Below are 57,671 nucleotides of genomic sequence, written 5' to 3' on the forward strand. Positions count from 1 at the left end.
ATAAAGATAAAAAACTTCTTGACAGTGAGGGAGATTAGCGTATAATACGCACCTCATCGGGACGAGCTAAACACTTTAATGAAACAATTGATTAATTGTTGAATGGAAGGGTTTAGATTGAAACGAAGAAAAAAAGAATTGAAAAAAAGCTTGACAGATATTAAAAACATGATATACTGGATGGCTCACTAAGCAAGATAAACACTCAAATATGAGTAACTTCAAATTGAAGGCTATCTTAGTTTAGATATAACATACAATGGAAGACATTGTATGTCAACTATTTAAAAGCAAACTAAAGAACAACTTGTGTGGATTTTTGCTGACACAGAATGTTAATGAATTAAAGTTGGTCAAAGACTAACTATAAAAAGATTATCATTCTTTAAGGCAAGAAAACTCAAAAGTTAATTCATTACGAACATACGAATGAGCAATAAAATGCCAGTAGTCGAAAGACTATACGATTAAAGAATGAGCCAAGATTAGGAATCATCTTAAAAGATTCCAAGAAGATTAAACTGAAGAGTTTGATCATGGCTCAGATTGAACGCTGGCGGCAGGCTTAACACATGCAAGTCGAGCGATGAAGGTCTAGCTTGCTAGACTGGATTAGCGGCGGACGGGTGAGTAATGCTTAGGAATCTGCCTAGTAGTGGGGGATAGCTCGGGGAAACTCGAATTAATACCGCATACGTCTTACGGGAGAAAGGGGGCTACTTGTAGCTCTCGCTATTAGATGAGCCTAAGTCAGATTAGCTAGTTGGTGGGGTAAAGGCCTACCAAGGCGACGATCTGTAGCTGGTCTGAGAGGATGATCAGCCACACCGGAACTGAGACACGGTCCGGACTCCTACGGGAGGCAGCAGTGGGGAATATTGGACAATGGGGGGAACCCTGATCCAGCCATGCCGCGTGTGTGAAGAAGGCCTTTTGGTTGTAAAGCACTTTAAGCAGTGAAGAAGACCTTATGGTTAATACCCATAAGCGATGACATTAGCTGCAGAATAAGCACCGGCTAACTCTGTGCCAGCAGCCGCGGTAATACAGAGGGTGCAAGCGTTAATCGGAATTACTGGGCGTAAAGCGAGCGTAGGTGGCTAATTAAGTCAGATGTGAAATCCCTGGGCTTAACCTGGGAACTGCATCTGATACTGGTTAGCTAGAGTAGGTGAGAGGGAAGTAGAATTTCAGGTGTAGCGGTGAAATGCGTAGAGATCTGAAGGAATACCGATGGCGAAGGCAGCTTCCTGGCATCATACTGACACTGAGGTTCGAAAGCGTGGGTAGCAAACAGGATTAGATACCCTGGTAGTCCACGCCGTAAACGATGTCTACTAGTCGTTGGGGGACTTGATCTCTTAGTGACGCAGCTAACGCAATAAGTAGACCGCCTGGGGAGTACGGCCGCAAGGTTAAAACTCAAATGAATTGACGGGGGCCCGCACAAGCGGTGGAGCATGTGGTTTAATTCGATGCAACGCGAAGAACCTTACCTGGTCTTGACATACACAGAATCCTGTAGAGATACGGGAGTGCCTTCGGGAATTGTGATACAGGTGCTGCATGGCTGTCGTCAGCTCGTGTCGTGAGATGTTGGGTTAAGTCCCGCAACGAGCGCAACCCTTTTCCTTAGTTACCAGCGGTTTGGCCGGGAACTCTAAGGATACTGCCAGTGACAAACTGGAGGAAGGCGGGGACGACGTCAAGTCATCATGGCCCTTACGACCAGGGCTACACACGTGCTACAATGGTAGGTACAGAGGGCAGCTACACAGCGATGTGATGCGAATCTCAAAAAGCCTATCGTAGTCCAGATTGGAGTCTGCAACTCGACTCCATGAAGTCGGAATCGCTAGTAATCGCGGATCAGAATGCCGCGGTGAATACGTTCCCGGGCCTTGTACACACCGCCCGTCACACCATGGGAGTTGATTGCACCAGAAGTGGTTAGCCTAACTTAGGAGGGCGATCACCACGGTGTGGTCAATGACTGGGGTGAAGTCGTAACAAGGTAGCCGTAGGGGAACCTGCGGCTGGATCACCTCCTTAAAAACGACATTCGGTCAGCAAGAATTCACAACAAGTTGTTCTTTAGTTTAAGCTAAGCTCGGGGTCTGTAGCTCAGTTGGTTAGAGCACCGTGTTGATAACGCGGGGGTCATAAGTTCAAGTCTTATCAGACCCACCAAATAACTACGGGGCCATAGCTCAGTTGGTAGAGCGCCTGCCTTGCACGCAGGAGGTCAGGAGTTCGACTCTCCTTGGCTCCACCATGATATAGAGTGAAGCGAAAGCAGAACAAAGTAATTTTATATATAGATTATTTTCTTCTGTTTTATACAGATGATAATGACCTGACGAAGGCATTATGATTATTTAAAAACATAGATATGAGTCTGGGTTAAGTTATATATACACAATATATAATTTAACCTGATAATCAACCTTTAATGACATCAGTTGTTATCCCAAGGGTTGGTTATCGAAAGTAAAGAGAACTGAATCAAGCGTAAACATAGGTGATATCGTTATCATTACTACATAGAATCCTAAGACTAATTGGGGTTGTATGGTCAAGTAATGAAGCGCACATGGTGGATGCCTTGGCAGTCAGAGGCGAAGAAAGACGTGACAGCCTGCGATAAGCTTCGGGGAGGTGGCAATATCCTGCGATCCGGAGATTTCTGAATGGGGAAACCCACCTAGCATAAGCTAGGTATCCTAATTTATTAGGAAGCGAACCGAGTGAAGTGAAACATCTCAGTAACTCGAGGAAAAGACATCAAATGAGATTCCCCTAGTAGCGGCGAGCGAACGGGGAGGAGCCGACGGACTCTAATGTAGAAGAACAGTGTGGGAAAGCTGACCATAGTGGGTGATAGTCCCGTATTCGAAACATTAGAAGAAGCATATTAAGTAGTGCGGGACACGAGAAATCCTGTATGAAGATGGGGGGACCATCCTCCAAGGCTAAATACTCCTGACTGACCGATAGTGAACCAGTACCGTGAGGGAAAGGCGAAAAGAACCCCTGTGAGGGGAGTGAAATAGAACCTGAAACCGTGTGCGTACAAGCAGTGGGAGCGGACTTGTTCCGTGACCGCGTACCTTTTGTATAATGGGTCAGCGACTTATATTCTGTAGCGAGGTTAACCGAATAGGGGAGCCGTAGGGAAACCGAGTCTTAATAGGGCGTCTAGTTGCAGGGTATAGACCCGAAACCGAGTGATCTATCCATGAGCAGGTTGAAAGTGCCGTAACAGGCATCGGAGGACCGAACCCACTGTCGTTGAAAAGCCAGGGGATGACTTGTGGATAGGGGTGAAAGGCTAATCAAACTCGGTGATAGCTGGTTCTCCCCGAAAGCTATTTAGGTAGCGCCTCGGACGAACACCATTGGGGGTAGAGCACTGTTTCGGCTAGGGGGTCATACCGACTTACCAAACCGATGCAAACTCCGAATACCGATGAGTGATATCCGGGAGACACACGGCGGGTGCTAACGTCCGTCGTGGAGAGGGAAACAACCCAGACCGCCAGCTAAGGCCCCAAATTCCTAGTTAAGTGGGAAACGAAGTGGGAAGGCATAGACAGCTAGGAGGTTGGCTTAGAAGCAGCCACCCTTTAAAGAAAGCGTAATAGCTCACTAGTCGAGTCGGCCCGCGCGGAAGATGTAACGGGGCTCAAACTAGGAGCCGAAGCTGCGGATTTGAAAATTGTTTCAAGTGGTAGGGGAGCGTTGTGTAAGCCTGTGAAGGTGTGTTGTAAGGCATGCTGGAGGTATCACAAGAGCGAATGCTGACGTGAGTAACGATAATGCGAGTGAAAAGCTCGCACGCCGGAAGACCAAGGGTTCCAGTCCAACGTTAATCGGGGCTGGGTGAGTCGACCCCTAAGGCGAGGCCGAAAGGCGTAGTCGATGGGAAATTGGTTAATATTCCAATACTTGTTTATGATGCGATGGAGGGACGGAGAAGGTTATGCCAGCCTGGTGATGGTTATCCAGGTGGAAGGATGTAGGTAGAGTGATTAGGCAAATCCGGTCACTTAATACTGAGATCTGATAGCAAGCTGTACATGTACAGCGAAGTGGCAAATACCATGCTTCCAGGAAAAGCTTCTAAGCGATAGTCATAAACGAATCGTACCCGAAACCGACACAGGTGGTCAGGTAGAGAATACCAAGGCGCTTGAGAGAACTCTGCTGAAGGAACTAGGCAAAATGGTACCGTAACTTCGGGAGAAGGTACGCTGTCGATGGTGAAGGACTTGCTCTGTAAGCTATTGACAGTCGCAGATACCAGGCTGCTGCAACTGTTTATTAAAAACACAGCACTCTGCAAACACGAAAGTGGACGTATAGGGTGTGATGCCTGCCCGGTGCTGGAAGGTTAATTGATGGGCTTAGCGTAAGCGAAGGTCTTGATCGAAGCCCCAGTAAACGGCGGCCGTAACTATAACGGTCCTAAGGTAGCGAAATTCCTTGTCGGGTAAGTTCCGACCTGCACGAATGGCATAATGATGGCAGCGCTGTCTCCAGCAGAGGCTCAGTGAAATCGAAATCGCAGTGAAGATGCTGTGTACCCGCGGCTAGACGGAAAGACCCCGTGAACCTTTACTACAGCTTTACATTGAACTTTGACCTGACTTGTGCAGGATAGGTGGGAGGCTTTGAAGCAGATACGCCAGTATTTGTGGAGCCATCCTTGAAATACCACCCTGGTCATGTTGGGGTTCTAACTCAGATATAACAGTATCGAGGACAATGTATGGTGGGTAGTTTGACTGGGGCGGTCTCCTCCTAAAGAGTAACGGAGGAGTACGAAGGTGCGCTCAGAACGGTCGGAAATCGTTCAAAGAGTATAAAGGCAGAAGCGCGCTTAACTGCGAGACCCACAAGTCGAGCAGGTACGAAAGTAGGTCTTAGTGATCCGGTGGTTCTGTATGGAAGGGCCATCGCTCAACGGATAAAAGGTACTCTGGGGATAACAGGCTGATACCGCCCAAGAGTTCATATCGACGGCGGTGTTTGGCACCTCGATGTCGGCTCATCTCATCCTGGGGCTGAAGCAGGTCCCAAGGGTATGGCTGTTCGCCATTTAAAGAGGTACGCGAGCTGGGTTTAGAACGTCGTGAGACAGTTCGGTCCCTATCTACCGTGGGCGTTGGAAATTTGAGAGGATCTGCTCCTAGTACGAGAGGACCAGAGTGGACGAACCGCTGGTGTTCGGGTTGTCATGCCAATGGCATTGCCCGGTAGCTACGTTCGGATGGGATAACCGCTGAAAGCATCTAAGCGGGAAGCCCACCTCAAGATTAGATTTCCCCTAAGAGCCGTTCAAGACTAGGACGTTGATAGGCAGGGTGTGGAAGCGTAGTGATACGTGTAGCTAACCTGTACTAATTGCTCGTTTGGCTTGACCATACAACACCCAATTGGTTTTGTATAAACAAGTCTTGATAACGATTTTATATCATCCGATTTTACTTAGCTTGATTTAGCTTAATATATTTAACACTTTAGACTCATATCTAACCCCCTTTGCTGACGACAATAGCAAGATGGAACCACCTGATCCCTTCCCGAACTCAGAAGTGAAACATCTTAGCGCCAATGGTAGTGTGGTTCGCCCATGTGAGAGTAGGTCATCGTCAGCTCCCTATACCTAAAGCCCCCTTTAACATTCGTTAATGGGGGCTTTTTATTGCCTATATCTTGAGATTTCTTACAATACTTCTTTATTCATCGCTCTTCGTTTATCCTTATTTGCCTTTCTCAGTGTAACAGCTATTTTGATTTCTCTATTTAAGTTAGTACCTAATGATACAGTAGATTTTAATGATATAGATGCTATGATAGTTTTAATCAGTGGAAGTTAAGTACTGGTATGTATTTTATGACGGTCTATTTAAGAGAGTAAATAATGGCAGTAGATTTTTCAAATACTTTAATTGTGGCTATCTCTGCAACGGCTCTTTTTGATTTAAGAGAGTCTGAGCAGTATTTACAATCTTTAGTCTCTGATGATGAAGCAAATGCTTTAGATTTATTCCGTCGTTATATGAAAGAAAGAGAAGATGAAGTTTTAAGTAAAGGGGCAGGTTATCCTCTTATTAAGGCATTATTAAATTTAAATTATTGTATAGAACATGGTTGCCAAAAAAGTGCAGATAAGCTACAAACTTATAATTATCAATCACCATTGGTAGAGGTCGTGATTGTATCAAAAAGTACACCAGATATTGGTATTCAGGTACTAAACTCTATTCGCCATTATGGTTTAGATATTACACGTTCAGCATTTATCTCTGGTGAGGGCGTGGCAGATTATATTGCAAATTTTAATGTCGATTTATTTTTAACCACAAATCGAGAGGATGCACAGCAAGTGACAGATGCTGGTGTATGTGCTTGTGCTATTTTAGATGCAACCCCTGTCAATACATATGAATTGGATACTGATCAGTTACGAATTGCATTTGATGGTGATGCAGTATTGTTTGATGATTCTGGAGAGTTATTATATAAGCAAAAAGGATTAAAGGCTTTTCATGATAGAGAAGCGGCGATGGCTGATATGCCCATTGAAAAAGGTCCTTATGCTGATTTATTAATTAAGTTGTCTAATCTACAACGACGCTTACCAACACATTTAAATGATAAGCCTATTTGCATTGCTTTGGTAACGGCTCGCAATGCACCAGCAGATTTGCGGGCAATTAAGACATTACGAGAGTGGGGAGTCAATGTAGATTTGGCTTTCTTTTTGGGTGGATTAGAGAAAACATCTGTGTTACAAACTTTTGCACCGCATATCTTCTTTGATGATTCAATTAAACATATCAATGCTGCTCGACAGGTTGTTCCTTCTGGATTGGTTCCCTATCAGTCTTCTTCATTATTGTATCGTGATATGGATATGCAAGGGGCAACTTTAAAGCCTATATAGAGCTTGATGTTTGTTATATTTTAGGCTGACATACTTCTTGTATTAGTTTAGGACTGAATTGTTGAGCTTCTACATTTTGTTTGATAGCCGATGGGCTACAGTCAATAATTTGCGGAATAACTTTGGTACTCATACGTCTTTCAAACAGATAGATATCAACTTTGCGTAAGTCATGATTGTCTTGATGGACAGCGATGCTGTTTTTATCAATTGCTATAAAACGTACAATTTGCGGTTTGATATAGCTCCATGGGCGGAACCATACGGAGTTTTCGATGGTTTTGACGACTTGTAATTGTTCAGGTAAGTTTTGGTACTGTTGCTGATACCAGTTGTATTCTTGGTAGATTTGAAATCCTAGTATACCTATTGCTGCAAATACAGGTATAAGCCATTTTGGGGCGGGTTTACCTGCTAAGCTACTAAGATGCCGAATGATAAGTGCGATGCCTGCTAAGCCAAATCCCGCTGTAATTGTGGCGATAAACTCATAAATCATTAAAAAATCCCTTTTATTTGAGAGGGTAAGCTTAGCATATAAAGTTATGATGGGGAAAACATTCTATCGCAAAATCAGTTTTTATTGCTTTGATGGCAGTTAGATTCAGTCATTATTGACAGTAATAGCGTAATGTTTACCTGCACTATTTAGGGTTAAGGTTGTGTGTTGTCCATTTTCGGTGAGAGTACCAATTTGTATAAGGTGCATATAAACATTGCGAGTAATTAAAGCATACATACCAAAACGGACAGGAATGTAAGGTCGTAGCTCATTTTGATATGGACGCATGGTAATTTGATGTTCATCATCTAAGTATACGATGTCACCTGTACTGGTTAAAAACTCAATCCATTGCTGTTTATCTTTATTGATAAGATTGATATCTGTGATAAAAAACGGTACATCTTCAACATGAATCTGCATTTTTTGCACAGGTGTTTTAAGAAAAAACTGTGCTTCGTTATTGACTTCTTCTTTCCATAGGATAGTGGCAAATAAGTTAATGAGTGACTGTCTAGTCATTTTTGTGCCTTCATGCCACCATTCACCATTGGCTTTAATGACTAAGTCCATTTCTTCTATATTTTCTGGATGCCAGTCTGCTAATGGTGGAATGGCTCTCTCTTTACGTGTACTCATATGTTCTTTAATATAAGCACTTAGAGAGTCTATATTGTTTAACTCATTGTTATTTATAGTATTATTTTTATTTTTTTCTATGTCTTTTTTCATAAAACGTATCCTTATATGCGGTTATTAGCCAGCACAACACTGATGATAGAATTAGGGTTATTCATTGATTATTTATTCAGAATTACCTTTCTGAGCAATATTTATTGAGCGTGTGCCATTTTGTGTGAACTGTTCTGGTACTACTTTAATGCTCACTTTACCATTTCTGATGGTAAAATCGTATCGTGTTTCGTGTGCTTTTCTTTTATAATGCCACATATTTTTTTCAATGAGTGCTGATGAAAACTTTTAGTAATATATTGATAATCATTAACATTTAGTCTAGTTGTGGAATATATGTTTCATCCTACTTCAACTAGGGTGTCGATGTTGATTTATTTACTAAAAAGTTAGCAAATATACTGGGAAGAGTGGTTGAAATTTTGTATTGCGTTAATGCGTTACAATATTGTGAGAGTAAGTTTTAGTAATAGCCAAGACCACATGAGACATTGCAAAGATTGATATTGGCAGCAAAAATATAAGCCACCAAGAGTTTAGGAGTCTTTATGCACGAGCAGGAAACCCCAAGTCAAGTAACAGATACACCAGTTACTGAAGTAGCAACAACAGATGCAACTGTAGAGGTTGAGACACAACCAGTAGTAGAAGCTGAGCCAGAGATAGAACGTGAGTCTATGGAGTTTGATGTCATCATTGTTGGTGGTGGTCCTGCAGGGTTGTCTGCTGCCATTCGCTTACGTCAGATGGCTCTTGAGGCTGGTCAAGAAGAGTTTATGGTATGTGTGGTTGAAAAAGGGTCAGAGTTTGGGGCGCATACCTTATCTGGTGCGGTAATTGAGCCAAGAGCTTTGAATGAGCTGATTCCTGATTGGAAGGAAAAAGGCGCACCTGTTACGGTTGATGTGAAAAAAGATGAGTTTTACTTTTTGACGTCAGAGAAGAAGTCCTTTCAAGTAATGGATAGCTTAATTCCAGCACCATTGCATAATGATGGTAATTATGTGGTGTCATTGGGTAATGTGGTGCGTTGGCTAGCAGAGCAGGCAGAGGAACTGGAAGTGATGATGTTCCCGGGCTTCCCTGCTTCTGATATCCTTTATAATGATGATGGCTCTGTCCGTGGTATTTTAACTGGTGATATGGGCGTTGCTGCTGATGGCTCAGAGAAGCCAAGTTTTGAGCCAGGTTATGAGCTACTTGCAAAATATACTATTTTTGCAGAAGGATGCCGTGGGCATTTAGGCAAGCGTTTAATCAGTCGCTTTAATTTGGATAAAGATTCTGACCCGCAGCACTATGCTATTGGTTTGAAAGAGCTGTGGGAGATTGATCCTGAGAAGCATGAAGCAGGTACAGTTATTCATGGTTTGGGCTGGCCGTTGACGGATACTGGTTCAACAGGTGGTTGGTGGCTGTACCACGATGAGAATAATCAGGTAAGTTTTGGTTTGGTTGTTGACTTGTCTTATCATAATCCTTATCTATCACCTTTTGATGAGATGCAACGCTTGAAGTTGCATCCTGTTATTCGTAATTTCTTAGAGGGTGGTAAGCGTATCTCTTATGGTGCTAGGGCGTTAGTCAAAGGTGGTTTGAACTCGTTACCTAAGTTTATCTTCCCTGGTGGGGTATTAGTTGGTGATGATGCTGGCTTTTTGAACCCTGCGAAAATTAAGGGTACACATACTTCTATGAAGTCAGGTATGCTTGCTGCTGAGGCGGTGTTTGAGGCAATTCAGGCTGGTAGACAGCATGATGAGCTGGTTGCTTATGAGACATTATATAAGCAGTCTTGGCTTTATGAAGATAACTATGAGGCACGCAACTTCTCGTCAGCGATACACCGCATGGGTCTATTGATGGGTGGTGGCTTTAACTTTTTAGAGCATAATTTGTTTGGTGGGAAAATGCCACTAACTATCCATGATACGTGTCCAGATTATGAGCAGTTAGAGCGCTCAGCGCATGCGTATAAGCCTGATTATCCTAAGCCAGATGGTAAGTTAACATTTGATAAGCTCTCTTCAGTATTTATTTCAAATACCAATCATGCAGAAGATCAGCCATGTCATTTAAAGCTGACTGACCCAACAGTACCGATTGATATTAATCTACCTATTTATGCTGAACCAGCGCGCTTATACTGCCCAGCAGGTGTATATGAGGTGGTTCACAATGATGATGGTGGTGCTAAGTTTGTGATTAATTCACAAAACTGTGTGCATTGTAAGACTTGTGATATTAAAGACCCATCACAAAATATCACTTGGGTGACGCCAGAAGGTGGTGGTGGTCCTAACTACCCAAATATGTAGTTGGATAAGATACGCTATCTTAGTAAGTTTTAAAGTCTGTTGAGATATGTAAAACCGTACTTTATATTTAAAGTGCGGTTTTTTTAGGGTCTATTCTTTATTTATTGATAAGTCATTATCTGGCTATTGTATGTACTTTTTTCGAAATAACATTAACTTATAGCCTCAACAGTCCTCATATGGCTAGAGGTATTTGAGTTGGATCTATTATTTGTCTCTTAGTTTTATGTCGTTGATGAAGTGATAAGTTTATTAAGTAGGCGAAAGGTTGTTGGAAATAGATGATTTTTTGAACACTTATTGTCAATTTGGCTAAAATGAGACATAAAATTATCAAAAAACGCAAAATATAGCTTTTATATTCTTTTTTTGTGTTATAAGATTAGTAGTAAGCAAAGAGTATGTTTCAACTATTACTACTTTGTGTATACTTATGTAAATTGTGTTAAGTGTTAGAAGATATTAAAAAATTGCTGGTATTTAAGAGTTTTAGTGCTGTTATATATACCATATCAATTTGAAAGTTACCTTATCAGGAAGATGAGGTTATTAAATATTCAAAGGAATGTTCATGTTTGTTTTTGCACCTCAAGTATTACCTCATTGCAAGTCTTTGCAACACTCCTCTTACTTTAGTGACCGTTTTTTTTCTTTATCACGATTGCCTCGTGATGCAAGTTTTATGTATTTAGCACGCCTGTAGTGTAGGCGTTATTCCTCCCTCGTGTGGCATGTGTACACACGGTTATTTTTTTATCTGACAGAAGGAGTTGTCATATGGATTCCCATAAAGCTGAAGCAGGCTATTGGAAAGCCAATGTCCGTTTAATTCTTTTCTGCCTATTCATATGGGCATTCTGCTCGTATGGCTGTGGTATTTTATTACGTCCTTTACTTGCTGGTATTTCTATCGGCGGGACTGATTTGGGCTTTTGGTTCGCTCAACAAGGGTCAATTGCAACATTTATTGTGCTGATTTTTTTCTATGCTTGGCGGATGAACAAGTTGGATAAAAAATATGGTCTAGATGAGGAGTAAACTATGAGCCAGTTTGTTATTAATATTATTTTTGTTGGCTTGTCGTTTGCGTTGTACTTTGGTATTGCGATTTGGGCGCGAGCAGGTTCAACCAGTGAGTTTTACGTTGCCGGTGGTGGTGTGCATCCAGTGCTAAATGGTATGGCAACGGGTGCAGACTGGATGAGTGCGGCATCATTTATTTCAATGGCTGGTTTATTAGCCATGGGTGGTTATGGTGCGTCTTCTTATTTGATGGGGTGGACTGGTGGTTATGTATTACTGGCCATGTTATTAGCACCTTATTTACGTAAGTTTGGTAAATTTACTGTACCTGATTTTATCGGTGATCGTTTCTATTCAAAAACGGCGGCACTGGTTGCTGTGGCATGTTTGATTATTGCTTCAACAACATATGTGATTGGACAGATGACAGGTGCTGGAGTAGCGTTTTCTCGCTTTTTAGAAGTGGATAATACAACGGGTCTTATCATTGCAGCATTTGTGGTTTTCTTTTATGCTGTATTGGGTGGTATGAAAGGTATTACTTATACTCAGGTTGCTCAGTATGTGGTTTTGATTATTGCATATACTGTACCTGCAGTCTTTATTTCATTGAAATTAACAAATAATCCAATACCTGCATTCGGTATGTTTTCACATGATGCGAAGTCTGGTGAGTATTTGTTGACCACATTAAATCAGGTGGTGACAGATTTGGGCTTTCAGGCTTACACAGCTGATGTACCTAACAAATTAAATATGGTGTTATTTACCTTATCATTGATGATTGGTACAGCAGGTTTGCCTCATGTGATTATTCGTTTTTTCACAGTACCTAAGGTTGCTGATGCCCGTTGGTCAGCAGGTTGGGCATTGGTATTTATTGCTTTGCTTTACTTTACTGCACCAGCAGTCGGTTCAATGGCTCGTTTGAACTTGTTACATACTATTTATCCTCAAGGTGTCAATGCTGAGCCTCTTCGTTATGAAGAGCGTCCTGAGTGGATGAAAACATGGGAAGAGACTGGTCTAATTGAGTTTAATGACTGGAATAATGATGGTCGTATCGAAAGGTATTTTGATAATGGTTTAGGTAAAGCTGAGCTTGCATTAAAAGAGGCTCAGGAGCAAGGTGGTGACGTTGCTGCTGCTCAAGCGGCTGTAGAAGCAGCACGTGCAGAACATAGCAGTGTTATGGATGGTAAGTTTGAGCAACGTGGCTGGAAAGGCAATGAGCTGGAAGTTAATAATGATATTTTAGTATTAGCAAATCCAGAGATTGCAAATTTACCACCTTGGGTTATCGGTTTGATTGCTGCTGGTGGTTTAGCAGCAGCTCTGTCTACCGCAGCAGGTCTATTGTTGGCAATTTCTTCAGCGGTCAGTCACGATTTGATCAAGGGATATATTAATCCTAATATTAGTGATAAAGGTGAGCTACGTGCAGCACGAATCTCAATGGGTGTAGCGATTGTGGTTGCAACTTATTTGGGATTAAATCCTCCAGGATTTGCCGCACAGGTCGTGGCATTGGCCTTTGGTATTGCTGGTGCATCTTTGTTCCCAGCATTGATGATGGGGATTTTCTCAAAACGTATCAATAACTATGGTGCTGTTGCAGGTATGTTGTCTGGATTGATTATTACCTTGGTTTATATCTTTGTTTATAAAGGCTGGTTCTTTATTTCTGGTACAGCGAATTTACCTGATACAGCAGAGCATTGGTTCTTAGGTATCTCACCATTATCTTTTGGTGCGGTCGGTGCAATGATTAACTTTGTTGTTGCATTTGCAGTATCTTCAGTGACTAAAGCACCACCTGCTGAGATTCAAGCTTTGGTAGAAAGTGTCCGTTATCCTAGAGGTGCTGGTGGTGCTGTTGACCACTAAATATATGCTTGATACTGATAATAAGTTAAGCTAAATAAGATGCTTATCAGTGCTACTACTGGTAAGCATTTTTTATTTTATGGGCAATTGTGAAAGTTATTTTGGCGATAGGTTTGGTGGACTGTCTTTAGATATGGTCAGTGGTCGGTTTTTAGATTACTGTACGCTATACTGACTATATAACTAGGAAACTCTCTGGTATGATGTTGTTTACGTTTTGTATGAAGTGGGATTGTTGCTAGCTTATCCACTGCTTATACAGGTATTTTTTTATCTTGATTCGTTATCATGCCTCAAAATACAACTTCTTTACGACCAGTTATGAATGTATCATCACCGATTGGTTTGTTTGATTCTGGTGTTGGTGGATTATCTGTGTATCAGCACTTACGTGTTATGATGCCCAATGAAAGATATCTGTATTATGCTGATACTAAAAATGTGCCATATGGTAGTCGCAGTAGTACAGAGATTCAACAATTTACTCAAGAGGCGGTATCATGGTTGGTACAGGCAGGATGTAAAATTATTATTATTGCTTGTAATAGTGCGTCTGCGTATGCGTTACATATGATGCGAGAGCAATATCCTGATGTTCCAATCGTGGGTTTAGTACCTGCGCTTAAGCCAGCTGTATTGGCAAGTCAAACCAAACATGTGGCAGTATTGGCAACGCAGGCGACACTTTCAGGAGAGCTGTTGAGTCGAGTGATTGCGCAAGTTGCATCTGTGCATAATGTGCAAGTAACAAAGTGGTATGACCCAAATTTGGTTCCATGGGTCGAGTCTGGTATGCCTTTGACAGATCAGACAGCACTAGATTTAGTAGAAATGTTGGATAAGTTTAATGCCTCTGGTGTGGACCAAATTGTACTGGGATGTACTCATTATCCATTTTTTCGAGAGTTTCTATTGGCACAGATTCAAAAGCGTCAATATACCATGTCTGTTGTTGATTCTGGTCGAGCAATTGCTATGCGTGCATATGATTTATTGCAACAAGCAGGTTTATTACAGGTGCAGGCCTCAGATACTAAAAATAATGTGGCTTTTAATCTTGATACAAATAGTTTTGCATTGGTTGCCAATGAGTCATTACAGGGAGCAGGTGAGAGTATATCAGCAGTGGTGGTATCTGAGACGCCCTATTTACAGTTTTTTGCATCTAAATTGGATGCGCGCTTATTGATGCTGGTAGAGAAACTACTGAGTACTGAGAAAAGTATAGAGTAGTAGCATATCTAAAGTTGGTTAATTTTGGCATGTTGCAGGTTTTTTGAGGGTGATAATAAGATAAGCTGGATGTAGGTTCTTGCAAAGTTAGCAGGATTATCTAGATTTGTTGGTTATTCCTACATGATATTGAGGTGAGTAAAGTAACTATGCGTTATCATGTTCATACAATTATGGTTGTTGATGAGCAACCAATAGTCAGTAGTCAGATGGCTCTATTTTTTGAGACTGTGGCATTTATGACTCAAGATTTAGCAACAGTGTCTGTTGAGACTATGAACTATAGTCGCCGTTGTATTGAAGCGTGCGACTTTGTTGTGATGGTTGTCGGAGATGGATATGGTAAAACCAATGCCTCTGGTGTGAGTCAGTTGCATTTAAGTTATCTCACTGCAAAGTCAAAACAAAAACCGCTGTTAATATTTATTAAAACAGATGATGTAGAAAACAGTAGTCGTCAACGGCAAGACTTTGTAGGTCTGCTTGAGTCACAAAATAGCCAAGATATTTATTATTATAATAATGAAACAGTGTTTGCCCCACAGCTGGCAGAAGGTTATGAGCAGTTTTCTAGCGGTCTTAGTAAACCAAGCTGGAGCAAAGCCAGTACTCTTAATCCGATGGCAATGCCTGTACTTGAGCAAAACCTTGATGCACGTACTAAGCCAGAGTTAAGAAAGCAGACAGATAAGTCAGATGTGTCTTTATCTAATACACCACTGAACCCATCAGCTATCTCACGTCAACTCTCAGGAAGCTCTTCCCGTTCTTCTGTTGGTGCTTCTTCTATGATGTCTTCCATGGCCTCGGGTAAAGTACGGTCAACGTTTATGCATTTAGAGCAAGAAGATACTTACTTTATCAATGGGTTGGATGACTGTTTTTCACTCAGTTATCGGGCGCATGCCTATCAGGAAGGCAATCTACAGGAAGTCTTTTTAACGGAACAGGTTACTTGGAGACAGATATTAAAAGTTTTGTCTGGATTGGGGCAGTCATTTTCGAGTGATGCATTATTACGGGGTTTAAATGATTTGGTAGCAGAAAATGCTGGCGAGATTGTTAAAGGTGTTGTACCAAATGCACATGCAGTCTCTCGTTGCCAAGTTAGCCCAGCAGAGTTAAGCTGGATTCTGCATCAGTTGGTTTATAATAATTGGATTGAATCACAGATAGTAAACCAGCGTACTCATCGTGAATTTTGGCATTTGACAGTACAGGCGCTACAGATTGTTGGTTCATTGTAGGCAACCACAAAATTTTGTTAAATGCTTGTTTGTATATCACAATATTGGTAAGTTTCTTATCCAAACTGAAATGGATATTGAGTGCTATTATTTAATAAATGAGCTAAAGATTTGATGTATGAAGTGAGGTATGATGATTAAGGTTATGTTGTCTATAGAAGTATAAAATTGTATTTATATATTAAAAAACCACACTTCTTTGTTATTGCACCTTGATAGTGGTTGCAGTAGAATCTAGAAAGATTCAAGATGAGTTTGTCAGTATATGGTTTTATAATATTGAGATTATAGTATTGAGAGATGGACGCTTGAAAATTAGAGTATAAAGATAGTCCATGATATGATGTTCGTATAATGAACATATTGATGAGATCAATTTAAATAATAAGGAATAGATAGATGAGTACTCCTGAAAACGACGCCCTAAAACATGAGATTGATGATCTTGAAAATACCATGCACGAAACTGAGCAGTTTCATACGCTAGAAGAACAGGTTGCTGATATGAAGCGCCGTGGTATCAATCCAAGTCAAAGTTATAAAAAATGGGATGATGATAAAGATGATGACTGGGGTGATGATACTTGGAAGGAAAATGGTAAGTGGGAGCCAAAGACATCAGCAGATCTAGATGAAAAAGCTCGTGACAATTGGGATGGTGATAATGGCAAAGCCAATCCACCGCCATTTGTATAATGAAGTGAGCTATATTTATTAAGTGTCCATATTGGATATAGATTATGAGGATAAGGGGCTGTATAAAAATATACAGCCCCTTATCTTTATTTGATATTTTATGACCTATCTATGATTGAGCGTTATTTTTTCTTAATGCCCTTTATCCACACGAACCAAGCGGATACGACCATCAGCATCAACAACCCGACGATAGCCTTGCTGTGACTCAATAAGCTGTGCCATACGGTCAGATTGGCTGGCTGGCTGGGTGTACTGTCCATATCGGGTTGGTTGTTGGAAGTTTGGTTGCCGAAGAGAACTCCTTGATGGTGCATTGTTCGTGCTTGAGTTCATGATTGCTCTATAAAACTTCTGTCCAGCTCGTCCATCTGCGGGAAATATCCCATGGCTACTTTGATATTGTTGAATCGCACTACGGGTATTATCACCAATGATGCCATCCACTGTACCAATATCATATCCTGCGTTCAATAAGGCTTGTTGAATATCTTTGGCTTGTTGACGGCTGATACCAGGGTCATCCGTTGGCCATGCCGTGATAAAGTCAGTTTTACTGCTGTCTTCACGAGTCAATAAATCAGACAGATGTGCAATGGCAAGTGCATAGTTTTCTGAAGCATTATAGGAGTAAAAAGTATCAAAATTTTTACCCACTAGAAATGCGGGACCATTCTGTCCTGCTGGCATGATAAGTGCAGCTTGTGAGAGGTCATAAGGTAGAGGACGACCATCGGCTAAGGTAAAACCTTGATTCCGCCAGTAGTTCATAGATTTTTTATTCCTACGATTACTCTCTCCCCAGTAGTTAGCTGGTTTTTTTACTTCATAACCCCACGGTTCACCACGACGATAGCCTCGTTTGACTAGAAAGTTGGCAGTTGAGGCAAGGGCATCTGGCACACTGTTGACCAAATCTCGGCGACCATCACCATCAAAGTCGACTGCTAGCTCTAAAAAGGTACTGGGCATAAATTGTGTTTGTCCAAATGCACCAGCCCATGAGCCTGTCATATCATTGGCATGAATATCACCATTTTGCACGATTTTTAGGGCATTGGCGTATTCACCTCGAAAATAAGTTTGGCGACGGTCAAAGCAAGATAGGGTTGCTAAAGAATCAAATAATGGTTTTTTCCCCAATGTTTGTCCAAAGTTAGACTCTACGCCCCAGACACCAAGTACATGTTCTGGTTTGACACCATAACGTGCTTCAATACGGCGTAAGGTATCTGCCCATTGGTGTTTTGCTCGAATACCATCATCAACCCGCTCTTTATCGACTAAGGCAGATAGATAATCCCAAACATCCTTTTGAAACTCGGGTTGGTAATTGAGCGATTGGATGACACTAGGGTCAGGTTGGTTTGGGCGATATTGCTCAAAAGTGTAGTTTGATATACCTCTGAATTTACTGGAGTTTTTTAAGCTATTGAGGCATTGTTGCAATTGAGCATTAGATAGCTCGGGGGCAGGTGGCTTATTTGCATAGGCTGTGTTGGCTATTAGTGATAACCCAATTGTTGTAAAGGCGAGAGGCAGGGAGAAGTACTTCATGTAATGAGTATCCTTGGTAAATCAAATGAGATAATGGGGGTGTCAATGCACTTTAAACATATTCTTATATTTAAAATGTTATATCAGTAAGATTAACCAAATTCACTCATAAATAAAAGACTTATGTTGATATGGTTACGAGAACCAGACATGTATTATGGTCATTGAATCAATATCACATTATTATTTGTTCACTTTACTGATTACATTAGAGTTGGCTTGCTACTTATTTCCTTACTATTATATTATTGCGAGGATATTATGAATCCAAGCAAATATTAAAAAATAATTAATTTTATATAAATAGTTTTTAATTGTTTTTTAGTAGCTATTTCAGAAAAGAAATATGTTGCAAAGCAAAAATTAGATGATAATAGTGGAAGTTTGTTTATAATTTTTTATATATTTAAAAAGTATATCTGCTATTTTATTTAAACTTAAATTTTTGATGTGTGAGTGTTAAAGAATACGGTCTATATCAGAATTTTATATATTTTTATCTAGGTAATTACATTGGTATTTTTAGAATATTTTACTGACTAAAGTTGATTTTATTTTTAAGAGTATCATCTCAAGCTATAGAGATATAGCTTGAGATGATAAAGAGTCAAACCTTTATTATTGATGGTGGCATTGATTAATATATAGGGTTTATTGAATGTTTAACAGAGCCTATTTTATTTTTGATTCTTGTATCAATAGTTTTCGTTATTGCTATTAACGATTTCTATGCGCTGTGTTGATGCAGATGCAGGAATTTTCAGCCTTTGACCAATAAATAGGTAGTCATAATGATTGATGTTATTTAGATCTGCCAACTCCTTAACGTTAATATTGTATCTTTGAGCTAGTTTTATTAAAGAATCCCCTGATTTAACAGTATATATTGAAGGTGCTCTACTTGCTGAGCTTGTATGGACTGCGGGTTTATTTGCAGGGCTTGGTACACAACGGCATATTTGATTATCAGTAGGTATGGTTAACCATTGCCCAAAATATAAAGTATCATTGATTCTCATATTATTAGCTTGAGCCAGTTGCTGTGTAGATATACCGTATTGTCTGGCAATTTTAGATAAGTTATCTCCATATGCGACTTTGTATTTTTGTCCTGAGCTTTCTCTGGGTGTATTGACTTTTGGCGTGATATTTGAGTTTGTATTTTGCTCTGAGCGAGAACTGCTCTTTGTCTTGGTGCTTGCTGTTGTTGTACGGCTATTGGACATGTTGGTTGTGCTGAGTTGGGGAACGGTTAAGCGTTGACCAATATTTAACAATGAATTTGATGGGATATTATTCATTTGAGCAAGCTGACTGACTTCAATATTATATTTTTGAGCAACTCTAGTTAAGCTGTCACCGGGCTTGACAATATATTGGCTACTGTCTTCTCTATCGGGTATATGGAGAATGTCATTAACTTTTAGCTCAAGTACTTTTAGACCGTTGGCATTAATAATGGCAGTTTGTGATACACCATAATGTCTGGCAATACCACTTAGTGTTTCATTTCTCTCAACAATGTGTTGTGTAGCAGCATATAGTTGACTACTACAGCTAGCTATTAACAAAATATTAAGCCCTAATACTCTGAAAAATATTTTACGCATATCTTTAACCTTCTATTTATTGAAAATAATACCATAGATAGTGTTCATAGCCTTGTGTCAACATTCGAGTTGTCCTATATGTCGCCCTAGTCTCATAAAATTGTCATAATATCTTCATATATTGGTTGAACAACAAAAGTTTTATACTTTTCTTTAATATCACTTTTCTTGAATGTCTCTATGATAACTATGCCTATGGTTTATTTTGCTGGTATTTGTTTTCCTGTCATTAAATATATACTTTTAATAGGAGTATATATTTTTGATGGTAGTTGAATCTGTTTTGCTTGTTCCAATGTAATATTAATTTTTTTAAGGCTTCATCCCTTATATTTTTTTGGGGTTGAGTAAATTGCTGTTGTTAAGTAAATTTATTATAAGTTTTTATTATGAAAAATTATAATATCGCTGATTATAAAAAATTATACTTGTGGAACTGGTAGAATAATATTAAAGTTAATTAAATGGTTTTCTTTAATATATTAAGAGTAGATAGGCACTCTGTTTTTCTAGAATCGTTACTCCTTTATAGTATAGATAGATAGAAGAGTCTTGATAATGGTATAAATGTACTAAATTACAATGATTGAAGTTAAAGCTTATTGAGCCCACCATTATTTGTGTGGGTAATAACCATAAAAATTACAGGAAATTGCTCTTATGTTACATAAAGATGTATCACTACTTCATGATAAAGGGTGCATATTGTTGATTGATGACCATGAGCTATTTCGGGCGGGGTTACGTCTTATTTTACAAGCACAGCTAGATGCAACAATTATTGAAGTAGAAAAAATTAGTGATGTCATGATGGTAAAACAGCCAGTTGATGTGATTTTGTTAGATATCTGTCTGCCAGGATTAAATGGTATTGATGGTATGGCAATTTTACAAAAACGCTGGCCACAGGCTCGGATTATGTTACTGTCAGCACTAAGTCATCATCATGAAATCAATACTGCTCTTGAGTTGGGGGCGAGTTGTTTTGTCAATAAGAACTCAGCACCACAAGTGATATGCAATGCTGTCAAGAGCTTGTTAGAGCAACGTTTTGTTAGTCAGCAAAGTATGCTTGAGATGAAGGATACTGAAGTTGTGACGCACTCAAAGCCTATTTTGAGTGCACGTTTGCTTGAGATTCTGGCACTTATCGCTGAAGGAGAAAGTAATAAGGTAATTGCAGCTAGGCTACATCTAAGTGAGCATACGGTCCGTAACCACATTGTTACGCTAATGAAGCACTTTGAAGTGAGCAATCGGACGCAGATTATTTTGGCTGCGCAGCGAACAGGCTATCTTGAAGTACCATCACAGTCATTTTCTAAATTTCAACATGATGATTAGCGCTTTATTATAGGTTATGAATAAGATAAGGGGCTGTTATGAAGTTCATGGATGACATTGATGTACTCAAGGCACAACTGTGTGATGATAATAAGTCTGAGCAAGTGCTGGCAGAGCAGATTAGGTTGATACGTCGTTATGCACCTTTTGCTATTGCGGGTACTATTTTTACTGGTCTGTGCTTTTTCTTTATAGCATCTAACCCTGTTAATTTAACTATAAATCAAAAAATACTAAATATTGCTTGGGTTATTCATCATACTATTACGACATTGACTTGTTGGTTATGTTGGTATCAGATTCTCAAACACTCTAATAATATTCAGCTTAATTTTCTAAAATGTATCTTTGTCATTTTGTCATTCGTGTTGATATTCATGGGGGCATTAAGTTTTTTAATCCTGTTATTTGTTTGGCATTATTACTACTTAGAGACGATAGAGCAAATTTTGGTAGGCGTATGGGTAGTATTTTATGCGTGGCTTGTTGGTCTATGCTGGATTAGCTGGAAAAAAGTTGAACATTTGATGTCGTCATTTTATAAGGCGGACTCTACAGTAAATGAGAGATATACTGGTCATCAGGCAGAGTATCTAGCACATTATGCATCTTATCAAGTTTTACTGATTTGTAATTGGTTGGTAGGTAGCTTATGGGCATTAGCTGTTGCAAAGGTTATTTGTACAAACATTCAGGATTATATTCAAGTGCTGGTGATAATGGTTCTGTACTTTGGACTGTTAGGTGGCGCGATTTCTAGTATAGCAATGTTTTGGCGGGCATATATTAGTTTGGTTTTACCCAGTTTGCTGACATGGGGGTTAGTACTGCTATATGTCGATAACTATCAATTAAAGGTTTTAGTTATTGTTGTCATTGCTTTGTTATTTTTAAATATATTGTTTTCCCGATTTACTTGGATTAACACTCTAAAATCTATTTTATTATATTTAGAGAACACTCGTCTTATTTCTCAGTTACGGATTAAGACTCAACAAGTTGAGCAGGCTAGCTTGGCAAAGACACGGTTTTTAGCAACAGCTAGCCATGACTTGCGTCAACCTGCACATGCACTGAGCTTGTTTATGGCAACTTTGGCAGATACAAAGCTTGATGCACAGCAACGCCAGATTGTGGAGTATGCACAGACTGCCAGTCAGTCGAGTCGAGAGATGCTTAATGCTATTTTGGACTATACACATCTGGAAGCAGGAGAGATGAAGCCACATATTGTGGTTACAGAGCTTGATAGTTTGATTCAAAGTTTGGTTGATGAGTTTGCCATGCAGGCACGATCCAAACAGTTGACGCTACATTATCAGGGTACAGATGTGTGGGTTATGACGGACCCAGCCATGTTGTCATTAATTTTAAGAAACTTTATTAGCAATGCCATCCGTTATACCGACCAAGGTAGCATTGAAGTTTTGGTTGAACAGATTCCTGTAGACTCAAAAATGTCAATACTTTTGCCTAGTTGTCGAATTAGTGTGTGTGACTCTGGTAGTGGTTTGACTCAAGAAGAAATAGAGCATGTGTTTGATTCTTTTTATCAGTTAGAGCGTAATAAGAAAAGTAACCAAGGGCTTGGTCTGGGTTTAGCAATTGTGAAAGGTATGGCGCAGTTGCTGGATATTAAAATTGATGTACAGTCTGAGTTAGGTCAGGGTTCTAAGTTTTCAGTAAGTCTGCCTATCTGTACGGAGACCCATAATTCAGATGCGTCTTATGACACGGTTAATAACTGTTTAGTTGGTGTTAAGTTGCTATTGGTTGATAATGATGAGACTGTATTGATATCAATGCAGATGTTATTAGAAATATGGGGATGTCAAGTAGCAGTTGCACAGACATTGGAAGAAGCACTGGATATTTTTAGAAGCCATCGCCCCTCTATTGTCATTACTGATTTTCGCTTGGCTCAGTCTGTAACAGGAGGTGATGTTATAACAGCAATTACAGACTTACATAAAATGGAGTCAACACAGACTGATGAAAAGGTGCATTTCATTATTTTAACAGCAGATACCAGACCTGAGATTATCACAAAAACACAAAAAATTAATTCGGAGGTATTACATAAGCCTATTGACCCTAAGGTATTACAATATAAGTTGCAAGAGATTGTTAGTAGGGACTGTTAGTAGGAACTGTTGAACACTCATCACTCCGTCAAGCTAATATGTACGAGGGTTAAGCCTCTATTCACTGTTTAAAAATTGCCTAAGCCTTATAAAAAATAAAAGTGTTGGCATGTATCAGGTTTTTTTTGTCTTTTTAAACTGTAACCAGCAAATACCAGGAAACCAATTACTAATAAAGGGGAGGTGTTTTTTGGCAGTCTGTACAAACCAGCGTAATACCCGCAATCTACGTGGATATAAAAAGGTAACATTATTGATAGTGATAGGATAGCCAATCCATTTCGATAAGGTTGGCTCAAGCTCATCACGATAAATACCCCAAGGCATCGGTGGAGTGCGATAATACGGCGTTTTCATCCAGCCTTTTTCACTGATGCTTTTTTGCGAAAAATAGACGTTCAAATAATCAAACATCAATTTTGCCCCTGCAAATCGCTGTGCCATCGCATGAAATAAGGGACGCAACTGCTCAGGGGTAAAATACATAAACAACCCTTGTGCAGTAATAAATACAGGACGACCCTCAGGCACATCATCAAACCAACTGCTATCTAATACACTTTTGCTAATATGGCGGTGCTGGTCATCAGGGGTAATAAACCGTTCACGCATAGCAATGGCATCAGGTAAGTCAACCGATAGCCACAATACGCTATCAGGGGATTTGATACGAAAGCGTTGAGTTTCTAATCCTTCACCAAGATTGACAATCACCGCATTGGGGTTTTTGTGGATAAACTTTCGTACGTGTTTATCAAAAAGCTGTGAGCGGACGCCATGAGAGCCATCAGGTTTACCAAATGAACGCTGATAATCATAGTCAATGGCTTGATAGATACTGATACATTTGGGGTCTTCAATACAGCCATCGCTACGCATCGCTTCACTGGCACGATTATGCAATGTCCAAAGCATGGTTTCGGGAACGTCAGTTAATGATGATTTTGTGGTTGTCGTTTCTGCTGTCATGGCTGTGCCTTTTTTATTATTTGGTAAATGATAATTATTATTGTCTAAAAGTATGCTCAATACCAGCGATTCTTTTTTAAAAACAGCACTGGCGTTCAAAATCACAAATGGTTTGGATTGAGGAAGGATTACAGGATTTGTGTCAATTTATTATTATCAATCAGGTCAAGTCCATTGCCATTCCTGCATTAGGGGCAGGTAATGGTGGACTTGATTGGCAAGCAGTCAAGCCAAAAATTGAACAAGCATTGGCTGATTTAGATAACATTGATATTGTTATTTATGAGCCAATCTAAAAGCCTATATTTATAATTCAAAGTGAGTACTGTTGGTTATAAATACAAGCTCTAAATCATATCGCTTTAATCTGTGATGATTTGTAAACGCTTGGCAAGTGGTAACGTATTACTGATAAAGTTAGTTGCCATATTGTTCAATTCAGCTAAATTTTCTTCTTCAGTTTGTAAATCTTTTCCTTTTTTTACAAGATGCTTACTTTGTTGTGTTAATACCTGCCATGCCACCTCTGCTAATTGTGTACTTGATTTCTTACCTTGTTGGTAGGTATGTAAAAAAATTAAATCAAACTGACTAAAACTAAATGCGCCACCAGTTAGTGGACTGACTAATGAAGTGATGTTTTGCTCAACCAAGCTTTGTTGTAAGATGTAATGATTTAACTTTTCACAACGCTGACGGACAGTCTCAATAACTTGCTCATCTTGTACCAAGATAATATTATTTTTTGCTTTTAAAAATGATAATGCTTCAAACAACTGTGATTGTTTAATGCTATCAGGCAGTGCTTGTTCAATATCTGCAACTTGATGGATTTTATAATCAGCTAAAATATCCAAAATAGGCTCATAAATATTTGGTAAAAGCTCAATTGTACCAATATTGCCTTCAATATTTAGGGTAATATCTTGACGATTAGATATCATTAAAAAGCGTAAGTTTTGCCATGTTTTTTCTAGTTTTGCAGTCGAAATATTGCGAGCCCCTTTGACCCAAAAATCTTGTCGAAACTGAGTGTTACGCATATAGTCTTTGACAGACTGAATAAACATTGGGTCATCTAAACTGTTAAGAAAGTCTAGTTGCTCATCAGTAAAATTACTGTGTGGAAAATCTTCTAAGACATTAGGTGAGCAAGCAAACGTAGCTTTAGTGGGAGATAACCAGTCACTAAGCTCTGAAAAATACATGGGTTGCCAGTCGGAATTAAAGTATTCATGAGCTAAATAATTACGGTCTTGTGTTTGCATTTGCTCAATTTTTTGTGGAATAAGTGGTGATTGTTGAACTAATGGTTGACAGATATTAAGCAAGTTTTGGGTAAAGTCCATTGAGGCTTGTACCCGTTTTTTCATATTTTGTCCACGGCTACCAAGCATGTGGTCGTGTTGATTGAGCATGTGTCGAATGGGAGCAGTAGCAGACCAGCCAGGTAGGGTGTTATAACTAATATATAACACGCCACCAACTTTAAGTTTGCGACGTAAAAAGTCAGTAATGATGTGGCGATTATCATCTGATATCCAAGACCAGATACCGTGTAGCCCAATAAAATCAAAATCGGGCAAATCACTACGACTGCAAAACTCACTAAAGGACTCATCAGAAATATGGATATCACTATCTGTTATATCGGCAATCTCTTGTGCAAAACTGGCGTGAGCAGGATTAAAGTCAGTGCCATACCATTTGATATCAGAGGCGGCTGCATGGGTATTGATGGAGATACCCTGACCAAAGCCTAATTCACATGCAGTACTAAACTTAGGTACTTCAAGCCCTGCTCTTAGAAATGGAATAATAACACTATTGGGGTTCAAATAAGGGTAGTAACCGTAAGTATAGTTAATGTCACTGATATAGCCTTCTGTCCAATCTGCCATGTTACTGCCTTTTTTTGATTAAATGTAAATACTTATAGAATAAGTAATCCTAACATCATTACTTATAGTGGTGTTAACAACCAAGTGACAAAATACCCTGACGCACCACTTGAAGTGATTTTATCGGCATATACTTTATCTAATAGTTTAATCTGATAATGCTCACCATAATAACGCTGAAGCATTTCGGGCGTGACCATAAAAGGTGGTGGTGAAACGTGTGTTTCAGGGTCTAAATCAAAGGTTAATAATAACTGTTTGGCAGAGTTGCTTAATTTGACTAACTGTTGAGTATAACGAGTTCTTAGATAATCTGGCTCATCATCAGGCAGTGCTACCAAAGCTGCCCTGTCATAAATGGCATCAATCTGCCCAATTTTCTCAGTAGGCACAGCAAAAATATCACCCTGCCAAATATCAATATTCTGCTCGGCATATTGAGCATGATAATGAGTGACTTTGCCATGTTTAGTAATATTAGGTGTCACCTCTAGCTCTTCAAACAACTGCTCAACAGCAGGCTGTGCCAACTCAATACCAACCACGTCCAAGCCTTGTTTGGCTAACCAACCAATATCCAACGTTTTGCCACATAATGGTACTAAAATACGAGAGCAGGTATGGTCGCTGTTTTGCCCAATATTTAACCCAGTATTCAATTGTAAGGTATCAAAAAACTGCATTAGCTTTGGGTTTACCTTAGGTTGATGAAAGCCAATTTGGTTGTTCTCCCAGCGATTTTGCCAAAATTCTGTATTCATAAAATTTCCTTATTAAAATAAGCTTACTTTTATCATAGTATGAACTAACGTAAATAATCAGCAAAATTTTGTCTTAACTTTGCCAACTTTGGCGGAATGGCAAACTGACAGTAGCCTTGTGTCGGGTTTTTATTAAAATAGTCTTGATGGTAATCTTCAGCCATAAAAAACTCAGGAGTAGGGGCAACTTCTGTAACCGCATTAATGCCCATGTCACGTAAATTATTGATGGTTTTCTCAATAGTAGGCTTTTGATTTTCATCAGTATAAAAAATAACAGAGCGATACTGTCTGCCAATATCATTGCCCTGACGGTTTGGTGTGGTTGGGTCGTGAATGGTAAAGAATATATTTAAAATGGTGTCAAGGGTAATGACAGACTCATCAAACTCGACCTTAATTACTTCAGCATGGTCGGTCTGCCCTGTACACACCGCTTTATAATTGGCAGTATCAGCTGTGCCACCTGCATAACCAGAAGTGACCGATTGCACACCTTTGACCGCTAAAAATACCGATTCGGTACACCAAAAACAGCCACCGCCTAAGATAATGGTTTGCATAATTTTTCCTTAATTTGTGAGTATATGCTTTTAGCTTAGCAAAGGTGGTAAATGGTGCAAGTGAGGATGTGTAATTTGTTATAATTTGCAATATTGGTCATATAACTGAGGATATAATAATGACACTTGAGGAGCTATATCCATATCGTAATGCCATTCATCAATTGGTCGCACAGTATCATCTGCAAAATCCACGTGTTTTTGGCTCAATGGCAGAGAATTGCCAAACGGCAAATAGTGATATTGATTTTTTGGTTGATGCCACAGAGCAAACGACACTATTTGATATGGGTGGTTTGCAACAAGCATTAAGTCAATTATTGTGTACTCCAGTGGATGTGGTCACACCAGAAGATTTACATATTAATTTTCGCAAGCAGGTCATATCAACCGCAAAGCCAATTTAAGGGCGTTACCATTAATAATCGTTATTAGGATATGATTATGACCTCATCTGAGCCTAGACTGTTAGATTATTTGTCTCATATTAAACAAGCCATTGATAATATTAATAATGATACCAATACACTGGATTTTATAGAATTTGAACAAAATCCAACCATTCAACGCTCAGTCATTTTTAGTTTTATTGTTATTGGCGAAGCCAGTACAAAGATTAGTCAGAAGTATCCTAGTTTTATTGAGGATAATTCACATATTGCATGGCAAGCCATGAAGGGTATGCGTAATCATCTGGCACATGGTTATTTTTCAATTAATCTTAAGGTGTTGTGGCGTACCATTATCATAGAACTTCCTACTTTAGAAACACAAATTCATACATTAATAGAGAGCCATGACTAAAAACACACCCACTCACGATACCCTTTTTACCACACCTTTAGATAAAGTCGCTCGCTTTTCTTTTGATGAAAAAGTGGTGGCATGCTTTCCTGATATGATACGCCGTAGTGTGCCAGGCTACGGGCAGGTATTGGCGATGTTGCCGATTTTTGCTCGCCGTCATTGTCAATTTCGCCAAAGTAATGATAAGGGTGAGCGTATTAGCCGAATTTATGATCTGGGCTGTTCGCTGGGTGGGGCAAGTATGGCTCTGCTTAATAAGCAGGCAGGTGGATTTGATGCCTCAGAGGTGCAAATTAAAGCGGTGGATATTTCCCCTGCAATGACCCAAAAAGCCAGTGAAGTGTTAGTAGAAAATTACCCTGATTATGATATTGAGGTTATCACTGCTGATATTCGTGAGGTTGAGCTTGAGCCATGTGATATGGTGGTACTAAATTTAACCTTGCAGTTTTTACCAGTTGCCGACCGTGTGGCGGTATTACAAAAAATTTATCAGGCATTAACGGCAGGTGGGATTTTATTATTAACCGAAAAAATTCATGTTAATGATGAGCAAGATGAGGCATGGTTGGTTGAGCGTTATTATGATTTTAAACGGGCAAATGGTTATAGTGAGATGGAAATTAGCGGTAAACGTAATGCCCTAGAAAATGTATTAATTACTGATACCTTAGATGAACATCATCAGCGGTTAAAGTCAGTTGGGTTTGAGCGAAGTTTGACGTGGTTTCAGTTTTTAAATTTTGCGTCAATGATGGCGATGAAGTAGGGTTAGAAAATAAGATTAAAATTTACAAGAAGTAGCTAACTATTATTATGACAGTTTTTTTTGATTGCTAGTTTTTGTTTTATATAGTCTGCCTAATATAAATCCACCACGGTGTTAACCTCACTTGATGTACTACTTGTACTATCTTCGTTCGGTTGCCTTGTGGTGAAATTATATTAGATTGACTATAGTATGTTAAGATTGAGACAAAATAGCTGTGAGTGTTAGGAGGAGGGGATATGGCAACATTAGTAATAGATAATCTTGATGAGGATGTGGTCGCCCGCTTTAAGGCATTGGCAGATGAACAAGGGGTGAGTCTGGAGGCTTTTCAACGGCAAGTAATCATGAATGTTCTAGAAAAAAGTGACGATGCAAACGAGCGAATGGTAAATAGACCACGTAATTTGCATGAAGCATTACTTAGAATACCAAAAAGCGATGATGATGAAGACATTTTTGCTAGAGAGGACAGTATTGTGCGTGATATTGATTGGTCAGAATAATGCGTTATCTTTATGATACGAATGTAATTAGTGAGCTTAGAAAAAGAAATATGGATATAAACTTTAAACAGTTTATTGATAAAATTAATTTATCTGATGAAGTTTATATTAGTGTTATTACAATTGGTGAATTAATTAAAGGAATAGAGAAGGTCAAACATAAAAATGATTTGCAACAATTTATTATGTTACAAAATTGGTTTGATTATGACATAAAACCCTTTGTTGATAATGCTTTATTATTTGATAGAGACTGTGCCAAAGTCTGGGGGAAATTAATGGTAATTAATCCACATAATCCCATTGATAAACAACTGGTAGCCACCGCAATGGTGCATGATTTAACCCTTGTTACTCGAAATGTAAAAGACATTCAAGCAACAGGGGTTAAGTTTATTAATCCATTTGTAATCGCTCAACCCTAAACCGTTAGTCCGCCATCGACCACCAAGCGAGCATTTCGCATTGCCTCAGATTGAGATGATAATAAAAAGCACACCGCACCAGCAATATCCTCTGGCATGATAATCCGCCCTAACAAATTACTTTTTTGCTCATCACAAATGGCATTAATTTGCTCATCACTCATACCTGCCCGTTCAAACACAGAGGTAAGTGTCACCCCTGGAGCAACCATATTTACTCGAATTTTGCGTGGTTGTAATTCCACATTTAGCACACTGGCTAAGCCCTCTAATGCTGACTTTGAGGCGGTATAGACGCTGGTATTAGAAAATGCCTTTTGTGTTACAATAGAGCTTGTAAACACAATGCTACTGTTATCACTGATATAAGGTAATAATTTTTGCAAAGTGAAATAAGCACTTTTAAAATTCACCATCATCATTTTATGAAACTGCGTATCTGTGGTTTCAGCAAAGGGGACAAATTCACAAATACCTGCATTAATAAAAACGCCTTGTAGGCTTTGATGATTGGATTTGATACGTTGTGCTAAGTTATTAATCGAATCTAAGTTAATGTTATCGGCAATATAACCAGTGCAATTTTTGGGTAATTCTGCCAATGCTTGTTGCATTTTTTTATCGTGACTACCTGTAATGATAACGTGAGTATTTGGGTCGCTATTGGCTAAAAGTTTTGCGGTTGCCAGACCAATCCCAGATGTACCACCAGTAATTAAAATATTTTTCATCATATTTTCCTATTAAATGTTAGAGATTTGATTAGAGGAAAAATGAGCATAAATAGTTTGTAAAAACTTAACAAGAACGCACAACAAAGTAGGTAACTAACCCAAAGGTTTGCTATCAAAGTGGGTAGGGGCTATCGCTTATGTCAAAAATTGTAACTAAACATATCATTAAAGATGCAATCGAAACCCAATCCAGTCAGCCTAACCAAGTTGATAATCAAATTGATAACCAAATGAATAGTCAAATTGGTAATGATGAGGGCAGTCATGATGGCAATGACAAACCTTATTTACTAGCTGATGAGTGTCCCATTACCCAGTTTATGTTATTAGTCGGTGGTAAATGGAAACCGATTATTATTTGTTTATTAGTGAAACATTCCGTCATGCGATTTAGCCAGTTGCATCATGCCATTGCAGGTATTAGTGAAAAGGTATTGGCAACCCAGCTAAAAGAGCTGGAAACAGCACAACTTATTAGCCGTACCACTTATCCCCAAATTCCCCCCAAAGTAGAATATTCGTTGACCGAAAAAGGGCATAGTATCCTGCCAATTTTTCAGCAAATTGTTGTTTGGAGTGAGCAAAACCTTGACCAATTTAATCCCTAATAAAATAGCCAGTAAAGACAGTATCTTCACCGCCGAGCGTGAGCTACATTTAGCCTTATTACAGCTATCCCGTTATCACCCCATCGCCCATGAATGGTTAGCCAACCTACCAGAATGGCTAGCCACTATTAAAGATAAACGCCGTTATGCTCATGCCCCTGCTTATCTTGGTGCGGTAGAAAAACTGCCAGATTTGATAGGGCAAGGAGCGGTGACAAGCGTCGATTTCAATGCTGACGCCATCACCATTCATTCTGACTTAACCGAATCACAACATAAGCAAATTACCGCATTATTAAAACAGCTTATGCCGTGGCGAAAAGGACCTTTTCAGATTGGGAGCAATGAGCATAAAGTGTTTATTGATACTGAATGGCACAGTGATTGGAAGTGGCAACGTATCGCTCCACATATCAGCTCACTCGAGGGCAGGCGAGTGCTAGATGTGGGCGGTGGCTCTGGTTATCATGGCTGGCGAATGACTGGGGCAGGGGCAAAAATGGTGGTTATCATTGACCCTTCTTGCTTGTTTTATCATCAATTTATGGCGATACGCCACTTTATTGGTGGTTTTGATGATTATACGACCCATTTTATTCCTGTGGGTTTAGAGGCATTGCCCGCCACCACTGAACAACATGGTCAACTCTTTGATACCGTATTTTGTATGGGGGTGTTATATCATCGTCCTTCACCATTTGAGCATTTGCAACAGCTTAAAAATCAACTGCGTACAGGTGGTGAATTGGTATTAGAAACTTTAGTGGTAGAAGGCGATAAAACCACTGTTCTTGTGCCACATGACCGCTATGCGAAGATGAATAATGTATACTTTTTGCCATCTGTACCTGCATTGATTGGCTGGCTAGAAAAAGTTGGCTTTAGTGAGGTGCGTTGTGTGGATATTGATATAACGTCAATAGAGGAGCAACGAGCGACCGAGTGGATGACCTATCAATCATTAAGTGACTTTTTAGACCCGAATGATAATAGCAAAACCATTGAAGGTTATCCTGCACCCAAACGGGCGGTTTTGGTGGCGACAAAGTAGTTATTGTATGAATAAAAAATCATGTGGTAATTGTGACGGAAGCAATCATTACTTGCTACCCTCACTTTATACTACATGATTTTTATTGAGTTAACTATTTATTGAGTTAATTATAGAATCTACAGAATCCACTTTTCAAATACAAACTCTAATACCACTTTAAGCAAAAAGCCCACAAATCCTGCACCAAGTGCTACAAAAATCCAAAACGTACCTGCCTTGCCAGCGTCAGACTTTTTGGCTATGTCCCACATAATAAAGAATAAAAAGGCAATAAAGACAGGTAATAAAACATACATGCCCCATTTGGTGACAGTTTCTGCAGCGATGGCAAACATTTAGGTATCCTAATAATGATAATAAACTTGTTACTATTATAGTAATTCAGGTGCTGGTATGCCATGTGTGCAATGAAATAGTAACAAAATGACACGCCTTATTAGTCATAGATATTTTATGGTAGATAACATACTAAGATGGCAAAAATAGCCAAACCTTGCTATATTTAGCGGTTACTTAATATTTTTATTTTTCTAATTTACTATCAAAATGCCATATGTTAGCTAAGCAGTTATAAGCTTAGCCTATCATATTAGCCTTTAAAATTCGAGTTATTGATTATGTCGCAAGCACACATTGATGAAATTGCTGCTCTATTTGAGCAAGCTACTCAAACCTTAAAAGCAGAAGGTATCCTGCCCGAAGACTGGCAAAATAATAGCCAGATTAGCCGTACAAAAAATCCAGAGCATGGTGATTTTGCCAGCAATATTGCATTGGTAGCTGCAAAAGTTGCAAAAACCAATCCTCGTCAATTGGCAGAAAAAATTGTTGCTGCACTACCTGATAATGACAGTCTGCGTGAAGCACAAATTGCAGGGCCTGGGTTTATTAATGTATTTTTAAATGCGGATGCTCGTTTTGCAGTTTTAGATGAGATTTTGAGTACAAAAGCACATTTTGGATTATCAGATGAGTTTGCAGACAACAAAGTACAAGTAGAATTTGTCTCAGCCAACCCAACTTCTAGCCTGCATGTGGGGCATGGGCGTGGAGCGGCATTTGGTATGAGTGTTGCCAATTTGTTAGAGGCGGTTGGTTATGAAGTCACTCGTGAATATTATGTTAATGACGCTGGTCGGCAGATGGATATTTTAGCGACCAGTACCTATTTGCGTTATTTAGAGCTGTGTGCTGAGTCTATCGTATTTCCTGTTAATGGCTATAAAGGTGAGTATGTCAAAGACATTGCCCAAACCATTAAGACACAATATGAAGACGCCTATGTGCATCCTGTCAGTGAGATTTTTGCCAATGTACCCGACGATGCGGTGTATCAAAGTAATGAGGCAGGCGAGCAAGTCTTAGTCTCTGGTGATAAAGAAAAGCACATTGATGGACTTATTCACAATGCTAAAGCTGCCTTGGGCGAAGAAGGCTATGCCATCTTTTTAAATGCTGCACTTACCAGTATTTTAGAAGACATCAAAGATGACCTCAATGACTTTGGGGTACGTTTTGAGCAGTGGTTTAGTGAAAAGTCCATTGAGCCTGAGATTGAGCCCGTATTACAGATACTTGATGAAAAAGGCTATTTGTACGAAAAAGAGGGCAATATCTGGTTTAAATCGACTGATTTTGGTGATGAAAAAGACCGCGTAGTACGTCGTGCCAATGGTCAAACCACCTATTTTGCTTCTGACATTGCCTATCATAAAAATAAATTTGACCGTGGCTTTGATAAAGTGATTAACGTCTGGGGTGCAGACCATCATGGCTATGTACCACGTGTTAAAGCGGCACTCACTGCATTGGGTATTGATGCTGACAAACTGGACGTGATTTTGGTACAGTTTGTTGCCTTATGGCGCGGTGATGAAAAAGTACAAATGTCATCACGCTCAGGTCAGTTTGTGACCCTACGAGAGCTTCGTGAAGAGGTGGGTAATGATGCGGCACGTTTTTATTATGTGGCGCGCAAACCTGAAGTACATATTGACTTTGACCTAGAATTAGCAAAATCACAAAGTCGTGATAATGCAGTGTATTATATTCAATATGCCCATGCTCGAGTATGTAGCATTTTGGAGAAACTTGATTCACTGGGTTATGGTAGTGATGATAAGCAAGGTAAGGCACATCAAACTTTATTGACATCCGAAGTGGAAAACGAGTTAATTAAGTTATTGGCTGCCTATCCTGCCATATTAAAACGGGCGGCAATAGGTTATGACCCACATATATTGACCAATTATCTTAAAGATTTGGCAGCACTGTTCCATGGCTGGTATAACGATAATCGTATTTTACCTATCAGTCTTACTTCAGGAGATAAGCCAAGTGAAGATGAGTTGCTATTGATGCAGGCTCGCTTGCGTCTATCAAAAGCAGTGCGTCAGGTGATTGCTAATGGGCTAAGTTTGCTTGGTCTTTCTGCACCGACCAGCATGTGATACTGGCTAAAATAGATAATATTGAGTGGAATTTTTATGGAAAAATGTCCATGGATGGTAAATGGCAGTTTTTTCTATGATAATACAGAATCAAGAAAAGTCGTCATGGTTTAGGATATATAGATAACCACTTTATATTCATGTTATTTAGTCTGTGATGACACTTTCAAGATAGTTATTCTTTGTTATGTTGTATGAGCATCGAGGAGAAGTTTGGTAATGTTAGCAAAAAAACCAAAAGGAGCGACCCAAAAGCAGTCAGGTGGTGGTATATCTGGTCTCATTTGGATGTTTGTTGGTGCTGTTTTAACACTGATGATAGGATTGTTTTTGTACCTATGGAATCCATTTGATATGGGGAACTCTGATCCAGTTGCTCCCTCTTCGACTGTGCAACCGAAGGTACAAACAGATACTGACAATCCAGATTATGAGTTTTATGATTTATTGCCAGAGCAACAGATTACTAATATTCCAGATGAAGCCATTATTAACGAACGACCACAGCAAGATAGAGACTATCTAGAAGAAGCCCTCACACCAGATGTTGTGGTGGTAGTGCCAACCCCGACAGATGAAGCACCACGAGAAACAAGAGAGCAAAGTACAGGTGATTTTGAAGTATCAGAAGATACTGTATTAACCACGCCATCTCAGTCACAAAGATCATCTGCAGATAATGAAATTATTGTGGTTGAAGAGGCTGAAACCTATGAGGGCAATACAGCATCAGAGCGAAGCTCTGAGCCAGCGCAAGCAGAACAGCCACGTACCAGCTATATTTTACAGATTAATAGCTTTAGTAATGCAGAAGAAGCAGATCGTCGTCGTGCGCAAGTTCTAATGGCGGGTGTGGATGCGCAAGTAATAAAAAATGAAACGGCAAGTGGGCAGGTAATTTATCAGGTTATCTCTAACCGAATGAATAACCGCCAAAATGTTGTCAGAGCGCAACAACGTTTACAAAATAACGGCATTGATAGTCTGATTGTAGAGCAACGCCGTTAAATATTATTTTTATAATTGAGTCTAGCCTTATTTTAAAATAAGGCTAGATTTTTTTTGTGTAGCATTTTTTGATTTTTATCAAGCCATTACTTATTAAAAAATGGCAATAAATATGATGATTCGTTCTACTGTTTTAAAATCATAAATAAACGGTTAGGCTTTAATCATCAGACATAGGACATAATAAATTTAAGTCTTGTCAACCATGAGAAAACTGCTATAATAATACAGAACCATCGTGGGTTTAATCAAATTTTTAAACGTGTTTTAAAAATAACAACTTCCAGCACGATGTAAAATAACACTGGTAAAGCGTGCCTACCTGATACTCTGACAAGGTTTGCTGTAACGCTTTCTTTATTGTCAGAGTATAAGGAAAATTATCATGACTGCTTACCGAAATCTTTGCCCTTCACAACAGCCTTTGGCTCAACTGCTTTATCATACCATCAAGCAATCTAAATTAAGCTTACAAACCATCGTGCAAAAGATGGGTTATCAACCCAAAAATGTCTTACAAGCCTGTGATAGATTACGTCATGTTATTGGTAGTGACTATCTTGGATTGGATAATAGCTATTATGACTTTCGTTTTAGCTCACTTGAATTTTTGCAAGCCTTATTTAAAGCATTAAATATCCAGCCTGAGCAGTATCAAGATGAGCTAAATAAATTACAAAATCATTTGCAAAGTAAACAACAAGCGATAAAAAATACCCCTAGCTATTTATTACGGGCTGATATAGATTTTGACTTTAGCAATAGTGCCAATAATTGGCTAACCAAAATGGGGGTGGCAAAATTTTATCAATTAACCCTACCTGATGATTTTGCTTATCTTGATAAATTACAACAAGAAAATATGATTACATCATGTATTCAACAACATTATCAGCAATATAAAGATAACTTACCTTATCATGGAATAATCAAAGGCTATCGGCTAATTATTGATGATAATAAGCAAAAAGAAGTCATAAAATATTCAGTATAAAAAATTTTTGCTGAATGTTAATTTACTGAATATTAATAATAGACGATAATAAAAACAGCCATGATTAGATAGCAATCATGGCTGTTTTATTTTTAGTTGTACTTATGAGGATAATCTGCCATATGTTTATAATATATGGCACTAATATATACCGAAATCAGTTTTTCTGTTTGGTGGAGCGTTTAAAATTGCTTCCACATCTATTGAATCTATATAGTCAAGCATCTCATCAAATGACTGTTCCCAAGTTTTAATCGTTTCATCGGTAATGACTTCAGGCTTGAACTCAGGAACGTATTGCTCATGCTCATTGCTAGCTTTCGACCACTCATATTTTCTTTTCTCTCGCCAATTTTTCTTTCTTATTCCATTCACATAACCAAAATATCTGGCTGATATATACTCTTCTTTATATACTGCTATCAGCTCTTTAAAGTTTGGTTGTTGGGTGATTTTAGCTAAAGCGAGCATCATGTGTGGTTCGGCAAGAGACTCAACATAAGAGCTAATCTCACCTGCGGCTATAAGCTTTTGTCGCATTAACTTATTAAGTGCTAGCATGTTTTGTGGTCTTATAAGGTGTCTTTGGTACTCATCATCTATATCCTCAGGGGCTTTATCATAACTTCTTAATAATTTATACAAGCTTTGAGCATCTTGACAGTGCTGCAAAATATGTACAAACATATCTAAAGCTAAGGCGACTTGATATTTTAAATCACTTAGTGATGAGATTGGCATACCTGAATAACTAAAAACCTTCATCATCGTTTCGATGTCTAGGTCTACCGCATGCTCTGTGCCTCTATAAAAGTTCTTCATAGTAATATCAATATATTGATCAAGACCCATAGTACCTGCACAGGTTTTTATAGTACCAGAAGGTATGTCATTGATATAAATTTCTATACTAGAAAAAAAGTCAATTATGACACTTCCATCAGGGGTCTTCTCATGAGTTCGGTTTTTTGCGTTTATCCAAAAAACCACTTGTATTCTTTCATATTCAAAATAATAAGCAGTTTTGCCTACTTTTCTTTTTTGCTTGATGCCTGCCTGTTTAAATCTGTCTTTGATCATGTCATTGACTATTTTGTTTATTTGCGTTTGTGACTCAGGCAAGCTATCGTCGTCAATGGGCGTGGTGGACATGGATGCTTCTTGTTCAAGCTCTGCTAGCTTTTGTTGCCATGTCTGCTCAGTATGGGCGACAAAATCTTGCCAATCTACTTCTTCATCGACGAGTATGACACGACCATCAGGCAAAAAAACGGATTCAAGATTGTTATGCATCACCACTAGGTTATGCTCCCTAGCGACTTTAATGATAGGTGCCGAAAATTCAATGATAAGACCCTCTGGAGCGTAGTCAATTTCAAAAACTGGATAATCCTCGTCTTTGGTTTGTGATACGAGGTCTTGATAGTAGTCAAAGACATCATCGTCACCAAAATAAGGCTTTGCTTGTGCCAAAAATTCTTCTATGGCTTGAGCAACTGCCACAAAAGCTTGTTTTGTCTTTTTATCTGCTGATATACCTTTTTCTTTTATTTGCTCTCTCATGGTAAGGGCTTGCCCATGACTGTTTGGTATGCCTTGCTCGGCAGACCATAGTGATATTCCATCAAAGCTCATAAAAACTCCTAATGATTGCTAATAATTGCGTTTTTTCAATCCTATCATAAAAAACTGCCAAAACCGCATTAAATACAATTGATAATATACAGTCATTTTAAATATTTTAGGTTTAGCTCAAGTTATCACTAAAACCCCTACCAATTTTTGGTTTCTCTTATCAGGCAAACCAGCTTTATCAATAAAATTAATCAATCCTCACCATAAATCTCTGCATCATCAACCCAAATAATTGGGTCATCGCATAAATCATTGAGGTAATACCAAATTTCGTCCGCCCGAGCGATACGGTGGTGACCACCTTGATAATATTCAACTTCCCAACTATCGGGCAAATTGACCAAAGTTTGCTGAGCCACTGCCACATCTAATCGCTCATCATCACTCTCTATCATGACATAGGTTTTTTGTGGATTTGTGGTGTCAAAGGGCAAATCCATATTGGCAACTTCTGGGATACGGTCAGCCAATACCTTGCTAGGGTTGATACAAGGGGCTATCAGCAATGCCCGCAGATTATATTTATGGGCAAAATGATTGGCAAACCAACCACCCAAAGAATGACCCGCTAAGACGACTTGTGGATATTGTGCTATTTTTTGTTTAATTAGTTCATCATAAATGGTAAATATTTCTTTAAGATTTTCTCGATAATTGACGGTTTGACAATATTTAGGCTCACGATTAATACAAGTGTATTTACTGGTTTCATTGCTAGAATCCAAACCATGAAAAAATAATAAAAAGGTATTGTTATTCTCAATGGGTAACATCATAGTTTTTCACCTTTGGTAGTTTTTCAATTCTTTTGCTAGTTTTGTTAAATGGTTTTGTATTTTAGATAGACTGATAAATACTAAATAATTGATAAACTTCTTGGGCTACCTGTTCTGGTATGTGACAACAGTCTTTAAAAAAGTTTTTATCAAATATTTGGCTGATGGTTTTTTTAACAGTGTTAGGGTTGTCTATGATTTGCTGTTTGTGATTTTTAATCAATGCTAAGGCTACCGCTTCTGCTTCTGATGAATATTCGTCCCATGCATGATTAAAATAACACCCCACAGGACCAAAGTCATGACGATAAAAGACATCGGTAATGGCAAGCATAAAGTCAGTTTGTGATGGGCTGTATTTACTTAACCAGTTTTGTTTGCAGTCATGTCGAGTATCGAAAGTTAAGGGCAAAATGGGTCGGTCATTCGGGTCGTTTAGGCGGTCGGCGGATACAATCGTACTGGGCTTACGTAAATCTGACCATAATAATGGACTTGCACCCGATAGTGTCCCATGAATGACATCATTAAACCTCCAAACTCCCCAACGCTCACTGTCAGCACGAGAGATGGTGTAGATGATAAATTGATTAAGTCCATCGCTATCATACATTATATGTTGGCTGGCGATTTTCACACCTTGCATGGGCAATACGTCAGTATATAGTCGGTCGATATGCTCTTGAGCATAGCTGTCAGGACAGATAAATCCATGCGTATCCTTTGCGATTAACTCACAAGGCATAACAAAATCTAAGGTTTCCTCACTGTTATTAACAAAATAAATATCGTCTGTTAGGTTATCAATGGAGATGGTTTGTAAGTAAAATAAGGGTGTTTTGATTTTTGGGGTTGGGTTTTCTAAATGGTTTAATTTAGATAAGTTGGATTGTCCTGACCAAGTTAAGTTATTGATACGGTGTTGAATAAAATTGCTCATTAATTTTCCTCTCATTTTATTTTTTAAAGTAAGGGTTGTAAGGTATAAGTTTTAAGATATGGATTTAAAGGTATGGTGGTTTGGTTTAAGTTAGCCACTTTTTATCATAACCAGTTGTATTTTGGTGAAATTTAAGTTTGATTAAATGTGTTTGATGTTGTGAGTTAAAAAAGTTTAAAAGTAAGATGGTTTGTGGTTGGTGATGTTTTTTATAAAAGGGTTTGTAAAAATAGATGGTTTTGTGAAGTTTGGTAGTTGTTACCTATGTGTTGTTTTATAAGTTCACTATAATAGAGAAAATCCAAAAAAGGAATAACCTGTGATATGGTTTACGACATTAGTTGTCGTGATGTTTTAAGATATAGAATAAAATATATAGGAAATGGCGATGATGGATACAAACTCAAATAACAGCTCTAGCTTGAATCAATCAGTTATGTTGTCCATTATTGTGAGAGCTATTGGGCGGATAATAATTAGTGTGCTGATTGCCACTTTTGGATTTTATTTGGCATTTATGTCCACAGTTGGACCAACCATTGCCCCAGAGGTGTGGGACGGTGATTTGGATATGTTAATACGATTAAGTGTTTTGGGGCTTGGGTTTTTAACCATGATTGGGGCAGTAGTTTGGTTGATTTTTCCTGTGGCGAAACGGGTATTTGCTATGCTGAATAAGTCGTTGTAATTTTATGATGGTATGTTGATGTTATTGTTAGTTAAGACAGTGGTTAAGGTGGTTTGGTATCACTATCATCAATGTGGTTAATGTGGCTAAATCAATGCCAAAATACCCTCAGCAATCCTTTTTATCAATGGTACAGTAACAGAGTTACCTGCCTGCATATATAGTTTACTCATCGCCATATTCTCAGGCAAGATAAAATCTTTGGGGTATCCTTGAAATAAAAAACACTCTCTTGGGGTTAGTTTACGAATACCATAATTGTCTTTAATTAAAGGCACATTATGCCCACCTGTTCCCATATTAGCTGTTAGGGTAGGGCAGACATTATTTTTATTTTCACGGACATACACCCGTCGCCATTGATATAAGGTATCTTGACTGGTCATATTTTTGATAAGTTCAGGATAGTATTTATGGGTTTTTGCATAATAAAACTTATCCTCTTTTTTATCATCAATATTGATAATATCATGAATGGTTTTTTTAAGGGTTATTGGTTCTGGAAATTGAAAATCTTGATGGTTTTTGACACTTTTAGGGTCAAAGGCGACAATAAATATTCGCTCTCGATTTTGTGGAATATTGGCATATTCCATGGTGTTTAATACTTGATAATAAACTTTATAGCCAAGCTTTGCTTCTAAGGTCGATAAAATCACTTTAAAAGTATTGCCTTTATCATGCCCGACTAAGTTTTTGACATTTTCTAAAAAGACAACTTTGGGGCGGTGTTTGGTAATGATTTGTTCAATATCAAAAAACAATGTACCACGAGTATCTGCAAAGCCTTTTTGATAGCCTGCGATAGAAAATGCTTGGCAAGGAAAGCCTGCACATAAAATATCAAAGTTATCTGGGATTTGTTGTTTGATGTCATCTTGAGTGATGTCGCCTTTGGGCTGTATGCCGTGATTTTGTTCATAGGTATGGCAGGCATTAGGTTCAATTTCACTGGCAAATACACATTGCCCGCCCAAGCTCTCTAATGCCAAATGAAAGCCACCAACACCTGCAAATAAATCAATAAAGGTAAAAGCCACGCCTACTGCCCCGTTGTTTGTTTCAGTTGTGTTCAGTTGATAAAGCGGGGTATTTTAACACACTAGCTACCAACCCACAGGGTCAATATCTAAGGTGAGTTTTAGATATTTTGCCGAAGGTAGTTGCAACACTTGCTCCCACCATTGTTGCAGGATTTGATGTAGGTGAGGGCGGTTTTTGCTCAGTAGTAATATCTGAGCGTGATAACGGCTGTTTTTTTTGTGCATTGGTGCATCAATAGGTCCTAACACTGCTAGCTCGTTTGGTGTGGGCAAAATAGCCAACGCATCTTTTAATGCCTGATTGGTACGCTCACTGGTTTTGCCCTCACAGCGAATCAGAGCTGCATGCGTGTAGGGCGGCAAACCCATGACTTGGCGTTCGTGTAGTAGCTGATGGGCAAAGGCAAGATAGCCATCTTTGACCAGTTTTAGTAGTAATGGATTGTCAGGTTGCACCGTTTGGATAAGCACCTTTCCTGCTTTATCGCCCCGTCCAGCCCGACCAGCCACTTGAATAATAAGTTGGGCAGTATGCTCAGGCGAACGAAAATCTGCTGACAAAAAACCTCTATCTGCATTGGGCAACACGACTAGGGTGACATTGGGAAAGTGGTGACCTTTGGCAACCATTTGTGTGCCAACCAAAATAGCAGGCTTGCCTTGATTAATCCGCCGATAGATATCTTCCCAACTGTCTTTACGGCGGGTGGTATCGCGGTCAATTTGGATAATGGGGTAGGTGGTTTTACTGGTCTGCGGATTGGAAAAAATAGCGTGTAGGCTTTCGCTCAGCCGTGTCGTTCCCATGCCCACAGGGTCAATATTTTGGCTACCACAATCAGGGCAAGCTTTTGGAATATGTGCCTGCCAGTCGCAATGATGGCATTTAAGATAAGAAGGTTTGTGCTGCTCAAGTTGGCTATGATGGACGGTCAAATGTGCCTCACAGCGTGGACAGTCTGCCTGCCAACCACATGCCCCACACAATAGCACAGGGGCATAACCTCGCCGATTTAAAAACACCAAAACTTGCTCACCTGCCTCTAATGTCTGTCGAATGGCGTTGATGGTGTCAGAGGTGAGTCCTGTATTTTGTGGTTGTCCATCTGGCTGTTGGCTGTATTCAGTGGGTTTGTCACGAGCATCCACCAGTTGTAGATTGGCGGTGGTGGCGTGTCCTGCTCGTTTAGTCAGTTGCAGTTCGGTCAGCTTGCCATCAGTGACCAATTTAAGCTGTTCTAGGGATGGCGTTGCCGTTCCTAATACCACTGCTATTCCTAACTGATAACCTCGATACAGTGCCACATCTGCCGCTTGATAGCGTAGGGTATCTTGCTGTTTGTAGGATAAATCATGTGCCTCATCGACAATAATTAAGCCCAGATTGGCAAAGGGATACAGTAAGGTTGAGCGAGTACCGATGACGATTTGAGCATGACCTTGACGGCAATCTTGCCAGCCTTGCATACGTTGGCTGTTATTTAACCCTGAATGTAGCAACAAAATATTGGCAGCAAAGCGACTGGCAAAGCGGGCTTTGGTTTGCGGTGTTAGCCCAATCTCTGGCACTAATACCAAAACTTGTTTGCCTGCCTCAAGCACAGGTTGCATGGCTTGCAGATATACTTCAGTTTTACCACTGCCAGTGACCCCATTGAGCAAAAAGCCTTGATATTGGTTTTGCTCACAGGCATGATGAATTTGCTGGACGGCAACTTGTTGCTCATCGTTTAAATCTAAGGGTAGTTTTGCCAAACTCACAGGCAGTGGGGCAGGTTTTTGTTCAAAATAATGCTCAATTAAGCCATTATCCTCAAGGCGTTTTAAAAAGGGACGCTCCATGCCTTCCATCAGCAAAATATCTTCACTTGCCCCATTTTTACCATGTAGCTTGAGCATGGCAAACTGCTGTTTTTGTTTTTTGGCATTACTATGAAAATCATCTTCAGTGACGTTAGGCAATACTCGCCAATGGCGAATCAGCAAATCCAGTGGTTTGCCTTGACGGATAAGGGTGGGTAGCATGACTGCCAGCACATCACCAAGCGGGTAATGGTAATAACGGGCAAGCCATCGGGCAAGATTAAGCATTGGCTCATCAAGTAACGGCTCATCATCAAGGACTTTTTTTATCGGTTTGAGTTTGCTAGGGTCAATGGGACAATCACTAGCATTGATATGAGCGACCACAATACCGATAAGCGTTTGTCGCCCGAATGACACTTGCACTCGACTACCTATTGGCGGTAGAGGGGCGTTGTTAGAGCTGGAAGAATGTGCGGGGGGAAGGTAATCAAACACCCGATAAAGCGGCACAGGTAGGGCAACACTGACAAGCATTATCGGGTTTCCTTAGACTATTTGTTTAATGAAATAAATTTAACCTTCTAGCACCATAATGGCTTCAATCTCTACCACTGCCCCTTTAGGTAGGGCTGCGACTTGTACGGCAGCGCGGGCAGGGTAGGGCTCTTGCAGACGTGCGACAAATACTTCATTTAAGGCAGCAAAGTCATTTAGGTCGGTTAAATAGACGTTAAATTTGACCACATCTTTAATTGAGCCACCAGCCGCTTGGCAGACTGCTTCGATATTATCAAAGACTTGCTTTGCTTGTGCGTTAAAGCCATCTTGTAGCTCCATCGTAGCAGGGTCTAGTCCAATTTGTCCTGATAAATAAACGGTATGACCACTGCCATTGCTGACTTTGACGGCTTGTGAATATGTGCCAACAGCAGCAGGGGCATTATCGGTATGTATGACTTCACGTGACATAAAAATTTTCCTTGTTAAGTTATTAAGTTTATAAGTTTAAATGATTAAATTAAGAAGCAGATGGACTGTCAGCTTCAGGTTTACTATTGGCTTTAACCTCACCTTTATTTTCAGGCTTGCCACCTTTGTTTTTATCAGCATTTCTGTCAGGGTCATCGTATTGATATAAGCGGGCGACGTTTGGGAAACCCAGATGTGGACGCAAGGCTCGGATACCCTCTGATAAGTGGTTGCGACTGCGTACTACCACATGAATGATGGTATCGCTGGTGCGCACATTGACCTTTTTTACCCCAATATTGACTTGGCGTAGCTCATAAATGGCTTGGCTAACTTGCTCTTCAGTTAGTGCTAAATTAAGCTTTAGATAAACGGTAAAGTGCGCTCGGTCACTGGGGTGCTTGATACGGCTATTAATGGTTTCTTCATCAAGCCAGTGTAGTTGAAACAACTGGTAAGGGGAAAAATCACGAATATTATCCAAAGAATAGCATTTATGACGGTGTAATACCAAGCCATCACGTGATAAATGCCCCATGATTGGGTCGCCGTATATGGGGTTACAGCACTTGGCAAAGTCAATCTCAAGCCCTGCCATATCTGCTAATAGTTGCTGAGGCAGTTGCATACCTTGTGCTTGAGCATTAGCCTGTTTTAGGGCAATTTCTTCACTAAATAAACGTGAAACGACCAGCTGTGGCAATAATGAACCGGCACTGATTTGTTCAAATAAGGCATTTTTATCATCAATATTGCGCCAAGTGAGTAGGCTTTGCCAATCTTCATCCGTTAGGTCGGTTAATGACTTGTCATAGGTTTTTAATGCCCTATCTAAGGCTTGCATACCATGTTGACGTTGCTCATCATTAGATAAATCTTTCAGCCAGTGGCGTAGTTGACGACGGGCTTTGTTGGTCACTACAAAGCCTAACCATTCAGCTTTAGGTTTTGCTGACTTATCGACTTCAATCTCTACCGTTTGACCATTTTTAACCACGGTTCCCAGTTTGGCAGGCTTATTATCAATATTAGCCCCTACCGCAATGTTACCAACCATTGGACCGACGGCATAGGCAAAGTCTAACGCAGTTGCCCCTCGTGGTAGCTCATATGCCCGACCTTGTGGACTATAACAAAGGATTTTGCGCTCGTTTAGGTAGCTTAATAGGTTTTCAATCACATCCACTGTTGAGGAAGGGTCTTCATCATCAATATCTGAGTAACGGTTGATGATGTCTTTCATATTACGTAGTGATGCTTGAATCACTGACTGGCTAACCTCTGAAGCATGCTCTGCACCAATGACCCCTAAACGTGCGGCTGCTTGCATTTTTTGGGTTAAAATAGTGACTTTGATGGTATCATTTTCATTTTCATAGGTCAGTGTCATTGACTGATTACCACCAGGACGTGGACGGCGGATATTGTCCTCAATATGCTCATCATCAATCTGATAGCGCTGTTTAAGGTATTCTAATAGCTTGTAACAATCATCTGTATTATCAAGTACAATTTCAAAGGCATATTGGCGTAGTAAGGTGTTCATTTCACCACGATTGCGAAAGAATTGCCGATACATATTGACCTTGTTATCTAACACTCGTACATGCCCAGTTAGTTTTAGCTTATCGAGTAGATGCGTTAAATAGCGCTGTATGGCATCTTTTTGAAAATTACGTCCCAGCCCTTGCTGTAACAGTTTATCTGACATTTTGGTATACATCACAGGGTCTTGGTTGCGATAACACAGTACTTCAATATAGTCAGCAATGTCATTTAGCCCCATGATACGAGCAAATGGCACATAAAACTGTAGTGTCTCTTTGGCGGTGGCTTTTTGTTTTTCAGGGCGTACCGCATCAAGGGTCGACATATTGTGCAGGCGGTCAGCTAGTTTGACAATCAATACGCGTGGGTCATCAAGGGTAGCGGTTAAAATTTTATGAAAAGTTGCTGATTTATTTTGTTGTTTGTTGTGTTTTGAGGATTTAAGCTTAGTGACACCATCGACCAATCGTGCCACCACTTCACCATAACGTGTCACCAAATCCTCATGAGTGACTTCCGTATCTTCTACCGTATCATGCAAAATCGCAGCAATGATGGTATCTCGGTCAAGGTGAAAGCCTGCTAAAATCTCAGCCACAGCGATGGGGTGGGTAATGTATGGTTCACCTGATTTGCGTTTATCTTTGATATGAGCGATATCACCAAATTGGCAGGCATCAATCACATCTTGATATTCTTTTGGGCTTAGATAAGCTACAGCACGGAGTAGGTTGAGTCGAGCCTCATCGACTAAATGATGGCTAAGTTTTGGTAGCTGAGCAAGCTCAGTTGCTGTCAGCCCTCGTTGAGGGCGTTTGGCATTATTTGTGATGACTGTATCTGCACCCTCTGTAGAGCTGTCATTACTAGATGGCTGTATAAGCTTAGCAGAAGGTGTGGGTTTGTTTGTCGAGTCAGTTGGTGGCTTAAACATGGCTAAACTGTCCTAATATTCTAGATTGTTTGGTAAAGGATGTGACAATGCGCCACTGGATTCCTTACCATAACAGTATTAATTTTTGGTAAAAAGTGATATCAATAATTAAAAAACCATGCTATTAATAAAGCTGAATTACTGTGGTGATGTGGTAATAAATACTTCAAAACACTTGACCATACTATCTATCTACAGATGTTACTTTGATAAATTCAGCGAGTGCTATTTATAATTCAAAATAGTTAATTAATAAGCACGTTTTTATTAGGGTTTGTTGAGTAGTCATCTTCATAGGAAAAATTTAGTCAATTTTTACATGAAAGTATAAAATAGCTGTATTCCTTGTAGATACTAGCCTAATGGGATAAATGCTCAACAGACCCTAGATTGAATAAAAAGTTATGCTCACTGCTTATCTAGGTTGTTTATTTCTGGTGCTTATTTATCTAATATCAGATTTATAGCATGCAACAGAACACCTTTATTAAAATAAGTAGTGTCAAAAAAGTCGCTTAGGTATGTAACCAATGGTAACAAACATAAGCGACAAGAATGATTGATAGCAATCAGTCGGTTAAATTGCATAAACTTAATAATTTGCATATTCATCATCTACAAATGAAAAAAATCATGCACCAATGCCAAAATAATAGACATCTGTGTCATGAGTTTTATTCCTATGCTCTTCTAATTAATCCTAAAATCCTGCTTGTGTCAACCCCAAATAACCATAATAATATATTTTTATAAAAAAATAGACAAAAAGACATTTTTTGTGGTTATCTGGCGTATTTTGAAGATTTCATTTACAAAATAGATGAAGATGTCAACGATTAGACGTAAAAAAGCCACAATAAGTGGTTTCTTATTGTGGCTTTTGTTATCAACATGATGATAGACGTGGCATGTTAAAAATCAGACAAAGTTGATTTGTAATAACAGTAGTTTATTGACAGTAAGCTATTAACTAAAGCATTAACTAAAAAGAGCCAGTCTTTTTTGCATCAGGCAACTTTAGAATCCATGTCCACTGCTTAGAGCCAAGTCTAAAGAGTTGGTCGTAAAATGATGCTCAGGTTGCTCTAAAATATCACTGGTGATATGTCCAGCTGCGATTTCACGAAGCGCCAAAACAGTGGGTTTATCATTATCAACCTCAACGGTTGGCTCAGCGATGCCTTTGGCGAGTTGATGGGCGCGTTTGCTAGCGACCAAAATCAACTCAAAGCGATTTTCAACATTATCTAAGCAATCTTCTACAGTGACACGTGCCATACTAACCTCTATTAATGAAACTTGATTTTTCTCTGTCTTAATATGAGCAGTGATAAAAATAAATAGTGACTGACCCGATTAAGAAGAAAATAAGAATAACTGCCTATTATACCAAAAATAGCGGAGAAAAACTGCTATAAAACTGACTATACAGGGCGATTGTATGCCTAGTTGGATAATAGTGCAGCAATGGTATTCTCAAAGCGTTGTTGTTGGCGTGCTAGCGTTTGACGCTTGGCGATGATAATGGACTTTAACTCTGCCAATGCCACATCAAAGTTATCATTCACCACCACATAATCAAAGTGAACATATTGGCGCATTTCATCCACAGCACCTGCAAGCCGACGCTCAATAACTTCGGTGCTATCTTGCCCGCGTGTCGATAAGCGTTGACGTAGGCTGGCTAAACTGGGCGGTAGAATAAAAATCATGGTGACATCATCAAAAATCTCTTTCACCTGTAGAGCGCCTTGCCAGTCAATTTCCAAAATAACATCTAGCCCAGCATTAAGCTGTTTGTTGACGCTTTCTTGCGATGTGCCATAGTAGTTGCCAAAAACTTCTGCATGCTCTAAAAATTGTCCCGCTTGAATGCCTGAAACAAAGTTGGCAACATCGGTAAAGTGGTAATGCTGTCCATCAACTTCACCAGTACGTGGCTGGCGAGTGGTATGCGAGACACTGACGGCAAGCTCATTAGTGGTGGCAATAAGCTGTTTTACCAGTGAGGTTTTTCCGGTTCCTGAAGCAGCAGTGATAATAAAAAGTGACCCAGTCATCGTGTTATCCTAATGGGTGAGTGATATTTGTAAAATTATGGTAAAGTGTGGGCATAAATATTACGTTATAATGGCACGTTGAATGTGCTGTACGCTTATTTTCACGACTTTTCCATGCTTTATATTGATATTAGGTATTATCATCAATATAAAATCGTTGAGTCATTATTGACCAGTTTTCGCTAAATTATCTATTGATAGGCATCTTTATGCAAATATATCTTGCCAATCCTCGTGGGTTTTGTGCGGGCGTTGACCGTGCCATCGCCATTGTAAACGAGGCGTTAGCCCGATTTCCACCACCAATTTATGTTCGCCATGAGGTCGTACATAATAAGTTTGTTGTGTCTGACTTAGCAAGACGTGGTGCTGTTTTTGTCGAAGAGTTAGATGAAGTGCCAGATGGTGCAATTGTTATTTTCTCAGCACATGGGGTGTCAAAAGCTGTTGAAGAAGAAGCAGAACGTCGAGATTTAACGGTATTTGATGCCACTTGTCCTTTGGTAACAAAGGTTCATATTGAAGTCTCAAAGTTTGCCAAAGATGGTATGGATGCCATTTTAATTGGTCATGCTGGACATCCTGAAGTAGAAGGTACAATGGGACGCTTTAACCGCAGTCATGGTGGACAGATTCACTTGGTCGAAAATGAACATGACGTTGCTAATCTAAGTATTCGAGACCCACAACGACTGGCGTTTGTTACTCAGACAACCTTATCTATGGATGATACGGCTGTTGTTATTGATGCCCTACGGGAAAAGTTTCCAGAAATTAAAGGGCCACGCAAAGATGACATTTGCTATGCCACTCAAAATCGCCAAGATGCGGTTAAGGATTTGGCTGAGCGTTGTGAAGTAGTGCTGGTAGTTGGCTCTCCCAACTCATCTAACTCCAATCGTTTGCGTGAGTTGGCGGAACGTATGGGCTGTCGTGCCTTTTTGATTGATAATGCTGGTGAAATGAAGCAGTCCTGGTTTACGGATGTTAAGCATGTGGGTGTGACAGCAGGGGCATCTGCCCCTGAAGTTCTAATTCAGGACGTTTTACAGCAGTTGCAAGAGTGGGGTGGACAGCTTCCTAGCGAGCTAGAAGGTATCGAAGAGAATGTGACTTTTAGCTTACCCAAGGCGTTACGTATTCCTGTAGAGCAGGTCTCGTAGAGTCAACTAGTCTTTGTAGTTTTGCTTAGTATGTCGTTATAGTATTTATGCTCCTTTTTATAAAATAAAAAGGAGCTTTTTTTATGTATATTTACTTATAAAATAGGTTGCTATTCATTTTCATTATGTTATTTTAAGTCATGTATGAACTGTTTATATTGGTAATTTCTTGCAAGTTTGTTGCAGTAAAATAGTGAAGCTATCACCTTTATTTTTATAAGTATTCTTTTGCTGGTTACTATCTTTATGACTATAGGTCTAAGCTTGTTATAAAAGTAGTTGGTGGTTCGCTAAGTTTATTGGTAACAAACGGATATTGCGTTCATTGTATTAGCGGTTCATCTATATGTTAAATCATAAGCATATTAAATCATAAACTTTATAAACTGTAAGTGTGACGTGTTAATCATTAACTAATGATCCTAAGTTTAGGGAGATGAGTATGAACCATAAATGGAAAGTATTGGCAATATCGGCGTTATTGGGATTGGCAGGGTGTAATCAATCTCCAGAACCAGCAGAAACGGCAAACGCAGTAGCAGTAAGCGACAGTTCAGAATCTACAGAGGTGGAAGCGCCTGTCAGTACCTTACCTGCAGATGCACCTGTTTATATTGTAGGAACGATTTCTTCATTTCCTCCTTTTGTATTAAGTGATGAATATGGAAAGCCGAAGGGATTTGATATTGATATTATTAAAGCCATCGGTGAAAAAGAAGGATTTGCTGTTCAAGTGATTATCTCTCCTTGGCAGGGGTTACTGGATATGCTCAATAGTGATGAGCGAGATATTATTGCAACAGGTGTGGTTATCAATCCTGAGCGTGAGCAAAAGTATGATTTTTCAGACCCATATTTAGATACTCAGTGGATGGGGATTTTACAAGAGAATCCTAGCGCAGGTAGACCAAAGTACGATAACTTTGCAGAGGCAGTACAGCAAAGCACTAAATTTACCACACAAGCAGAGTCCGCTGGTGTACCAGCATTAGAACAGTTATTGGCAGGACGTACAGATGCGAAAATTATTGAAGTAGACAGTCAGTTTATGGAGCTAGAGAAAGTCGTTCGTAATGAAGCAGATATGGCGTATGATATCTCACGAGTTCTACAGTATTATAGTAATCAGATGGGTGATTACAACTTATATGGTCTTGTCAATCCAGACTCACAAGTAGAATATTTTGGTTATGCTGTCAAAAAAGGACGGGATGATGACCTTCTACAAAAAATTAATAGTGGATTGAAAAAAATCAAGGCAGATGGTACTTATGATAAAATTTATACTAAATGGTTTGGGGAAGCGCCTACGAATTAATTAAAGTGTTTATTCAAGTCGCTATGTTATCCAGTTAAATGATTAAGTGACATAGTAATGTAATCAACTAAAATACTAACCAAATTAATAGATATCATGATTTTATCAATTAAGCCTGCTATTACAGCAGGCTTTTTTATAGATAATCAAATATTATTAGCAACAGTGCTTGAAAATTATCATAAGCGCCCATATTTGTTCACTCAGTAGACTGCTTTACTCATCATAGTATTATGTTGAGTTAACAAATGCAGTCATAGAAAATGAACCGTTTAACGATGAATAAAGGATTGAGAAACTTATGAGTGATAACAATCAACCACAAAAGCACGTCTTTGAAGCTGAAGTCGCACAGCTACTACATTTAGTGACCCATTCTTTATATTCTAATGCTGACATTTTTGTGCGTGAGCTGGTCTCTAATGCCTCAGATGCGTGTGACAAATTGCGTTTTGAAGCAACCAGTGATGACAGTCTTTATGAAGGGGATGCTGAATTACGTATTCGCATTGATATTGATAAAGAAGCCAAAACCATCACCTTTACTGACAATGGTATTGGTATGAATACCCAAGATGCCATTGAAAACTTAGGTACCATTGCCAAATCAGGAACCAAAGCCTTTTTGGAAAAGCTATCAGATGCACAAAAGCAAGATGGCAACTTGATTGGACAGTTTGGCGTGGGCTTTTACTCAGGTTTTATTGTTGCTGACACCATTACTGTAGAGTCACGTAAAGCTGGTGAGTCAGCCGAGCAGGGCGTACGCTGGGTATCAGACGGTACAGGTGCATTCACCACTGAAAGTATCAACAAAGACACTCGCGGTACCAGCATTACTTTGCACCTAAAAGAAGAATATAGCGAAGGTGAAAGTGACTATCTTGACCGCAATAAAATCAAGCGTTTGGTTAATAAATACTCTGACCATATCAGCTTACCGATTCAAATGCGTAAAGAAGTCTGGCAAGAAGATGTTGTTGAAGATGGTGAAGAAAGCGATACACCGGCTGGTGGCGAAATGGTCGTCACTGATGAGTGGGAAACCATCAACAAAGCCAGTGCATTATGGACACGTAGTCCATCTGAGATTGACGATGAAGAATACATCGACTTTTATAAAAACATTACCTATGACTTTGATGAGCCATTAACATGGACGCACAATCGTGTCGAAGGTCGAGTGCAGTATACTCAGCTACTTTATATTCCTAAAAAAGCACCTTTTGACCTTTATGCCCGTGAACAACAACGTGGTCTAAAACTATATGTGAAGCGTGTCTTTATCATGGATGATGCTGAGCAGTTACTACCAATGTACCTACGCTTTGTTAAAGGAGTGATTGACTCTGCTGACTTGCCACTAAATGTCAGCCGTGAGCTACTGCAAGAAAGCCGTGATGTAAAATCTATCCGTGATGGTAATGCTCGCCGAGTCTTAACCTTGTTGGCTAGCTTGGCAAACAGTGAAGACAGCGAAAAGCAAGATAAATATAAACAGTTTTATGCTGAATTTGGTGATGTCATCAAAGAAGGTCTTGGTGAAGACATGAATAACCAAGAGCGTATCGCTAAGCTGTTGCGTTATACCACCAGTACACATGAAGGTGTGGAAACCAGCTTTGCTGACTATAAAGAGCGTATGAAAGAAGGTCAAAAAGCCATCTACTATCTAACGGCTGAAAACTTAGCTTCTGCAAAAAATAGCCCTCAACTTGAGCTATTTAAGAAAAAAGGCATCGAAGTTATCTTAATGACCAGTCGTGTTGATGAGTGGGCGATGAATTTCTTAACTGAATTTGACGGTACACCACTACAAAATATCGCTAAAGGTGCGGTGGACTTGGGTGACCTACAAGATGAAGAAGAGAAAAAAGAAGCTGAAAAAGCACAAGAAACCCTAAAACCTGTGGTTGATAAACTAAAAACCACATTGGGTGAACGTGCCAAAGATGTGAAAGTGTCCACACGTTTGGTTGATAGCCCTGCTTGTTTGGTAGTGGGTGATGGTGAGCTGACCCCACAGATGGTACAAATGCTTAAACAAATGGGACAGCCTGTGCCTGATGTGAAGCCTACTTTAGAAATCAACCCAACCCATCCGCTGATTCAAAAGCTAGAAAATAGTGAGCAGTTCGATGACTTGGCACAAGTGATTTTTGACCAAGCATTATTGGCAGATGGTGGTCAGCTTGAAGACCCATCAGCGTATCTAAAACGAGTTAATGAGTTATTAATGAAATAATTTAACTTACTGTTTTTTTGATAGTAATAATGTGATAAAAAAGGGACTTATGATAAGTCCCTTTTTTTTATTTTATGTTGTGATTGATTCGGTAAGATTTAGTCAAAGGCTTGTGTATTAAGGGTATATGCTCTATAACCGTTACAAATTCTAATTATTAAGTGCTGAAATAATCCGTTACTATATCTATAGTAGCGTATGACCTTTTATTCCCTTTTTTTGACCTATGACTGATAGAGGTGTGTCCAGTTGTCCCTAGCATCACTCAAAGTCCCTTCTTTACAGCGCTTTCCATTGAACTTTGCTGCCAACCTTATAGCCGCCTTATGGATGCTAGTTGGCTCTACACGTGCTTTTGCATGGGTAAAGCCCACCTTTTTACAGTTTTTAATTTTCTCTGTACTGGCATTAGCAAGTAATACCTTATTTTCATGGTTAGCGGCTGATTATGGCAGTGTGTTTAATGAGCAAGGACTAGTCAGTTACTTAATATGGCCGATTATTGCTGTACTGGCTGGTATCATTTTGGCACGCCGTTCGGGAAACTATGCCTTACTGTTTGTTCCTGCGGTATTATGGCTGACAGCCGATACCATGTTAGCCTTGCTCCAAAGTTTGATTCAGTTTTTGGGAACGAGAGGATGGTTACCGTTATGGAGCTATTCATTATTACCAACTGTTTTTCTACTATTATTTTTATGGCAGACCGTAGCGTTGTTATGGATATTTGCACGCAAACTGCGAACGCCATGGTGGGAGCGTCTTTTAGTTTTAATTGGTGCAGTGGCACTATTAACAATGTGGCAAAAAAATGTCGCTGATCAGCCCATATTTAAAGCTGTACCCAGTATGCCTGTATTAGAAGAGTCTGCATTTTATGCTCAGCCTATTTTATTATCCAATGCGCTTAATGCCATACAACAAAACCGTATGGGAGAGACAGATTGGTTTTTTATGGGGGTAGCGGGCTATGCAGGGCAAAATGTATTTCGTTCAGAAATAGATGAAGTTCGGCAGTTATTTGATGTGCGTTTTAAAACAAAAGGGCATTCACTAAGTTTAATTAATAATACCTATAGTTGGAATGAACAACCCATTGCTACCAAGACCAGTATTGCTCAAGGATTAAAACGTATTGGACAAAGAATGAACCCTGATGAAGATGTATTGTTTATGGCATTGTCTTCACATGGTGATATTGGTGCCTTGCAGTTAGATAATCCACCCATGGCATTAGAATATATTGACCCAAAATGGTTGCGTCAGACATTAGATGACTCAGGTATTCGCTGGCGAGTGATTGTTATCTCAGCGTGTTATTCAGGCTCATTTATTAATGAATTGGCGTCACCAACAACGGTTGTTATTACTGCTTCAGCAAGTGATAAGACCTCTTTTGGTTGTAGCAATGAAGCGGATTTAACTTATTTTGGTCGGGCATTTTTCGCTGAAAGTCTGCGTAATAATAACAGCTTAGAATCAGCATTTTTAGAAGCCAAACAACGCATAGCTGAGCGTGAATCAGCCATGGGATTTGATGCTTCAGAGCCACAAATGGTGATTGGTGAGCTCATGGAAGTTGCATTACCTGAGTTTGAGCAAACATTATTTGAGCAGAATCAGCCTGAGTCAATCAGCATTAACATTCCAGCAGATGTCTTATTAACACCGCCCTAGTATCTGAGTAGTCTGAGTAGAAGGTGGGTAAGTGACCTTTTAAAACCTGTACTAATGAGAGTATAATCCTAACATATAGCCATCAAACACATAAATCATATATTAAACTTGAATTTTGAGTTTAATAATGGTTAATGTCTAGCCAATTTATTAAAATTATAGGTAATGCCTTATGACATCACAGTCTTGCACCAAAGATTACTTAATTGCACCTTCTATTTTATCTGCTGATTTTGCTCGTTTGGGTGAAGAAGTAGAAAATGTCTTAAAAGCAGGGGCAGATGTGGTACATTTTGATGTGATGGATAACCATTATGTACCAAACTTAACCTTTGGTAGCATGATTTGTAAAGCATTACGTGATTATGGCATCACTGCACCAATAGATGTGCATCTAATGGTTAGCCCTGTTGATGGTATGATTGAGCAATTTTTAGAGGCGGGTGCAAGTATCATTACTTTTCACCCTGAAGCGACCCAACATGTTGACCGCTCATTACAACTAATTAAAGATGGCGGGGCAGAGTGTGGTTTGGTACTAAATCCAGCGACACCATTGCACTATTTGGACTATGTCATGGATAAAGTTGACCAGATTTTGTTGATGAGTGTCAATCCAGGCTTTGGTGGACAGTCTTTTATTGATACTACTTTGGATAAAATTCGAGAAGTAAGACGGCGTATAGATGCTACTGGGCGAGCCATCCGTTTAGAGGTTGATGGTGGTATCAAAACAAATAATATTCGAGCTGTCGCAGAAGCAGGTGCAGATATGTTTGTGGCTGGGTCAGCTATTTTTAACCAAGATGACTATCAAGCAGTCATTACAGCCATGCGAGAAGAATTAAAGTTGGTTGGTTGTCAGTCAGCATAATTGTGAAGTGGTAGATAGTTATATGCAATCTTCAAAAGATATCACCAATAATCCTGCACAACAGCTCAAAACGAGCAAAAAAGTGAGCCTTGTTCCTAAAGGGATTACCATTGGCTTGGCGATAGCAACTTTGTGTTTAAGCTCAGCAATTTATATCTTTCGTCTGATATTGGGTGATGATCCTAATACAGTGATACGTCATGCACTTATCATCGTGCCTCTTTTTACATTGGGTGTACCTTTAGTATTTTGGTTAGGTGCATTAGTGATGAATAAGTTTAAAGGGATGAATATTCAAACCCGAAATGCGCTCACATTGGGCTGGTTAATGGCTTGTGTTGGTCTATTATGGCTAATGGGTGCTTATAGCTAGGGGTTGTTAAATATTCAGCTCATTGGGCTAATATCTACAAAGGATACAGCCATCTTTTGTTTTTATATAAAAACTGGCTGAACTTGCCTTATTCTGCGTTATGCCAAATGGTGATGCAACTTTCTCATAGGAACAAGCGTGTCTATATTCTCTCCTGATTCTGATTATTATATCTTTCCCAAAGACTTGCCCAGACCTTTGATGTTAAGCTTGATTTTTGCTTGTGTATTATTGGGGCTAGCATCTTTGCGTCATGGTCATGACTGGCAAAATTGGCTTAATGTTATCGAAAATTGGTTGTTGATGTTATTGATATTTCCAACCGCAACAGCAACGGTGGCCTTGCCTCTAAAATATCGTGACCCCAGTTTTGAGTTAAAACAAGCTTATTATCTAGGAATGTTTGTGGCACTCTTATTTACCTTAGCAAAGTTACGCTATTGGCGCTAGATATCAAAGCTAAATATAAAATAAACTGATTATTTTATATACCATAAGAAGCTAGAAAGGGCTTGAAGTTTGCTGTCATTGCCATCATTGTTATACATCAATACATATTTTTAGTAAAGATGACTAAGAATAGGCTGAAGAGGACGTAATATGACGCATGAACATGACCAAGAGATAAATGAGGCAGTTGAGCTAGAAGCAGAATCAGATACTAAAGGTAAAAACAAAAAGTTTTCTAGTTTTGGCAAAGAAACCATGTTAGAGCTGGTTGAGCTGGAAGGTGGTAAACTGGTCTTACGTGATGTCAATAGTAAACAAGACCCTTTAGTAACCATTGATTTCGCTGATAAAATCTATGATGTACTTGGCAAAGATGCTCAGTTTATTGGGCAACATATGATTCATGCCGCCATTCAG

48 protein-coding genes, 2 tRNA genes, 3 rRNA genes and 1 pseudogene (1 of these 54 running past the window's edge) are annotated in these 57,671 nt (G+C 39.3%); 35 read left to right on the forward strand and 19 right to left on the reverse strand.

Annotated elements, in window-relative coordinates:
* The first annotated feature begins 518 nt into the window (after window positions 1-518).
* The 6 genes from FHK88_RS02455 (at window position 519) to FHK88_RS02480 (ending at window position 6,952) form a co-directional block, all read left to right on the forward strand.
* Window positions 519-2,052 (forward strand): 16S ribosomal RNA (locus FHK88_RS02455).
* Between the two features lie 61 nt (window positions 2,053-2,113).
* Window positions 2,114-2,190, forward strand: a tRNA-Ile gene (locus FHK88_RS02460).
* A gap of 9 nt (window positions 2,191-2,199) precedes the next feature.
* Window positions 2,200-2,275: transfer RNA gene (locus tag FHK88_RS02465), tRNA-Ala, on the forward strand.
* A 298-nt stretch (window positions 2,276-2,573) separates the two neighbouring features.
* A 23S ribosomal RNA gene (locus FHK88_RS02470) occupies window positions 2,574-5,427 on the forward strand.
* Between the two features lie 119 nt (window positions 5,428-5,546).
* Window positions 5,547-5,660, forward strand: a 5S ribosomal RNA gene (rrf, locus tag FHK88_RS02475).
* Together the 16S, 23S and 5S rRNA genes with 2 tRNA genes alongside form the textbook arrangement of a ribosomal RNA operon.
* A 266-nt stretch (window positions 5,661-5,926) precedes the next feature.
* Window positions 5,927-6,952: a 5'-nucleotidase gene (locus tag FHK88_RS02480; protein ID WP_227429210.1), complete on the forward strand. Its 1,026-nt coding sequence runs from the start codon at window positions 5,927-5,929 to the stop codon at window positions 6,950-6,952.
* A 13-nt stretch (window positions 6,953-6,965) separates the two neighbouring features.
* On the opposite strand, the gene FHK88_RS02485 is transcribed toward FHK88_RS02480, so the two are convergent.
* Both FHK88_RS02485 and FHK88_RS02490 read right to left on the reverse strand, forming a co-directional pair.
* On the reverse strand, window positions 6,966-7,451 hold the full coding sequence (locus FHK88_RS02485; protein WP_227429211.1) for a hypothetical protein: 486 nt from the start codon (window positions 7,449-7,451) through the stop codon (window positions 6,966-6,968).
* A 105-nt stretch (window positions 7,452-7,556) separates the two neighbouring features.
* On the reverse strand, window positions 7,557-8,186 hold the full coding sequence (locus FHK88_RS02490; RefSeq protein WP_227429212.1) for a DUF1285 domain-containing protein: 630 nt from the start codon (window positions 8,184-8,186) through the stop codon (window positions 7,557-7,559).
* 638 nt (window positions 8,187-8,824) lie between these two features.
* On the opposite strand from FHK88_RS02490, the gene FHK88_RS02495 reads away from it, so the two are divergent.
* The 7 genes from FHK88_RS02495 (at window position 8,825) to FHK88_RS02520 (ending at window position 16,551) form a co-directional block, all read left to right on the forward strand.
* Window positions 8,825-10,465 (forward strand): electron transfer flavoprotein-ubiquinone oxidoreductase, encoded by a 1,641-nt coding sequence (locus tag FHK88_RS02495; RefSeq protein ID WP_227429280.1) that lies wholly within the window; start codon window positions 8,825-8,827, stop codon window positions 10,463-10,465.
* Between the two features lie 571 nt (window positions 10,466-11,036).
* Complete coding sequence (locus tag FHK88_RS14110) at window positions 11,037-11,168, forward strand: hypothetical protein (RefSeq protein ID WP_264480582.1); 132 nt, start codon at window positions 11,037-11,039, stop codon at window positions 11,166-11,168.
* Window positions 11,169-11,242: 74 nt separating this feature from the next.
* A complete protein-coding gene (locus FHK88_RS02500; RefSeq protein WP_227429213.1) occupies window positions 11,243-11,503 on the forward strand; it encodes a DUF4212 domain-containing protein in 261 nt (86 codons plus the stop codon).
* 3 nt (window positions 11,504-11,506) lie between these two features.
* Window positions 11,507-13,375: a sodium:solute symporter family protein gene (locus FHK88_RS02505; protein WP_227429214.1), complete on the forward strand. Its 1,869-nt coding sequence runs from the start codon at window positions 11,507-11,509 to the stop codon at window positions 13,373-13,375.
* A gap of 288 nt (window positions 13,376-13,663) precedes the next feature.
* Complete coding sequence (murI, locus tag FHK88_RS02510; protein WP_227429215.1) at window positions 13,664-14,608, forward strand: glutamate racemase; 945 nt, start codon at window positions 13,664-13,666, stop codon at window positions 14,606-14,608.
* A gap of 134 nt (window positions 14,609-14,742) precedes the next feature.
* On the forward strand, window positions 14,743-15,855 hold the full coding sequence (locus tag FHK88_RS02515) for a DUF4062 domain-containing protein (RefSeq protein ID WP_227429216.1): 1,113 nt from the start codon (window positions 14,743-14,745) through the stop codon (window positions 15,853-15,855).
* Window positions 15,856-16,254: 399 nt separating this feature from the next.
* The gene (locus tag FHK88_RS02520; protein ID WP_227429217.1) at window positions 16,255-16,551 is read left to right on the forward strand and encodes a hypothetical protein; all 297 of its coding nucleotides are present in this window, start codon (window positions 16,255-16,257) and stop codon (window positions 16,549-16,551) included.
* 132 nt (window positions 16,552-16,683) lie between these two features.
* Here the strand turns inward: FHK88_RS02520 and FHK88_RS02525 are convergent, their stop codons facing one another.
* Together FHK88_RS02525 and FHK88_RS02530 are read right to left on the reverse strand one after the other, a co-directional pair.
* A complete protein-coding gene (locus FHK88_RS02525) occupies window positions 16,684-18,108 on the reverse strand; it encodes a lytic murein transglycosylase (RefSeq protein ID WP_227429218.1) in 1,425 nt (474 codons plus the stop codon).
* 695 nt (window positions 18,109-18,803) lie between these two features.
* Entirely contained in the window at window positions 18,804-19,718 is a 915-nt protein-coding gene (locus FHK88_RS02530; protein ID WP_227429219.1) for a muramidase family protein, read from the reverse strand.
* Window positions 19,719-20,378: 660 nt separating this feature from the next.
* Between FHK88_RS02530 and FHK88_RS02535 the strand changes: the two genes are divergently transcribed.
* Both FHK88_RS02535 and FHK88_RS02540 read left to right on the forward strand, forming a co-directional pair.
* Window positions 20,379-21,062 (forward strand): response regulator, encoded by a 684-nt coding sequence (locus FHK88_RS02535; RefSeq protein ID WP_227429220.1) that lies wholly within the window; start codon window positions 20,379-20,381, stop codon window positions 21,060-21,062.
* A 38-nt stretch (window positions 21,063-21,100) separates the two neighbouring features.
* Window positions 21,101-23,206, forward strand: a complete 2,106-nt coding sequence (locus tag FHK88_RS02540; protein WP_227429221.1) for a hybrid sensor histidine kinase/response regulator — start codon at window positions 21,101-21,103, stop codon at window positions 23,204-23,206.
* Window positions 23,207-23,320: 114 nt separating this feature from the next.
* Here the strand turns inward: FHK88_RS02540 and FHK88_RS02545 are convergent, their stop codons facing one another.
* Window positions 23,321-24,235 carry a class I SAM-dependent methyltransferase gene (locus tag FHK88_RS02545; RefSeq protein ID WP_227429222.1) on the reverse strand — a complete coding sequence of 305 codons (915 nt, stop codon included), beginning with the start codon at window positions 24,233-24,235 and terminating at the stop codon, window positions 23,321-23,323.
* Between the two features lie 35 nt (window positions 24,236-24,270).
* Here FHK88_RS02545 and FHK88_RS02550 point away from each other — a divergent pair.
* Window positions 24,271-24,471, forward strand: a pseudogene (locus FHK88_RS02550) (Appr-1-p processing protein); the annotation flags it as partial.
* A gap of 66 nt (window positions 24,472-24,537) precedes the next feature.
* On the opposite strand, the gene FHK88_RS02555 reads toward FHK88_RS02550, so the two are convergent.
* The 3 genes from FHK88_RS02555 to msrA form a co-directional block, all read right to left on the reverse strand.
* Window positions 24,538-26,076 (reverse strand): methyltransferase regulatory domain-containing protein, encoded by a 1,539-nt coding sequence (locus FHK88_RS02555; RefSeq protein WP_227429223.1) that lies wholly within the window; start codon window positions 26,074-26,076, stop codon window positions 24,538-24,540.
* Between the two features lie 62 nt (window positions 26,077-26,138).
* On the reverse strand, window positions 26,139-26,837 hold the full coding sequence (locus tag FHK88_RS02560) for a thiopurine S-methyltransferase (protein ID WP_227429224.1): 699 nt from the start codon (window positions 26,835-26,837) through the stop codon (window positions 26,139-26,141).
* A gap of 44 nt (window positions 26,838-26,881) precedes the next feature.
* Complete coding sequence (msrA, locus tag FHK88_RS02565) at window positions 26,882-27,400, reverse strand: peptide-methionine (S)-S-oxide reductase MsrA (protein WP_227429225.1); 519 nt, start codon at window positions 27,398-27,400, stop codon at window positions 26,882-26,884.
* Window positions 27,401-27,519: 119 nt separating this feature from the next.
* Here msrA and FHK88_RS02570 point away from each other — a divergent pair, with 119 nt between their 5' ends.
* From FHK88_RS02570 to FHK88_RS02590, 5 genes are all read left to right on the forward strand, one after another.
* On the forward strand, window positions 27,520-27,807 hold the full coding sequence (locus FHK88_RS02570) for a nucleotidyltransferase family protein (RefSeq protein ID WP_227429226.1): 288 nt from the start codon (window positions 27,520-27,522) through the stop codon (window positions 27,805-27,807).
* Between the two features lie 37 nt (window positions 27,808-27,844).
* On the forward strand, window positions 27,845-28,204 hold the full coding sequence (locus FHK88_RS02575) for a DUF86 domain-containing protein (RefSeq protein ID WP_227429227.1): 360 nt from the start codon (window positions 27,845-27,847) through the stop codon (window positions 28,202-28,204).
* Window positions 28,197-28,976: a carboxy-S-adenosyl-L-methionine synthase CmoA gene (gene cmoA / locus FHK88_RS02580; protein ID WP_227429228.1), complete on the forward strand. Its 780-nt coding sequence runs from the start codon at window positions 28,197-28,199 to the stop codon at window positions 28,974-28,976. The genes FHK88_RS02575 and cmoA overlap by 8 nt, the downstream gene beginning before the upstream one ends.
* 239 nt (window positions 28,977-29,215) lie before the next feature.
* On the forward strand, window positions 29,216-29,482 hold the full coding sequence (locus tag FHK88_RS02585; protein WP_227429229.1) for a FitA-like ribbon-helix-helix domain-containing protein: 267 nt from the start codon (window positions 29,216-29,218) through the stop codon (window positions 29,480-29,482).
* Window positions 29,482-29,907 (forward strand): type II toxin-antitoxin system VapC family toxin, encoded by a 426-nt coding sequence (locus FHK88_RS02590; protein ID WP_227429230.1) that lies wholly within the window; start codon window positions 29,482-29,484, stop codon window positions 29,905-29,907. The genes FHK88_RS02585 and FHK88_RS02590 overlap by 1 nt, the downstream gene beginning before the upstream one ends.
* Here the strand turns inward: FHK88_RS02590 and FHK88_RS02595 are convergent.
* Window positions 29,904-30,641 (reverse strand): SDR family NAD(P)-dependent oxidoreductase, encoded by a 738-nt coding sequence (locus FHK88_RS02595; protein ID WP_227429231.1) that lies wholly within the window; start codon window positions 30,639-30,641, stop codon window positions 29,904-29,906. The genes FHK88_RS02590 and FHK88_RS02595 overlap by 4 nt on opposite strands.
* A 137-nt stretch (window positions 30,642-30,778) precedes the next feature.
* Between FHK88_RS02595 and FHK88_RS02600 the strand changes: the two genes are divergently transcribed.
* Window positions 30,779-31,249, forward strand: a complete 471-nt coding sequence (locus FHK88_RS02600; RefSeq protein WP_227429232.1) for a winged helix-turn-helix transcriptional regulator — start codon at window positions 30,779-30,781, stop codon at window positions 31,247-31,249.
* On the forward strand, window positions 31,230-32,300 hold the full coding sequence (gene cmoB / locus FHK88_RS02605) for a tRNA 5-methoxyuridine(34)/uridine 5-oxyacetic acid(34) synthase CmoB (RefSeq protein ID WP_227429233.1): 1,071 nt from the start codon (window positions 31,230-31,232) through the stop codon (window positions 32,298-32,300). The genes FHK88_RS02600 and cmoB overlap by 20 nt, the downstream gene beginning before the upstream one ends.
* 119 nt (window positions 32,301-32,419) lie before the next feature.
* Here cmoB and FHK88_RS02610 read toward each other — a convergent pair whose 3' ends face one another.
* Entirely contained in the window at window positions 32,420-32,638 is a 219-nt protein-coding gene (locus FHK88_RS02610) for a DUF2788 domain-containing protein (RefSeq protein ID WP_227429234.1), read from the reverse strand.
* Between the two features lie 282 nt (window positions 32,639-32,920).
* Between FHK88_RS02610 and argS the strand changes: the two genes are divergently transcribed.
* The 3 genes from argS (at window position 32,921) to FHK88_RS02625 (ending at window position 36,755) form a co-directional block, all read left to right on the forward strand.
* Entirely contained in the window at window positions 32,921-34,753 is a 1,833-nt protein-coding gene (argS, locus tag FHK88_RS02615) for an arginine--tRNA ligase (protein ID WP_227429235.1), read from the forward strand.
* 219 nt (window positions 34,754-34,972) lie between these two features.
* Window positions 34,973-35,761 carry an SPOR domain-containing protein gene (locus FHK88_RS02620; protein WP_227429236.1) on the forward strand — a complete coding sequence of 263 codons (789 nt, stop codon included), beginning with the start codon at window positions 34,973-34,975 and terminating at the stop codon, window positions 35,759-35,761.
* 385 nt (window positions 35,762-36,146) lie between these two features.
* A complete protein-coding gene (locus FHK88_RS02625; RefSeq protein WP_227429237.1) occupies window positions 36,147-36,755 on the forward strand; it encodes a hypothetical protein in 609 nt (202 codons plus the stop codon).
* A gap of 141 nt (window positions 36,756-36,896) precedes the next feature.
* Here the strand turns inward: FHK88_RS02625 and FHK88_RS02630 are convergent, their stop codons facing one another.
* From FHK88_RS02630 to FHK88_RS02640, 3 genes are all read right to left on the reverse strand, one after another.
* Window positions 36,897-38,390 carry a hypothetical protein gene (locus tag FHK88_RS02630; protein WP_227429238.1) on the reverse strand — a complete coding sequence of 498 codons (1,494 nt, stop codon included), beginning with the start codon at window positions 38,388-38,390 and terminating at the stop codon, window positions 36,897-36,899.
* Between the two features lie 191 nt (window positions 38,391-38,581).
* Complete coding sequence (locus FHK88_RS02635; protein WP_227429239.1) at window positions 38,582-39,166, reverse strand: YqiA/YcfP family alpha/beta fold hydrolase; 585 nt, start codon at window positions 39,164-39,166, stop codon at window positions 38,582-38,584.
* Between the two features lie 61 nt (window positions 39,167-39,227).
* Window positions 39,228-40,106, reverse strand: coding sequence for a hypothetical protein (locus FHK88_RS02640; protein ID WP_227429240.1), 879 nt, complete (start codon window positions 40,104-40,106; stop codon window positions 39,228-39,230).
* Between the two features lie 388 nt (window positions 40,107-40,494).
* On the opposite strand from FHK88_RS02640, the gene FHK88_RS02645 reads away from it, so the two are divergent.
* A complete protein-coding gene (locus FHK88_RS02645) occupies window positions 40,495-40,794 on the forward strand; it encodes a hypothetical protein (protein ID WP_227429241.1) in 300 nt (99 codons plus the stop codon).
* Between the two features lie 86 nt (window positions 40,795-40,880).
* On the opposite strand, the gene FHK88_RS02650 is transcribed toward FHK88_RS02645, so the two are convergent.
* The 6 genes from FHK88_RS02650 to gmk form a co-directional block, all read right to left on the reverse strand.
* Complete coding sequence (locus tag FHK88_RS02650) at window positions 40,881-41,834, reverse strand: DNA cytosine methyltransferase (protein ID WP_227429242.1); 954 nt, start codon at window positions 41,832-41,834, stop codon at window positions 40,881-40,883.
* A 66-nt stretch (window positions 41,835-41,900) separates the two neighbouring features.
* Window positions 41,901-44,177, reverse strand: a complete 2,277-nt coding sequence (locus FHK88_RS02655) for a primosomal protein N' (protein ID WP_227429243.1) — start codon at window positions 44,175-44,177, stop codon at window positions 41,901-41,903.
* Window positions 44,178-44,216: 39 nt separating this feature from the next.
* On the reverse strand, window positions 44,217-44,612 hold the full coding sequence (locus tag FHK88_RS02660; RefSeq protein WP_227429244.1) for a Rid family detoxifying hydrolase: 396 nt from the start codon (window positions 44,610-44,612) through the stop codon (window positions 44,217-44,219).
* Between the two features lie 49 nt (window positions 44,613-44,661).
* On the reverse strand, window positions 44,662-47,094 hold the full coding sequence (locus tag FHK88_RS02665) for a RelA/SpoT family protein (RefSeq protein ID WP_227429245.1): 2,433 nt from the start codon (window positions 47,092-47,094) through the stop codon (window positions 44,662-44,664).
* A 1,017-nt stretch (window positions 47,095-48,111) separates the two neighbouring features.
* Window positions 48,112-48,372, reverse strand: a complete 261-nt coding sequence (gene rpoZ / locus FHK88_RS02670; protein ID WP_227429246.1) for a DNA-directed RNA polymerase subunit omega — start codon at window positions 48,370-48,372, stop codon at window positions 48,112-48,114.
* Window positions 48,373-48,539: 167 nt separating this feature from the next.
* The gene (gmk, locus tag FHK88_RS02675) at window positions 48,540-49,154 is read right to left on the reverse strand and encodes a guanylate kinase (protein WP_227429247.1); all 615 of its coding nucleotides are present in this window, start codon (window positions 49,152-49,154) and stop codon (window positions 48,540-48,542) included.
* A 209-nt stretch (window positions 49,155-49,363) separates the two neighbouring features.
* Between gmk and ispH the strand changes: the two genes are divergently transcribed.
* From ispH to FHK88_RS02715, 8 genes are all read left to right on the forward strand, one after another.
* A complete protein-coding gene (gene ispH, locus FHK88_RS02680; RefSeq protein ID WP_227429248.1) occupies window positions 49,364-50,317 on the forward strand; it encodes a 4-hydroxy-3-methylbut-2-enyl diphosphate reductase in 954 nt (317 codons plus the stop codon).
* Window positions 50,318-50,759: 442 nt separating this feature from the next.
* Entirely contained in the window at window positions 50,760-51,635 is an 876-nt protein-coding gene (locus tag FHK88_RS02685; protein WP_227429249.1) for a transporter substrate-binding domain-containing protein, read from the forward strand.
* 301 nt (window positions 51,636-51,936) lie between these two features.
* Window positions 51,937-53,880, forward strand: a complete 1,944-nt coding sequence (gene htpG, locus FHK88_RS02690; RefSeq protein WP_227429250.1) for a molecular chaperone HtpG — start codon at window positions 51,937-51,939, stop codon at window positions 53,878-53,880.
* Window positions 53,881-54,129: 249 nt separating this feature from the next.
* Window positions 54,130-55,557, forward strand: a complete 1,428-nt coding sequence (locus tag FHK88_RS02695) for a C13 family peptidase (protein WP_227429251.1) — start codon at window positions 54,130-54,132, stop codon at window positions 55,555-55,557.
* Between the two features lie 172 nt (window positions 55,558-55,729).
* The gene (rpe, locus tag FHK88_RS02700; protein ID WP_227429252.1) at window positions 55,730-56,431 is read left to right on the forward strand and encodes a ribulose-phosphate 3-epimerase; all 702 of its coding nucleotides are present in this window, start codon (window positions 55,730-55,732) and stop codon (window positions 56,429-56,431) included.
* 22 nt (window positions 56,432-56,453) lie between these two features.
* The gene (locus tag FHK88_RS02705) at window positions 56,454-56,804 is read left to right on the forward strand and encodes a hypothetical protein (protein ID WP_227429253.1); all 351 of its coding nucleotides are present in this window, start codon (window positions 56,454-56,456) and stop codon (window positions 56,802-56,804) included.
* 201 nt (window positions 56,805-57,005) lie between these two features.
* Window positions 57,006-57,254 (forward strand): hypothetical protein, encoded by a 249-nt coding sequence (locus FHK88_RS02710; protein WP_227429281.1) that lies wholly within the window; start codon window positions 57,006-57,008, stop codon window positions 57,252-57,254.
* Window positions 57,255-57,404: 150 nt separating this feature from the next.
* Window positions 57,405-57,671, forward strand: partial view of a hypothetical protein gene (locus tag FHK88_RS02715; protein ID WP_413680428.1) — the 5' portion only. Its footprint extends 72 nt past the window's final position; only the first 267 of its 339 coding nucleotides appear in the window; it begins with the start codon at window positions 57,405-57,407; the stop codon falls past the right edge of the window.

This window comes from Psychrobacter sp. I-STPA6b (assembly GCF_020662265.1).
GTDB lineage: Bacteria > Pseudomonadota > Gammaproteobacteria > Pseudomonadales > Moraxellaceae > Psychrobacter.

Excerpts from the sequence above, each read along its gene's own strand:
- FHK88_RS02630 (WP_227429238.1), bottom strand. The coding sequence starts at position 38,390 with ATGAGCTTTGATGGAATATCACTATGGTCTGCCGAGCAAGGCATACCA.
- FHK88_RS02710 (WP_227429281.1), top strand. The coding sequence starts at position 57,006 with ATGTTAAGCTTGATTTTTGCTTGTGTATTATTGGGGCTAGCATCTTTG.
- htpG (WP_227429250.1), top strand. The coding sequence starts at position 51,937 with ATGAGTGATAACAATCAACCACAAAAGCACGTCTTTGAAGCTGAAGTC.
- FHK88_RS02575 (WP_227429227.1), top strand. The coding sequence starts at position 27,845 with ATGACCTCATCTGAGCCTAGACTGTTAGATTATTTGTCTCATATTAAA.
- FHK88_RS02540 (WP_227429221.1), top strand. The coding sequence starts at position 21,101 with ATGAAGTTCATGGATGACATTGATGTACTCAAGGCACAACTGTGTGAT.
- argS (WP_227429235.1), top strand. The coding sequence starts at position 32,921 with ATGTCGCAAGCACACATTGATGAAATTGCTGCTCTATTTGAGCAAGCT.
- msrA (WP_227429225.1), bottom strand. The coding sequence starts at position 27,400 with ATGCAAACCATTATCTTAGGCGGTGGCTGTTTTTGGTGTACCGAATCG.
- FHK88_RS02490 (WP_227429212.1), bottom strand. The coding sequence starts at position 8,186 with ATGAAAAAAGACATAGAAAAAAATAAAAATAATACTATAAATAACAAT.
- FHK88_RS02640 (WP_227429240.1), bottom strand. The coding sequence starts at position 40,106 with ATGAGCAATTTTATTCAACACCGTATCAATAACTTAACTTGGTCAGGA.
- FHK88_RS02525 (WP_227429218.1), bottom strand. The coding sequence starts at position 18,108 with ATGAAGTACTTCTCCCTGCCTCTCGCCTTTACAACAATTGGGTTATCA.
- FHK88_RS02500 (WP_227429213.1), top strand. The coding sequence starts at position 11,243 with ATGGATTCCCATAAAGCTGAAGCAGGCTATTGGAAAGCCAATGTCCGT.
- FHK88_RS02485 (WP_227429211.1), bottom strand. The coding sequence starts at position 7,451 with ATGATTTATGAGTTTATCGCCACAATTACAGCGGGATTTGGCTTAGCA.
- FHK88_RS02705 (WP_227429253.1), top strand. The coding sequence starts at position 56,454 with ATGCAATCTTCAAAAGATATCACCAATAATCCTGCACAACAGCTCAAA.
- ispH (WP_227429248.1), top strand. The coding sequence starts at position 49,364 with ATGCAAATATATCTTGCCAATCCTCGTGGGTTTTGTGCGGGCGTTGAC.
- FHK88_RS02645 (WP_227429241.1), top strand. The coding sequence starts at position 40,495 with ATGATGGATACAAACTCAAATAACAGCTCTAGCTTGAATCAATCAGTT.
- FHK88_RS02585 (WP_227429229.1), top strand. The coding sequence starts at position 29,216 with ATGGCAACATTAGTAATAGATAATCTTGATGAGGATGTGGTCGCCCGC.
- murI (WP_227429215.1), top strand. The coding sequence starts at position 13,664 with ATGCCTCAAAATACAACTTCTTTACGACCAGTTATGAATGTATCATCA.
- FHK88_RS02600 (WP_227429232.1), top strand. The coding sequence starts at position 30,779 with ATGTCAAAAATTGTAACTAAACATATCATTAAAGATGCAATCGAAACC.
- FHK88_RS02655 (WP_227429243.1), bottom strand. The coding sequence starts at position 44,177 with ATGCTTGTCAGTGTTGCCCTACCTGTGCCGCTTTATCGGGTGTTTGAT.
- FHK88_RS02570 (WP_227429226.1), top strand. The coding sequence starts at position 27,520 with ATGACACTTGAGGAGCTATATCCATATCGTAATGCCATTCATCAATTG.
- FHK88_RS02555 (WP_227429223.1), bottom strand. The coding sequence starts at position 26,076 with ATGGCAGATTGGACAGAAGGCTATATCAGTGACATTAACTATACTTAC.
- FHK88_RS02535 (WP_227429220.1), top strand. The coding sequence starts at position 20,379 with ATGTTACATAAAGATGTATCACTACTTCATGATAAAGGGTGCATATTG.
- FHK88_RS02685 (WP_227429249.1), top strand. The coding sequence starts at position 50,760 with ATGAACCATAAATGGAAAGTATTGGCAATATCGGCGTTATTGGGATTG.
- FHK88_RS02610 (WP_227429234.1), bottom strand. The coding sequence starts at position 32,638 with ATGTTTGCCATCGCTGCAGAAACTGTCACCAAATGGGGCATGTATGTT.
- FHK88_RS02560 (WP_227429224.1), bottom strand. The coding sequence starts at position 26,837 with ATGAATACAGAATTTTGGCAAAATCGCTGGGAGAACAACCAAATTGGC.
- FHK88_RS02595 (WP_227429231.1), bottom strand. The coding sequence starts at position 30,641 with ATGATGAAAAATATTTTAATTACTGGTGGTACATCTGGGATTGGTCTG.
- FHK88_RS02660 (WP_227429244.1), bottom strand. The coding sequence starts at position 44,612 with ATGTCACGTGAAGTCATACATACCGATAATGCCCCTGCTGCTGTTGGC.
- gmk (WP_227429247.1), bottom strand. The coding sequence starts at position 49,154 with ATGACTGGGTCACTTTTTATTATCACTGCTGCTTCAGGAACCGGAAAA.
- rpoZ (WP_227429246.1), bottom strand. The coding sequence starts at position 48,372 with ATGGCACGTGTCACTGTAGAAGATTGCTTAGATAATGTTGAAAATCGC.
- FHK88_RS02590 (WP_227429230.1), top strand. The coding sequence starts at position 29,482 with ATGCGTTATCTTTATGATACGAATGTAATTAGTGAGCTTAGAAAAAGA.
- FHK88_RS02505 (WP_227429214.1), top strand. The coding sequence starts at position 11,507 with ATGAGCCAGTTTGTTATTAATATTATTTTTGTTGGCTTGTCGTTTGCG.
- cmoA (WP_227429228.1), top strand. The coding sequence starts at position 28,197 with ATGACTAAAAACACACCCACTCACGATACCCTTTTTACCACACCTTTA.
- FHK88_RS02620 (WP_227429236.1), top strand. The coding sequence starts at position 34,973 with ATGTTAGCAAAAAAACCAAAAGGAGCGACCCAAAAGCAGTCAGGTGGT.
- FHK88_RS14110 (WP_264480582.1), top strand. The coding sequence starts at position 11,037 with ATGTTTGTTTTTGCACCTCAAGTATTACCTCATTGCAAGTCTTTGCAA.
- FHK88_RS02665 (WP_227429245.1), bottom strand. The coding sequence starts at position 47,094 with ATGTTTAAGCCACCAACTGACTCGACAAACAAACCCACACCTTCTGCT.
- FHK88_RS02635 (WP_227429239.1), bottom strand. The coding sequence starts at position 39,166 with ATGATGTTACCCATTGAGAATAACAATACCTTTTTATTATTTTTTCAT.
- FHK88_RS02495 (WP_227429280.1), top strand. The coding sequence starts at position 8,825 with ATGGAGTTTGATGTCATCATTGTTGGTGGTGGTCCTGCAGGGTTGTCT.
- FHK88_RS02520 (WP_227429217.1), top strand. The coding sequence starts at position 16,255 with ATGAGTACTCCTGAAAACGACGCCCTAAAACATGAGATTGATGATCTT.
- FHK88_RS02480 (WP_227429210.1), top strand. The coding sequence starts at position 5,927 with ATGGCAGTAGATTTTTCAAATACTTTAATTGTGGCTATCTCTGCAACG.
- FHK88_RS02625 (WP_227429237.1), top strand. The coding sequence starts at position 36,147 with ATGACTGCTTACCGAAATCTTTGCCCTTCACAACAGCCTTTGGCTCAA.
- rpe (WP_227429252.1), top strand. The coding sequence starts at position 55,730 with ATGACATCACAGTCTTGCACCAAAGATTACTTAATTGCACCTTCTATT.
- FHK88_RS02530 (WP_227429219.1), bottom strand. The coding sequence starts at position 19,718 with ATGCGTAAAATATTTTTCAGAGTATTAGGGCTTAATATTTTGTTAATA.